The sequence below is a fragment of the Nocardia sp. NPDC049707 genome, from assembly GCF_040674855.1.
Classification (GTDB): Bacteria; Actinomycetota; Actinomycetes; order Mycobacteriales; family Mycobacteriaceae; genus Nocardia.
In genome coordinates, this window is sequence record NZ_JBFANN010000016.1 from 1 (window position 1) to 57,671 (window position 57,671).

The 57,671-nt window shown below is 65.2% G+C and carries 53 protein-coding genes and 1 pseudogene (1 of these 54 running past the window's edge); 32 read left to right on the plus strand and 22 right to left on the minus strand.

All coding sequences use genetic code 11. The features are described 5' to 3' along the window. Window positions 1–448 precede the first annotated feature (448 nt). Both AB0J29_RS16445 and AB0J29_RS16450 read left to right on the plus strand, forming a co-directional pair. Complete coding sequence (locus AB0J29_RS16445; protein ID WP_364785935.1) at window positions 449–907, plus strand: effector binding domain-containing protein; 459 nt, start codon at window positions 449–451, stop codon at window positions 905–907. A 10-nt stretch (window positions 908–917) separates the two neighbouring features. Next, window positions 918–1,343 carry a GyrI-like domain-containing protein gene (locus AB0J29_RS16450; RefSeq protein ID WP_364503776.1) on the plus strand — a complete coding sequence of 142 codons (426 nt, stop codon included), beginning with the start codon at window positions 918–920 and terminating at the stop codon, window positions 1,341–1,343. A gap of 274 nt (window positions 1,344–1,617) precedes the next feature. Here the strand turns inward: AB0J29_RS16450 and AB0J29_RS16455 are convergent, their stop codons facing one another. The 5 genes and pseudogenes from AB0J29_RS16455 to AB0J29_RS16475 form a co-directional block, all read right to left on the minus strand. After that, on the minus strand, window positions 1,618–2,718 hold the full coding sequence (locus tag AB0J29_RS16455) for an inositol-3-phosphate synthase (protein WP_364785938.1): 1,101 nt from the start codon (window positions 2,716–2,718) through the stop codon (window positions 1,618–1,620). Beyond that, complete coding sequence (locus AB0J29_RS16460; RefSeq protein ID WP_364785941.1) at window positions 2,711–3,265, minus strand: PadR family transcriptional regulator; 555 nt, start codon at window positions 3,263–3,265, stop codon at window positions 2,711–2,713. Before AB0J29_RS16460 ends, AB0J29_RS16455 begins: the two co-directional genes overlap by 8 nt. Before the next feature lie 172 nt (window positions 3,266–3,437). Beyond that, window positions 3,438–3,908: an N-acetyltransferase gene (locus AB0J29_RS16465; protein ID WP_364786235.1), complete on the minus strand. Its 471-nt coding sequence runs from the start codon at window positions 3,906–3,908 to the stop codon at window positions 3,438–3,440. A gap of 397 nt (window positions 3,909–4,305) precedes the next feature. Then, window positions 4,306–5,229 carry a DUF1707 domain-containing protein gene (locus AB0J29_RS16470; protein WP_364785944.1) on the minus strand — a complete coding sequence of 308 codons (924 nt, stop codon included), beginning with the start codon at window positions 5,227–5,229 and terminating at the stop codon, window positions 4,306–4,308. Beyond that, window positions 5,210–5,272 (minus strand): annotated as a pseudogene (locus AB0J29_RS16475) (hypothetical protein); the annotation flags it as partial. The pseudogene AB0J29_RS16475 and the gene AB0J29_RS16470, both read right to left, overlap by 20 nt. A gap of 159 nt (window positions 5,273–5,431) precedes the next feature. On the opposite strand from AB0J29_RS16475, the gene AB0J29_RS16480 reads away from it, so the two are divergent. The 3 genes from AB0J29_RS16480 (at window position 5,432) to AB0J29_RS16490 (ending at window position 10,579) form a co-directional block, all read left to right on the plus strand. After that, entirely contained in the window at window positions 5,432–5,851 is a 420-nt protein-coding gene (locus AB0J29_RS16480) for a DUF5318 domain-containing protein (protein ID WP_364785947.1), read from the plus strand. Window positions 5,852–6,542: 691 nt separating this feature from the next. Continuing rightward, on the plus strand, window positions 6,543–8,750 hold the full coding sequence (locus tag AB0J29_RS16485) for a transglycosylase domain-containing protein (protein ID WP_364786238.1): 2,208 nt from the start codon (window positions 6,543–6,545) through the stop codon (window positions 8,748–8,750). Between the two features lie 131 nt (window positions 8,751–8,881). After that, entirely contained in the window at window positions 8,882–10,579 is a 1,698-nt protein-coding gene (locus tag AB0J29_RS16490) for a glycosyltransferase 87 family protein (protein WP_364785950.1), read from the plus strand. A gap of 38 nt (window positions 10,580–10,617) precedes the next feature. Here the strand turns inward: AB0J29_RS16490 and AB0J29_RS16495 are convergent, their stop codons facing one another. Both AB0J29_RS16495 and AB0J29_RS16500 read right to left on the minus strand, forming a co-directional pair. After that, a complete protein-coding gene (locus tag AB0J29_RS16495) occupies window positions 10,618–12,225 on the minus strand; it encodes a TerD family protein (RefSeq protein ID WP_364785952.1) in 1,608 nt (535 codons plus the stop codon). 67 nt (window positions 12,226–12,292) lie between these two features. Further along, window positions 12,293–13,684, minus strand: coding sequence for a TerD family protein (locus AB0J29_RS16500; RefSeq protein ID WP_364785955.1), 1,392 nt, complete (start codon window positions 13,682–13,684; stop codon window positions 12,293–12,295). A gap of 182 nt (window positions 13,685–13,866) precedes the next feature. Between AB0J29_RS16500 and AB0J29_RS16505 the strand changes: the two genes are divergently transcribed. The 4 genes from AB0J29_RS16505 (at window position 13,867) to AB0J29_RS16520 (ending at window position 16,859) form a co-directional block, all read left to right on the plus strand. Further along, complete coding sequence (locus tag AB0J29_RS16505; protein WP_364786241.1) at window positions 13,867–14,490, plus strand: AIM24 family protein; 624 nt, start codon at window positions 13,867–13,869, stop codon at window positions 14,488–14,490. A gap of 11 nt (window positions 14,491–14,501) precedes the next feature. Further along, the gene (locus AB0J29_RS16510) at window positions 14,502–15,230 is read left to right on the plus strand and encodes an AIM24 family protein (RefSeq protein ID WP_364785958.1); all 729 of its coding nucleotides are present in this window, start codon (window positions 14,502–14,504) and stop codon (window positions 15,228–15,230) included. Between the two features lie 3 nt (window positions 15,231–15,233). Beyond that, window positions 15,234–16,001: an AIM24 family protein gene (locus tag AB0J29_RS16515; protein WP_364785961.1), complete on the plus strand. Its 768-nt coding sequence runs from the start codon at window positions 15,234–15,236 to the stop codon at window positions 15,999–16,001. A gap of 105 nt (window positions 16,002–16,106) precedes the next feature. Beyond that, window positions 16,107–16,859 carry a hypothetical protein gene (locus tag AB0J29_RS16520; RefSeq protein ID WP_364785964.1) on the plus strand — a complete coding sequence of 251 codons (753 nt, stop codon included), beginning with the start codon at window positions 16,107–16,109 and terminating at the stop codon, window positions 16,857–16,859. A 119-nt stretch (window positions 16,860–16,978) separates the two neighbouring features. Here AB0J29_RS16520 and AB0J29_RS16525 read toward each other — a convergent pair whose 3' ends face one another. The 5 genes from AB0J29_RS16525 to AB0J29_RS16545 are packed head-to-tail and all read right to left on the minus strand — an operon-like array spanning window position 16,979 to window position 22,793. Further along, window positions 16,979–17,821: an HAD family hydrolase gene (locus AB0J29_RS16525; RefSeq protein ID WP_364785967.1), complete on the minus strand. Its 843-nt coding sequence runs from the start codon at window positions 17,819–17,821 to the stop codon at window positions 16,979–16,981. Next, the gene (locus tag AB0J29_RS16530; RefSeq protein WP_364786244.1) at window positions 17,821–18,936 is read right to left on the minus strand and encodes a cysteine protease StiP family protein; all 1,116 of its coding nucleotides are present in this window, start codon (window positions 18,934–18,936) and stop codon (window positions 17,821–17,823) included. Before AB0J29_RS16530 ends, AB0J29_RS16525 begins: the two co-directional genes overlap by 1 nt. Before the next feature lie 50 nt (window positions 18,937–18,986). Continuing rightward, entirely contained in the window at window positions 18,987–20,411 is a 1,425-nt protein-coding gene (locus tag AB0J29_RS16535) for a phosphoribosyltransferase family protein (protein ID WP_364785970.1), read from the minus strand. Next, window positions 20,408–21,619, minus strand: a complete 1,212-nt coding sequence (locus AB0J29_RS16540) for an HpcH/HpaI aldolase/citrate lyase family protein (RefSeq protein ID WP_364785973.1) — start codon at window positions 21,617–21,619, stop codon at window positions 20,408–20,410. The genes AB0J29_RS16535 and AB0J29_RS16540 overlap by 4 nt, the downstream gene beginning before the upstream one ends. A gap of 49 nt (window positions 21,620–21,668) precedes the next feature. After that, window positions 21,669–22,793, minus strand: a complete 1,125-nt coding sequence (locus tag AB0J29_RS16545; RefSeq protein WP_364786247.1) for a hypothetical protein — start codon at window positions 22,791–22,793, stop codon at window positions 21,669–21,671. Between the two features lie 272 nt (window positions 22,794–23,065). Here AB0J29_RS16545 and AB0J29_RS16550 point away from each other — a divergent pair, with 272 nt between their 5' ends. The 3 genes from AB0J29_RS16550 to AB0J29_RS16560 all read left to right on the plus strand — a co-directional run bounded on the left by AB0J29_RS16550 (window position 23,066) and on the right by AB0J29_RS16560 (window position 25,695). Further along, window positions 23,066–23,641, plus strand: coding sequence for a TerD family protein (locus AB0J29_RS16550; RefSeq protein ID WP_364785976.1), 576 nt, complete (start codon window positions 23,066–23,068; stop codon window positions 23,639–23,641). 211 nt (window positions 23,642–23,852) lie between these two features. Then, on the plus strand, window positions 23,853–24,962 hold the full coding sequence (locus AB0J29_RS16555; RefSeq protein ID WP_364785979.1) for a DUF475 domain-containing protein: 1,110 nt from the start codon (window positions 23,853–23,855) through the stop codon (window positions 24,960–24,962). 109 nt (window positions 24,963–25,071) lie between these two features. Continuing rightward, window positions 25,072–25,695 (plus strand): Tellurium resistance, encoded by a 624-nt coding sequence (locus AB0J29_RS16560; protein WP_364785982.1) that lies wholly within the window; start codon window positions 25,072–25,074, stop codon window positions 25,693–25,695. 1 nt (window position 25,696) lies between these two features. Here AB0J29_RS16560 and AB0J29_RS16565 read toward each other — a convergent pair whose 3' ends face one another. Genes AB0J29_RS16565 through AB0J29_RS16575 form a run of 3 tightly spaced genes read right to left on the minus strand, consistent with a single transcriptional unit; the run spans window position 25,697 to window position 27,585 of the window. Next, window positions 25,697–25,861: a hypothetical protein gene (locus AB0J29_RS16565; protein WP_364785985.1), complete on the minus strand. Its 165-nt coding sequence runs from the start codon at window positions 25,859–25,861 to the stop codon at window positions 25,697–25,699. A 9-nt stretch (window positions 25,862–25,870) separates the two neighbouring features. Beyond that, window positions 25,871–26,155, minus strand: coding sequence for a hypothetical protein (locus AB0J29_RS16570; RefSeq protein ID WP_364785988.1), 285 nt, complete (start codon window positions 26,153–26,155; stop codon window positions 25,871–25,873). A gap of 38 nt (window positions 26,156–26,193) precedes the next feature. Then, the gene (locus AB0J29_RS16575) at window positions 26,194–27,585 is read right to left on the minus strand and encodes a hypothetical protein (protein WP_364785991.1); all 1,392 of its coding nucleotides are present in this window, start codon (window positions 27,583–27,585) and stop codon (window positions 26,194–26,196) included. Between the two features lie 304 nt (window positions 27,586–27,889). On the opposite strand from AB0J29_RS16575, the gene rpsF reads away from it, so the two are divergent. The 5 genes from rpsF (at window position 27,890) to AB0J29_RS16600 (ending at window position 34,217) form a co-directional block, all read left to right on the plus strand. After that, complete coding sequence (gene rpsF / locus AB0J29_RS16580; RefSeq protein WP_040697500.1) at window positions 27,890–28,177, plus strand: 30S ribosomal protein S6; 288 nt, start codon at window positions 27,890–27,892, stop codon at window positions 28,175–28,177. A gap of 84 nt (window positions 28,178–28,261) precedes the next feature. After that, entirely contained in the window at window positions 28,262–28,792 is a 531-nt protein-coding gene (locus AB0J29_RS16585; RefSeq protein WP_364785994.1) for a single-stranded DNA-binding protein, read from the plus strand. Window positions 28,793–28,882: 90 nt separating this feature from the next. Beyond that, window positions 28,883–29,134: a 30S ribosomal protein S18 gene (gene rpsR, locus AB0J29_RS16590; protein WP_040697505.1), complete on the plus strand. Its 252-nt coding sequence runs from the start codon at window positions 28,883–28,885 to the stop codon at window positions 29,132–29,134. Window positions 29,135–29,150: 16 nt separating this feature from the next. Further along, entirely contained in the window at window positions 29,151–29,603 is a 453-nt protein-coding gene (gene rplI, locus AB0J29_RS16595) for a 50S ribosomal protein L9 (RefSeq protein ID WP_364785997.1), read from the plus strand. A 705-nt stretch (window positions 29,604–30,308) separates the two neighbouring features. Beyond that, window positions 30,309–34,217: a replicative DNA helicase gene (locus AB0J29_RS16600; RefSeq protein WP_364786000.1), complete on the plus strand. Its 3,909-nt coding sequence runs from the start codon at window positions 30,309–30,311 to the stop codon at window positions 34,215–34,217. A 144-nt stretch (window positions 34,218–34,361) separates the two neighbouring features. Here the strand turns inward: AB0J29_RS16600 and AB0J29_RS16605 are convergent, their stop codons facing one another. After that, on the minus strand, window positions 34,362–35,288 hold the full coding sequence (locus AB0J29_RS16605) for a LysR family transcriptional regulator (protein ID WP_364786003.1): 927 nt from the start codon (window positions 35,286–35,288) through the stop codon (window positions 34,362–34,364). A gap of 124 nt (window positions 35,289–35,412) precedes the next feature. Here AB0J29_RS16605 and AB0J29_RS16610 point away from each other — a divergent pair, with 124 nt between their 5' ends. From AB0J29_RS16610 to AB0J29_RS16630, 5 genes are all read left to right on the plus strand, one after another. Beyond that, complete coding sequence (locus AB0J29_RS16610) at window positions 35,413–36,678, plus strand: MFS transporter (protein WP_364786250.1); 1,266 nt, start codon at window positions 35,413–35,415, stop codon at window positions 36,676–36,678. Between the two features lie 119 nt (window positions 36,679–36,797). Next, window positions 36,798–37,388, plus strand: coding sequence for a TetR/AcrR family transcriptional regulator (locus AB0J29_RS16615; protein WP_364786006.1), 591 nt, complete (start codon window positions 36,798–36,800; stop codon window positions 37,386–37,388). Next, entirely contained in the window at window positions 37,388–39,190 is a 1,803-nt protein-coding gene (locus AB0J29_RS16620) for an alpha/beta fold hydrolase (protein ID WP_364786009.1), read from the plus strand. Before AB0J29_RS16615 ends, AB0J29_RS16620 begins: the two co-directional genes overlap by 1 nt. Window positions 39,191–39,700: 510 nt before the next feature. Continuing rightward, a complete protein-coding gene (locus tag AB0J29_RS16625) occupies window positions 39,701–41,398 on the plus strand; it encodes a cutinase family protein (protein ID WP_364786012.1) in 1,698 nt (565 codons plus the stop codon). A 278-nt stretch (window positions 41,399–41,676) separates the two neighbouring features. After that, entirely contained in the window at window positions 41,677–42,606 is a 930-nt protein-coding gene (locus AB0J29_RS16630; RefSeq protein ID WP_364786015.1) for a DMT family transporter, read from the plus strand. 6 nt (window positions 42,607–42,612) lie between these two features. Here AB0J29_RS16630 and AB0J29_RS16635 read toward each other — a convergent pair whose 3' ends face one another. Next, a complete protein-coding gene (locus tag AB0J29_RS16635) occupies window positions 42,613–43,083 on the minus strand; it encodes a MarR family transcriptional regulator (protein WP_364786018.1) in 471 nt (156 codons plus the stop codon). A 55-nt stretch (window positions 43,084–43,138) separates the two neighbouring features. Here AB0J29_RS16635 and AB0J29_RS16640 point away from each other — a divergent pair, with 55 nt between their 5' ends. From AB0J29_RS16640 to AB0J29_RS16665, 6 genes are all read left to right on the plus strand, one after another. After that, on the plus strand, window positions 43,139–43,759 hold the full coding sequence (locus AB0J29_RS16640; RefSeq protein WP_364786021.1) for a hypothetical protein: 621 nt from the start codon (window positions 43,139–43,141) through the stop codon (window positions 43,757–43,759). A 7-nt stretch (window positions 43,760–43,766) separates the two neighbouring features. Then, the gene (locus tag AB0J29_RS16645) at window positions 43,767–44,411 is read left to right on the plus strand and encodes a class I SAM-dependent methyltransferase (RefSeq protein WP_364786024.1); all 645 of its coding nucleotides are present in this window, start codon (window positions 43,767–43,769) and stop codon (window positions 44,409–44,411) included. A gap of 144 nt (window positions 44,412–44,555) precedes the next feature. Beyond that, the gene (locus AB0J29_RS16650) at window positions 44,556–45,911 is read left to right on the plus strand and encodes a wax ester/triacylglycerol synthase family O-acyltransferase (protein ID WP_364786028.1); all 1,356 of its coding nucleotides are present in this window, start codon (window positions 44,556–44,558) and stop codon (window positions 45,909–45,911) included. 146 nt (window positions 45,912–46,057) lie between these two features. Beyond that, window positions 46,058–46,228 (plus strand): hypothetical protein, encoded by a 171-nt coding sequence (locus AB0J29_RS16655; RefSeq protein WP_364786031.1) that lies wholly within the window; start codon window positions 46,058–46,060, stop codon window positions 46,226–46,228. Between the two features lie 216 nt (window positions 46,229–46,444). Next, complete coding sequence (locus tag AB0J29_RS16660; RefSeq protein ID WP_364786034.1) at window positions 46,445–47,569, plus strand: nitronate monooxygenase family protein; 1,125 nt, start codon at window positions 46,445–46,447, stop codon at window positions 47,567–47,569. 145 nt (window positions 47,570–47,714) lie between these two features. Next, window positions 47,715–47,888 carry a hypothetical protein gene (locus AB0J29_RS16665; RefSeq protein WP_364786037.1) on the plus strand — a complete coding sequence of 58 codons (174 nt, stop codon included), beginning with the start codon at window positions 47,715–47,717 and terminating at the stop codon, window positions 47,886–47,888. A gap of 21 nt (window positions 47,889–47,909) precedes the next feature. Here the strand turns inward: AB0J29_RS16665 and AB0J29_RS16670 are convergent, their stop codons facing one another. Both AB0J29_RS16670 and AB0J29_RS16675 read right to left on the minus strand, forming a co-directional pair. Then, entirely contained in the window at window positions 47,910–48,863 is a 954-nt protein-coding gene (locus AB0J29_RS16670) for an oxidoreductase (RefSeq protein WP_364786040.1), read from the minus strand. Window positions 48,864–49,029: 166 nt separating this feature from the next. After that, window positions 49,030–49,809 (minus strand): GntR family transcriptional regulator, encoded by a 780-nt coding sequence (locus tag AB0J29_RS16675; RefSeq protein WP_364786043.1) that lies wholly within the window; start codon window positions 49,807–49,809, stop codon window positions 49,030–49,032. Window positions 49,810–49,918: 109 nt separating this feature from the next. On the opposite strand from AB0J29_RS16675, the gene AB0J29_RS16680 reads away from it, so the two are divergent. After that, complete coding sequence (locus AB0J29_RS16680) at window positions 49,919–51,403, plus strand: AarF/ABC1/UbiB kinase family protein (protein ID WP_364786046.1); 1,485 nt, start codon at window positions 49,919–49,921, stop codon at window positions 51,401–51,403. A gap of 141 nt (window positions 51,404–51,544) precedes the next feature. On the opposite strand, the gene AB0J29_RS16685 is transcribed toward AB0J29_RS16680, so the two are convergent. Continuing rightward, window positions 51,545–52,144: a GDSL-type esterase/lipase family protein gene (locus tag AB0J29_RS16685; protein WP_364786049.1), complete on the minus strand. Its 600-nt coding sequence runs from the start codon at window positions 52,142–52,144 to the stop codon at window positions 51,545–51,547. A 93-nt stretch (window positions 52,145–52,237) separates the two neighbouring features. Here AB0J29_RS16685 and AB0J29_RS16690 point away from each other — a divergent pair, with 93 nt between their 5' ends. Next, window positions 52,238–53,017: a 2OG-Fe(II) oxygenase family protein gene (locus AB0J29_RS16690; RefSeq protein WP_364786052.1), complete on the plus strand. Its 780-nt coding sequence runs from the start codon at window positions 52,238–52,240 to the stop codon at window positions 53,015–53,017. Further along, on the plus strand, window positions 53,001–53,738 hold the full coding sequence (locus tag AB0J29_RS16695) for an SDR family oxidoreductase (protein ID WP_364786055.1): 738 nt from the start codon (window positions 53,001–53,003) through the stop codon (window positions 53,736–53,738). Before AB0J29_RS16690 ends, AB0J29_RS16695 begins: the two co-directional genes overlap by 17 nt. Window positions 53,739–53,770: 32 nt before the next feature. On the opposite strand, the gene AB0J29_RS16700 is transcribed toward AB0J29_RS16695, so the two are convergent. Then, window positions 53,771–54,610, minus strand: a complete 840-nt coding sequence (locus tag AB0J29_RS16700) for an SDR family NAD(P)-dependent oxidoreductase (RefSeq protein WP_364786058.1) — start codon at window positions 54,608–54,610, stop codon at window positions 53,771–53,773. A 381-nt stretch (window positions 54,611–54,991) separates the two neighbouring features. Between AB0J29_RS16700 and AB0J29_RS16705 the strand changes: the two genes are divergently transcribed. After that, window positions 54,992–57,364 carry a lysylphosphatidylglycerol synthase transmembrane domain-containing protein gene (locus AB0J29_RS16705; protein ID WP_364786061.1) on the plus strand — a complete coding sequence of 791 codons (2,373 nt, stop codon included), beginning with the start codon at window positions 54,992–54,994 and terminating at the stop codon, window positions 57,362–57,364. Window position 57,365: 1 nt separating this feature from the next. Here the strand turns inward: AB0J29_RS16705 and AB0J29_RS16710 are convergent, their stop codons facing one another. Beyond that, on the minus strand, window positions 57,366–57,671 hold the 3' portion of the coding sequence (locus AB0J29_RS16710; protein ID WP_364786064.1) for a methyltransferase domain-containing protein. It continues 405 nt past the right edge of the window; the window shows 306 of its 711 coding nt (coding positions 406–711); its start codon lies off the right edge, out of view; the stop codon is at window positions 57,366–57,368.

The window sequence follows — 57,671 nt, forward strand, 5'->3', positions numbered from 1 at the left end:
GTTCGGCAGCGGGCAGCGACCGATCAGGACTCGCCGGCCAGCGCCGCGATGGCCTTGGCCATTCGCGCGCCGTCGGGCAGGTTCTCGCCGCGGCTGCGGCGCATGCGCTTCGACGACTCGGACGCGAGACGGGCCGCGAACGGGTCGCTCGCAGGACTCGCTGCGCGGGGTTGCGCCGGAGCTGTCGGCTTGCTCGCGTTCGGTTCGCTACGAATGTGCGTCGACTGGGGCCATGGGAACGGATGACGTGGCAGCATCGTTTGCCAGAGTGAGGTGAGCGCGCCGGAACCGTAGCCAGGCCGACGCCGACATCGCGAGATCGATGAGGAAGGATAAGCGCTCGGGCGACGACACGCGGCGCGAGCGTCAGGCCCCGAAGTAGCTTTCGTGGCCACGGGGGACCCGGAGCGCCGCCAATTGGAGACAGACTAGACATAGGGGCACGCCGGTGGATTTCAATGTCGTTGAACGTCCCGAGACGCTCGTGGCGGGCACAGTGCTACGCAGCCCGGCGCTCGCGGTCGAGGGGCCGCGCCGCGCCAAGGTCGAAGAGGCGTGGAAACGCAATCTGGCCCGCACGTTGCCGGGCCCGCCGACGACCGCGTATGTGGACCACGCGCCGGAGATCAACTCCTACCTGACACATATCGTCGGCTACCGCTGCCACACCCTCGCGGATCTGCTACCGGGCGATGTGCTGGCGCGGGTGCCCGCGGGCCGGTTCGCCCGGTTCACCCTCAGCGGCGACAATCTCGGCGACACCATCGTGACCATCTGGCGCGCGGTGTGGGATGCGGAGGCCGTCGGGCGATTGGTACGCGGCTATACCGGTGACGTGGAACATTATCCGGACGCGCGCACGGCCGAGGTATTCGTGGCGCTGGCAGACGAACCGGTCGACGGTTAGGAAGACAGCTGTGGACTTCGAAATTGTCACATTGGACGCAAGCCTGGTCGCCGGACTCACCGTCCCGCTGGCCGGACGCGAGGTGACCGCGCGCGACCTGGACCTGGTGAACTTCACCTGGGACCGCTATCTGGCGCGGGAGAAGAATGTGCCGCGGGTCGCGGCCTATATCGGCCAGAACGATCACGCCGTCGCGATTCTGGGCTACGAGATCGCCGAGATGGATGATATGGATGCCGGTGATGTGCTGACCCGGGTCCCGGCCGGGCGCTACGCGAGATTCGTTGTCTCCGATAAGCCCTACGATCTGCTGCGCACCGCATGGGCACAGGTCCGCAAGGCCGAGAGCGCCGGCACCATCACCCGCTCGCACACCGCGGAAATCGAGCGCTACACCGGGCCCACCTCGGTGGAGGTCTACGTCTCGCTCGACTGATGCACTCGACTGATGCACTCGACCACGATTCAGGTCCGGGCACACGAAAGTTCGTGACCCGGACCTGAATCGCAACTACTCACCACAACCACAGGTTTCGAGCGAAGCGAGATCGAGCATGCGCCGTTCGCGGCCCGGCTTGCGTCCGCGCCGGAGGCGCGGCCATCGAACACAGCCGAGAGGCCGAAGCGCATACGACGGAGTCGTATGTCTCGGCCGCTCGGACGCAAGCCACTAGGGGGCCGCGAACACGCAGCGCCGCAGGCGTTGCAAATTACTCAGCGCCGATGATGAATGCTTCCAGCTGGGCACGCGCAATATCGTCCGCCAGCTGCTTCGGCGGGGACTTCATCAGGTAGGCCGAGGCCGGGAGGACGGGGCCGCCGATGCCGCGGTCCTTGGCAATCTTCGCGGCGCGCACCGCGTCGATGATGATGCCCGCCGAGTTCGGCGAATCCCACACCTCGAGCTTGTACTCCAGGTTCAGCGGCACATCACCGAAGGCGCGGCCCTCGAGGCGCACGTAAGCCCACTTGCGGTCGTCGAGCCAGCCGACGTGATCGGACGGGCCGATGTGCACATCGTTGGCGCCCAGTTCCTTCTTCAGGTTGCTGGTGACGGCCTGGGTCTTGGAAATCTTCTTCGACTCCAGGCGCTCGCGCTCGAGCATGTTCTTGAAGTCCATATTGCCGCCGACATTCAGCTGCATGGTGCGATCGAGCTGTACGCCGCGGTCCTCGAACAGTTTGGCCATCACGCGGTGGGTGATGGTGGCGCCGACCTGGCTCTTGATGTCGTCACCGACGATGGGAACGCCTGCCTTGGTGAACTTTTCGGCCCACACCGGATCGGACGCGATGAACACCGGCAGCGCGTTGACGAAGGCAACGCCCGCATCGATGGCGCACTGGGCGTAGAACTTATCCGCCTCTTCCGAGCCGACGGGCAGGTAGGAGACCAGGACGTCGACGTTGTTGTCCTTCAGCACCTGCACGACGTCGACCGGCTTGGCCTCGGACAGCTCGATGGTCTCGGCGTAGTACTTGCCGATACCGTCCAGCGTCGGACCACGCTGTACGACAACGTCGCTCGGCGGTACGTCGGAGATCTTGATGGTGTTGTTCTCACTGGCGAAGATCGCCTCGGCCAGGTCGAAGCCGACCTTCTTGGCGTCGACGTCGAACGCGGCGACGAATTTGACATCGCGCACGTGGTACGGACCGAACTTGACGTGCATGAGCCCGGGGACGGTGGAGGTCTCGTCCGCGTCCTTGTAGTACTGCACGCCCTGGACCAGCGAGGAAGCGCAGTTACCCACGCCGACGATGGCGACGCGGACTTCGGTGGCGTTTTCAGCCCTTTTGACTTCACTCATGGCCGATATTTCCCTCTTTCTGTGGTGCCGCCTTCGTCGATTGCTCCGCCGCAATCAACTCGTTGAGCCAGCGCACTTCGCGCTCGCTTGATTCCAGACCGAGCTGGTGGAGCTGGCGGGTATAGCGATCCAGCGAGCCACTGGCCTTCTTGATCGCCTCCCGCAGACCCTCTCGGCGCTCCTCGACCTGCCGTCGCCTGCCCTCCAGAATTCGCATCCGCGCTTCCGCGGGGGTGCGGCTGAAAAATGCCAGGTGGACGCCGAAGCCGTCGTCGGTGTAGTTCTGCGGTCCGGTATCGGCGAGCAGTTCGGTGAAACGCGCACGCCCGGCCGGAGTCAGTTGATAGACCCGTCGCGCGCGACGGGTGACGCCCGCGATGTTCTCCTCGGCGATCAGCCCATCGGTCTGCATGCGACGCAGCGCCGGATAGAGCGACCCGTAGGAGAAGGCCCGAAACGGCCCGAGCAAACCGGTCAGCCGCTTGCGCAGCTCGTATCCGTGCATGGGCGCTTCGAGGAGCAGCCCGAGGATTGCCAGCTCGAGCATCGGGCTTCACCCCCTGACTGTGTGCAGACCTAACCGATGGATGCGACTTTTCACTATATCGGAGCGATATAAACGTGCATAGTTGTCTGCGATACAAAGCACGGTCTGCGCAGGTAGCGGCTGGTCCGACGGTGGAACGGACCAGGGCCGTCCCACCGTCGGTGAGCTATCGCTAGTCGATACCGAATGGCGCGGCGTAGCGAACCGTGCCGCTCGGAAGCGGTCGCGCCGGATCGAGCGTCAGTGCCATCAACGCCTCATCCGGCACCTCGATACTCAGGCCGATGCCGTACTCGGATGCCTTCCCGAACCCGAAGCGCGGGTAATAGGTCGGATGCCCGAGCACGATGACGAATGCCTCGCCCAAGTGCGCCGCCGCCGCGAGCCCCGCCCGGATCGCGACGCCGCCCGCACCGGACTTCTGGTATTCGGGCAGCACCGCGCACGGTCCGAGACAGAGCGCGGGCGTGGTGTCGACATGGCAGCGGGTCAGCAGCGCGTAGCCGACGGGAGTGTCGTCCGGCAGCGTGCTGACGATGGACAGTCCGTCCAGCCAGGCCGGGTCGGCACGCAGCGCGTCGACCAGATCCGCCTCATCGACGCGCTCGAAGGCTGCCTGGTTGATCGCGTGGATCGCGGGAATATCGGCATCGGTTTCGACGCGCGTGCGCCAATCGATGGGGAAATTCAACTCGGATTCTCCGTATTCGTATGGTTCGGGCCCGGTTTCGGACACGGCACCACCGTCACGCGAACCGTACGGCTCGCGGCACGAAGGCGGGACGAAGAGAGATCAGACCGGGACCCGGGACAACTGAACAGTCCGGGCGTCGTGCGGGACGGCGGTCTGCGGCGCGGTCATCCCGCCCCACCTCCTCGGGCTGTACATCGAGTCGAATACGGACGAGGAATGCTAACGCGCCCGGTCACGGGCGGGCCAGCGAATTACGGTCACAGCGGGTGATCAGCGGCTCGGCGGGAAGACTTGCAAAGGCTCCCCGGTTACCGTCGCTCTCAGATAACCCGACGCACCCGCTTGGTTACTCGCGTAGATCGCGACCGCGGGGTCCGAATCGCTGTGGCCACCGGCCGGGAATTCGATCGAGGCGTGCGTGATGACGCCGCCGGGTGTCTTGATCGGCTGCGGCGCACCGGCCAGTAGCCCGGCAATCGCACGCACATCGATGCTCGCGAGATCGAAAGTGCGGCTGACAGCGGCGCCACTTCGCGCGAATCCGCCGCGAAAGTCGTAGCGGACCTGCCGATTCGGCTGACCGGGCACCGCGCGCGACAGTGGCGTAATCGCTGAACAGCGTCAACTCATCGGCCTGGAGATCACCGAACTTCTCCCGGTATTCGGCCAGGAAGTGCGTAAGGCCTTCGCGGGTGAGCAGATTCGGCGTCGCGACCACGACCGGTTGCACCGCACCGAGATCGGGCGCGGCGGCGCCGACGGGTGCGGCGGGTGGCGCATCCGGCGTCGCGACACCGCTGGTCAGCACGAAAGCGGCGACAGCAGCACCGAACGAGGCGGCGGTCGCACTGATCACATACCAGCGTCGGCGATTCGATCGAGGTGGTGTCGGCGGCAGCGGCGCATCGGTCGGCCGTTGCACGTCATCGACCAGGTCGGCCAAATCGCCGAGTGTCGTGGCCCCTTGCGCCAATTCGGCGAGGGTCTGATGCTCCTCCTCGCTGAGCTGACCCTCCCGGCGGGCGCTGTCGAGTAGCTGCCCGGTGGTGTCGCGATCGGCGTCGCGGGTACGGGTGTGATCGGGATAACGGCTCGTGAATCCGGCGCGGCGCAACGGGTTTCGCGGCGCTGTCGGCGCACCAGGTACCAGATCGCGCACAGCCGAGGGAACCTGGAGATCGCCGGTGAGACGGTCGAGGTCGGCGATCGGCCTGGGCGGTACGGTCACGATATTCAGCGGCGCTGAGCTGCCCTTCGGCGTAGGCCGCATCCAGCACACTGAACGCATTGGCACGGTCGAGGTGCGCGCGCATACGTCCGGATGCTGCCGTCGACCGCCCGGATGTAGCGGGAGACACAGGAGAATCGTCATTCGCCGATGCCGGTAACACCCCAGTTCAGTAATGAATACCGGTCGGTCGATCCCGCACAGCCCAGCGCGGCCCGCGCGCGGCACCGCTACTCTGGTTCTCGTGCGAATTCAGCGACAGGTGGTCGACTACGCTCTCCGGCGTCGTTCGCTGCTCGCTGACGTCTATGCGGGCCGTGTCGATGTCGCCGAGGTTTGTGACGCCAATCCCTACCTTTTACGTGCGGCGAAGTTCCACGGTCGGGGGAGCGAGGTCACATGCCCGATCTGCCGGAAAGAGCAGTTGACGCTCGTATCCTGGGTCTACGGCGACGGCCTCGGCCCGATGTCGGGTTCGGCTCGCGCACCAGAGGAATTGATACGCCTCGCCGAGACTCGCGAAGAGTTCTCGGTCCATGTCGTCGAGGTATGCCGGAGCTGCAGCTGGAATCATCTGGTGCAGTCGTACGTGCTCGGTACCGCTCCGTCGCCGACGCGCCGGCGCACCGGCACCAGGGCCAACCGGCGCACCGCAGCCGAATGATGGGCCAGGTCATCTGCCCGTCGGGTGACACGCGCGGCCTCGACACGTCCGCCGCGGCGATAATCGCCGCATCGCGCCCCGCAGACCGTTACGAGTTATGGAGATCTTGTCAGTGAATTCGCCCTACGAGACTTCCCCCTACGGCGATGAACCGCACGGCGGCCGGACTCAGCGAAGTTCACCTCAGCCTCCGAATCCGTATCCCGGTCAGCGACCGGCCGGACCACCGCCCGGTCGGCCCGGTCCCGGTGGTCCGCGGCCACCGCAGGGCGGCGGCTATTCCGGTGAGCCGCGCGGTCCGCAGCCGCCGCGCCGGCCGGGTCAGCAGCCGCAGGGCCGTCCGCCACAGGGCAGGCCACTACCCAACAACGCACCGCCCGGCGCGCAGTCCACGCAGAAGATCGAGCGCCCGAATCGACAGCCCGGTTCGCGGACCGACGCCGAACGCAACCGCCGCTCTGGCCCGCCCACCGGTCCCCGTCCGGCCAGCCCGCGGCCCGGCCAGGATCGACCAGGTCAGGATCGTCCCGGCCCCCGGCGCCCCAATGGCTCTGGTTCCAGCACCGGCGAGCGCCGTGCGACCGCGAGCGCGCCGCCCTCGGGTCCGCCGCCGCGCCGCAACGGCGGTAACGGTGGCTCCGGCGGACCAGGCGGTCGCCGTCCCGGCGCGAAGAAGAAATCGCCGTGGCGGATCGTGCGCCGGGTGAGCTATGTCCTGCTCGCCCTGGCCATCGTGGTGCCGAGCGCGGTCTTCCTGATCGCCTACACCACGGTTTCAGTACCCCAACCGGGTGACCTCAAAACCAACCAGGTCGCGACCATCCTCGCCAGCGACGGCACCTCGGTGATCAGCAAGGTCGTGCCGCCGGAGGGCAACCGCACCGACGTCACCATCGACCAGATTCCGCCGCATGTGCGCAATGCGGTCATCGCGGCCGAGGACCGGGACTTCTACACCAACCCGGGCTTCTCGGTCTCCGGCTTCATGCGCGCCGCCCGGGATCAAGCCCTCGGCAAGGAGAGCGCGGGCGGTGGTTCCACGATTACCCAGCAGTACGTGAAGAACGCGCTGGTGGGTGACGAACACTCGCTGACCCGCAAGATGCACGAGCTGGTCATCTCGGCGAAGATGGCGCGCCAGTGGAGCAAGGACGAAATCCTCGCCGCCTACCTCAACACCATCTACTTCGGTCGCGGTGCGTACGGCATCGACGCCGCTGCCAAGGCTTACTTCGCCAAGCCGGTCTCGCAGCTGACCGTGGCCGAGGGCGCGGTACTCGCCGCCACCATCCAGCAGCCCTCCGGCCTGGATCCGGAGAAGAATCCCGAGGGCGCGAAGTTCCGCTGGAACTATGTGCTCGACGGCATGGTCGACGGCGGCAACCTGAAGGCGGAAGAGCGTAAGGCCCAACAGTTCCCGCAGGTGGTCCCGGTGGCGACCACCAAGGACAAGAGCCTGGACGGCGGGCCCGAGGGGCTGATCAAGACCCAGGTGCTCAAGGAGTTGGCGGCCGCGGGCATCAGCGAACAGCAGCTCAATACCGCGGGTCTGTCGATCACCACCACAATCGATCCGAAGGCGCAGCAGGCCGCTGTCGACGCCGCGCAGAAGAAGATGCAGGGCGAGCCGGAACAGCTGCGCACCGCGGTGGTCTCGGTGGATCCCAAGACCGGGGCGGTGCGCGCCTATTACGGCGGCGACGACGGTCAGGGCTACGACTTCGCCAATGCCGGTCTGCAGCCGGGATCCTCGTTCAAGGTCTTCGGTCTGGCGCAGAACCTGGAATTGGGCAAACCGCTGTCGGAGATGTACGACAGTTCGCCGATCACCGTGAACGGCATCAAGATCACGAACGTCGAAGGCGCGGAGTGCGGCACCTGCACCATCGCCGAATCGCTCAAGCGTTCGCTGAACACCAGCTTCTACCGCATGGAGCTGGACATGCAGAACGGTCCGCAGAAGATCGCCGATATGGCGCACAACCTCGGCATTCCGGAAACCATTCCGGGCGTCGGCAAGAGTCTGGTCGAGCCGGACGGTTCTCCGCCGAACAACGGCATCGTGCTCGGTCAGTACAACGCCAGGGTGCTCGATATGGCCTCCGCCTACGCGACTCTGGCCGCCTCCGGCGTCTACCACGCGCCACACTTCATCACCAAGGTGGTGAGCGCTGACGGTCAGGTGCTGCTCGACCGCGGTGAGGTGGCCGGTGAACGGCGGGTCTCGGCGGCGGTCGCCGATAATGTCACCGACGCGATGAAGCCGATCGCCGCATATTCGCGCAATCACAACCTGGCCAACGGCCGCGAGTCGGCGGCCAAGACCGGTACCGCCCAGCTGCTCGACACCGGCGAGAACAAGGATGCGTGGATGGTCGGCTACACGCCATCGCTGTCCACCGCGGTGTGGGTCGGTTCCATCGATAACTCGCCGCTGCGCAACTACGGCGGGACCATGATCTATGGCTCCGGCCTGCCGTCGGACATCTGGAAGGCCACCATGGACGGCGCCTTGGACAGCACCCCCAAGGAAACCTTCCCGAAGCCGGCCCCGATCAAGGGCCAATCCGGTGTGCCCGCCTGGTCCGCACCGTTCACCCCGCCGTCGACCACGGTGGAGTCGCCGCTGCTGCCGCCGATCCAGATCGTCCCGAACACCATCGATACCCCGTTCGGACCGATCCAGATCCCCGGCGTGCAGCCGCAGACCCAGCAGCGCCAACCGCAACAACAACAGCAGCAGCAGTCGGAGTCGACGCCACTACCGGGGCAGCCGACGGCAAACGCTGACGGATCGATGCCCTCCGCCACCGGGTCGCCGCAATCCGGCGGCCATGGCAACGGGAACGGCAACGGGAACGGGAACGGCAACAGCGGCCAACCGACACGCACCCGGTAGCCTCCGATGCCGAGATAGCGGAAACCTCTGGACGGCACGCTGCGGCTGTCCAGAGGTTTTCGCGGACGTACCGCCGCACCACACCTACTCGATCCGCACGCCGTACTGTGCGGCAGGTAGCCTCGGGTGGCGTGACCGATCAGCAACTGGTGGATAGCGCGCCCAATTCCAGCGGAGCACACTATGTCGCGCCCGCGCCGCTGGCACCGGATCTGCGCTCGGCCGACGGCCGAGATCGGCCCAGCCGCAACGATTCCCTGGCCGCGCAGCTGAGCTCGGTCGTCGGCGGCCCGGTCGGTGACCATGCGCTCATCGGCCGGGTCCGGTTCTGGACGCCGATGCGGGTGCTGCTCGCCTTCGCGCTGGTCTTCCTGGCGCTCGGCTGGGCGAGCAAGGCGGGCTGCATCCAGCAGACAACCGCGGGCGACGGTTCGCTCACCCTCGACTGGAACAATGGCCGCCAGTACATCGCCATGTGCTACTCGGATACGGTGCCGCTCTACGGCGCGGAGCGTTTGAACGAGGGCGCCTTCCCGTACAAGAAGGAGTGGACCGAACAGACCCCGGACGGCGGCCGGGAGACCAGGTACATGGAGTATCCGGTGCTGTCCGGGCTCTATCAGTACGCGGCGATGCAGGTCGCCAAGACCTGGGATGCCTCCCCGCTGCCCGGTGCGCTGCAGGTGGTGATCTACTTCAATGTGGTGGCGGTCGGTCTGGCCTTCGCCTGGCTGGTCACCGTGTGGGCCTCGGCCCAACTGGCGGGACGGCGAATCTGGGATGCCGCGCTGGTCGCCTGTTCACCCCTGGTGATCGTGCACGCGTTCACCAATTTCGACGCGCTCGCAACGGCTTTCGCCGCCACCGGCCTGCTCGCTTGGGCCCGCCGACGGCCACTGCTCGCGGGCATCCTGCTCGGCCTCGGCGGCGCGGCCAAGCTCTATCCACTACTGTTGCTCGGACCGATCGTGGTGTTGTGCCTGCGCGCCGACCCACTCCAGCGGGTGCCGAGCGCGCGGCTCGGACTCCGGTGCAGCGATATCAACAGCGGGCGCACCGCGCTGACCTGGCTGCGCGAAACCCCGTATCGCATACAATTTCTCAGCGCCCGACCGCTCGGCGCGGCCGCCGTGACCGTCGCGGCGACGGCGGTCACCTGGCTGGTGGTGAACCTGCCGATCGCACTGCTTTATCCCAATGGCTGGCGGGAGTTCTTCCGGCTCAACACCACTCGGCATGCCGATCCGGATTCCATCTACAACGTCATCACCTCGTTCACCGGCTGGGCCGGATTCGACGGCCAGATCGGACACGGCGACCAGCCGACCATCCTGAATCTGGTGTCGCTGCTGGTATTCGTCGCCGCCTGTGCGTCGATCGGCTATATCGCGCTCACCGCCCCGCGCCGACCGCGCCTGGCCCAGCTGTGCTTCCTGGTTGTCGCCGCCTTCCTGATCACCAATAAGGTGTGGAGCCCGCAGTATTCGCTGTGGTTGGTGCCGCTGGCCGTGCTCGCGCTGCCGCATCGCCGAATTCTGTTGGCGTGGATGACCATCGACGCACTGGTCTGGGTGCCGCGGATGTTCTACTATCTCGGCCTCGACCGCAAGGGGCTGCCCGAGCAATGGTTCACCGGCACCGTACTGTTGCGCGATATCGCGGTGCTAGCGCTGTGCGCCTTGATCATTCGGCAGATCTACCGACCGGAAGAGGATCTGGTCCGGCGCGATTTCGTCGACGATCCGATCGGCGGCATCGTCGATCGCGCGCCGGACCCGCTGCTGGCCTGGCTGCCGGAGGCGCTGCGGCCCAAGGCTGCCCTCCGCTAGCGACTGCTTGCAGGTCGCTCGAAAGGGTCAGCGCGCGGTCAGCTGGTGCGCAGGTAGCGCGCCTGCCTGGCCGGTTCCCGCGGCAGCAGGTCCAGATCCAGCTGCCACGCGCTGCCGGTCCACGGATCGAACAGCGGGGTGCCGTCCACGGTCGGCAGATGACGGCAGGACTGTGCCAGCATCGCCACCGCGGGGTCGCTGGACTCGGATTCGTCCGTGCCGACGATCACCGTGGACAGCCCGATCAGATCGCCGCGCACCAGCAGCGTCGCGATGCGCTGGGCATCCGCGGTCTGGTACCCGTGCGGGAAGTCCGCGGCGAGCAGTACCCGATGCTCGGTCGGCGGCGTGAAATTCCCACTGGAATAAGCCAATTCAGCCAGGTCGGCGGCCTCGACCAGGGTCTGCAGCCGCGGTGAGATATCGCCGAAGTCGGTAATCGGCGGACCGTTCAGCACCGGGGTCAGCGGACCGACGAGCTGGCTGAACGCACCGGTCAGATCGATCATGTCGACCAGGGTGCGCCGTCCGGGATCGGCCGCGAGCAGCCGCGCGAGCACTGCGCCGACGACCGGAGTCGCCGCCGCCGAGGATTCGGTATCGATCCACAGCGGGCGGGTCAGCGGCACCGGCACACAGTACGGAATCCGCAGTGGCCCACGTTCGTTCGCGTAGAGCTCGCCGAGCCGAATGCCGTCGCTCGGCGCCGGCTTTCGATCCCAGGCGGGCGAATCCCAGGACGCCAGCGACGGCGGCAGTTGCCGATCGGCGTCGGCGAGTTCGCGCATGAGCGCTTCGCTATCGCGCAGGTGGTTCCCCTCCGCCGCGGCGATCAGATCGTCACAGCGACGCTGCGCGGTCTGCCTGGCCGCCTCGGCGGCGGGGGTGTTCCTGGTCGCCGGATCCGAAACCGCCACGGAGAGTTCCTGATCCAGCCGCTGCATGGCGTAATCACGTGCGGAGATGAGCGCGGCGGCCGAGCGCGCGGCATCCTCGAAGATCATCCACAGGCGTTCGAGTCCGTGCGCGACCTCGAGCGGCGCCGGGCCGGCGGCCCGGGAGTCGTCGGGACCGCTGATGGTGCCCTGACCGCCCGCGGTGCCGACGGGATCGGCTTCCCGCAGATCGGCCACGCTGCGGTGTCCGGACTGCGGTGTCGCCGGTTCGTCGACCTCGACGCCGTGCGCGGTGAGCAGCACGGCAAGCCCACCGGCATAGCCCTGACCGACCGCGCGCAGTTTCCAGTCGGTTCCACGCCGATACACTTCGAGACAGATCAGCGCGGTTTCCCCCGCCGACGGATTGATCGCGAATTCCGCGGTAGCGACATCGTCCACGGCGAGTGCGGCGGTGACCGCACCGAGCCCACCCGACGGCGCGGCCGCGGCCGGGTCGGCGCTGACCACCAACAGCACCGCCTTGGCGTCGGCGCGCACCTCGGCGAGCCGGATGGTGACGCTGTCCCCGGACAGCATCACCCCCGCGGTCTCGGTCTGGTTGTAGAACACGAAATCGCCGGTATCGGAGACCCGCAGGTTCTCCGCCACCACGAGCGCCGAAACATCCAGGGCAGCCCCGGCTTTCGCGCTGAATTGAACGATATCGCCGGTCAGTACCAGGTTCTGACCGGCCTTCAGCTGAATCACGTTGTCCGCCCCGTTGTTTCGTGCATGGTGTCTGTTCCAGCGATCTGCGAGCAGTCGCTACGCCAGCTCAATTCCCCAGGAACCGGCCCAGCTGTGGGACCGCCTCACCCGGATGTTTGGCCTGGAAGCCTTCGCCGAGCGCCTGCAACTTCCAATCGTTGCCGACCCGGAACAGCTTGGCCATGGCCATCGCGGTGAACGGCATACCACCGGCGAGGGTATACCTGGCCAGCTCGGCATTGTTGGCGCCATCGACCAAGCGGCAGAACGCATTCTGGACCTGTTCGAAGGTATGGCCCTTGTAGGAGGTCACGATGAACACCAGCGTGCTGACATGTGCCGGGAGACGGGTCAGGTCGACCAGGATCACCTCGTCGTCGCCCTCACCCTCACCGGTGAGGTTGTCGCCCTGGTGCCGGACCGAACCGTCCTTGGAGGTCAGCTGGCCGTAGTAGGCGACATCCACCACATTCATATCGGCGAACATCACCACCGACGCGTCGAGATCGATATCGACGGTCCGGTTGCCGAACATGCCGCGGCTGCGCACCGGATCCCATCCCAGCCCCATCTTCACGAAGGTCAGCGCCGCGCCCCCCTCCTTGCGCAGGGTGACCCGCTGCCCCTTGACCAGGCTGACCGGACGATCCTTGCTCAGGCTGATCTCGCTCGGCTGCTGCTGCGCGGCGGGCTGACCGGGCGGCGGATAACCCTGGCCCGGTCCGGGCTGGGCAGGCGGCGGGTAACCACCGGGAGCCGGCGGCGGTGGGTAACCCTGGCCGGGCGGCGGGTAGCCGGGTGCGCCCTGGGGATAGCCCTGCTGTGTCGGCGGGTACTGCGGCTGCTGCTGCGTCGGGTACGCGGGCTGGGGCGGCGGCGGGTAGCCCGGTCCGGGCTGGGCGGCTTGGGCGGGTTGGTAGGTCGGTGGCGGCGGGACCTGCGTCGCGGCCGGAGACTCGTCGACGGTGACACCGTGATCGGTGACCAGCGCCGCGAACCCGCCCGCGTAGCCCTGGCCGACCGCGCGCACCTTCCACTCGCTCTGGCGCCGGTACAGCTCGAGTGCGATCACGATCGACTCGGTGTTCAAACCGTCGATGCGGTACTCGTACAACTGATTACCCGCCGAATCCGACACGAGCGCCGTCGGCGCTTGGAAGCGGCCGAAATTGCTCGTCGCATCGTCCAGGGTGATCACCGCGCGGATCTGCGCGATGTCCGCGGGTACCGCATTCAGCGACACCACCAGCGACGCGGGCTGCCCGGCCGGTGCGGGCTGCAGATTCACCCCGGGGCCAGTGGGCTGATTGAAGAAGACGAAGTCCGCGTCGGAACGGACCTTCCCCGACTCGGTGACCAGCAGCGCGGACAGATCCGCCGGTGCGGGCAGTTGGACGGAGATCACCACGTCATTGGTGGCCAGCGGGCCATTCTGACCCTTGGCGAGTGTTGCGGACAAGTTCGACCCTTCGCTTGTCGGTGCGTACGGTGCCACTCTACGAGAAACGTGCCGAACACGATCCGAAGTATCCGTCGCCGTGGCTCATTCGAGTGTTGCAAGATCGGTTAGGGTGGCGAAACGCGGTCGGAACGGTGGGCGATATACCCGTGTTCCCCTACCAGACAGCAGGCAAACCCCCTATGGCGCAACTGTTCGAGCAGTCGAAAAAGGTGATCGAAGCACACCTCGCCGGATCGAGTATCCGCGCGATTTCCGGCTCGATGGTCGCCTACGAAGGAAATGTGCAGTTCAAGTCGGCCGGTTTCGGCGGCGGCGACGGCGTGCTCGCCGGACTCAAGCGGCGTGCCACCGGCGAGAAGCTGTCGTTGATGGAATGCAGCGGCAACGGCCGGGTCTTCTTCGCGGTCAACGGTCAGTACGTCAGCGTGGTGAATCTGAACAACGAGACGCTGCAGGTCGAATCGCAGCAACTGCTGTGCTTCGTCGGAAACCTGCGCACCGACGTACGTTTCGCTGGTCTGCGCGGTGCGTCATCGGGTGCCGGTCTGTTCACCACCACGGTGACCGGGCAGGGCCAGGTGGCACTGCTTTCGGCGGGTGGGCCGCTGATCTACCTGGAGGTTTCGCCGCAGTATCCGCTGATCGTGGATCCGGATGCCTTCGTGGCCTGCCAGGGCAATCTCAATCAGTCTTTCGTGACCGATGTTTCGTGGCGCACCTTCGTCGGCCAGGATGCCGGGGAGGCGTTCTCGCTGCGCTTCGACGGTCAGGGCCTGGTGTTGATCCAGCCGGCGGAACGGTAAGGGGGCCAGCGATGTTCGAGAAGGTCAACGGCAAGGTCGTCAAGGTCGATGTCGGGAGGGCGGGCGGTGTGGTCGCGCGCAACGGCGCGATGCTGTTCTACACCGGCGATATTTCCTTTGCGCCGCACCAGATTCCCGGAGCGGCACCCGGTATGGGCGGTGGCGGCATTATGCACATGGCCGGTCGGATGATGGCCGGTGAGCACGAGCGCACCATGCTGGCCACCGGCAATGGCAAGGTGCACTACGGGTTCGCCGGACTGGAAGTGCATGTGGTGCAGATGCAGCCCGGTGCGGTGCTGCGTGTCGAAGCCTCGCGACTGCTGGCCAACACCGCCGCGCTACAGAGTTCGATTGTGTCCGTGATGAGTTCGGGCGGTGGTGGCGGCGGTGGACTGATGGGTGCGCTGCGCGGTGCGGCCAGCGGTGCGCTGACCGGTCAGGGCATGTTCACCACGCAGTTGTCCGGACAGGGGGCGGCGGTGCTGCTCGCACACGGCGGATTCCTGGAGCTGCCGGTAGGTGGCCCGGTGGGTCCGTCGGGGGGAAACCTCCAGAACTCCGGGCAGATCGTGGTCGATCCGCAGGCCTTCGTCGCCGCCTACGGCAATGTGCAGACCGAGTTGAAGACGGCATTGAGCTGGCGCGATGCGGTCGGTCGCGGTTCCGGCGAGGCGCTGCAATTGCATTGCGTCGGACAAGGTGTCGTGTACGTGCAGGCCTCGGAAGAGAAATTGTGAACCATGACCGAAATCTTGAATCCGCTGAATCTCGGTGCGAGCGACAATATTCCGGGCAACAGCTACGCCTACTGCATCGACCTGAACAAACCGTGGTTCATGCGCAAGGGCGCGATGATTGCATACTACGGCGATATGCGGTTCCAGATGCTCACCCACGGATTGCAGGGCGGCCTGCTGCATATGGTCTCGCAGCAGTTCTCCGCACCGCTGTTCACCGGCGACTATGTGATCGCCGAGGGCCACGGCAAGCTGATCATCGGCGACCGCGGTTACGACATCAATTCCTATGACCTCGAGGACAATGGCAACCTCACCATTCGCGCCGCCAATCTGCTCGCCTTCGAGCCGGGGCTGTCGCTGAATCAGTCCATCGTCCCCGGATTCCTCACCCTCATCGGCACCGGCAAATTCCTGGCCTCCTCCAATGGCCCGGTCATGTTCGCCGAGCCGCCGCTGCGTGTGGATCCGGAAGCCCTTGTCGGCTGGGCGGATTGCCCGTCGCCCAGTCATCACTACGACCAGCGTTGGATCACCGGCTTCCTGGCCAGCGGCGCGGCGCGCTTCGGGGTGAGTTCCGGTGAAGAGCGCCAATTCGACTTCACCGGGGCCGGAACGGTTCTCATCCAATCCAGTGAGAAGATCCTCAGCGATTCCACGCTGGTCCGTACCATCGAGGGGCAATTGCAGAGCGGTATGAGCGTCGGTGGCCTGCAGCGGTTGCAGGGCGTCATTGCCCAGCAATTGGGCGCTCAGCAGCACGATTACTGAACCGGATGACCCGGGGATCATCCCTGGGTTCCAACTTTCGGCGGACTCGACACACCCGGACCGGCGAATAGCTTCCCAACAGCAGACATCGTATTGGGAGGCACTATGAGTATCGGACTTGTGATCGCGGTCATAGCGGTCATCGCGGTGGTGGTGAAACGATTCTACGGCGAACCGATGAACGCCCGCGACACCTTCGGTCCCCCGGTCGTCCTGTTGGCGATCGGCAGCTACAGCCTCACCAAGGTCGCCGACCTCAACGGCACCGATATCACCTGGCTGATCATCGGCGGCGGCGTCGGCCTCGCCTTCGGCGCGCTGCGCGGCACCACGATCGGCATCTTCACCCGCGACGGCCATCTGTGGCAGCGCTATACCGTGCGCACCGTCATCGTCTGGGCCGTCTCGATGGTCGCGGGGTTCGCCATCAGTGCTCTCGGCACCAGCATGGGCATGCACCACGACGCCCGCCCCACCACCCTCTCCATCGGCATCAGCATGGTCGGCGAAATGCTCACCCTCGGATTGCGTGCTCTCTCCACCGGAGTCCCATTCGCCCCCGACAAGGGGACTTCCGGCTCCCTACTCGACCACTTCGCGCCCCGAGCAACGCCGCCACAATCCGCGCCGAAGCTCTCCTTCCCCACGAATCCGTCCTTCCCCCGCCCGAACCAGCGCCGCACCGAGCCGGAACTTTATCCCCCTGCACCGAATCATCGGTATCCCAACCAGCCCCACGCATCCGATCAGTCCGACCCCGCCGCATCAAATCCCCACCCCTATCAACCACCGGCCCTCGACCACTCCCCAACCCTCCGCGACGCCCTCGACTGGCTCAACCGCACCCGCAACCGCTGACCGGTCACGGCATCGCCGTCTCGTCGAGCACCCGACGCTGGTCTGCGGGTGCCGCCGTCAGGACTTCGACGCCGGCCCGAAACGCTCAGCGAAGGACAGCATTTCCGCCACAGGGTCGGCTATGTGGCGTCCGGCGCGGCCTTGATGAACCAGTTGACGATCTCCTCGCCCGCCAGAATTCCGGAGGCGCGGGTAATGGTGAGGTTGGGGTGGGTCCAGTTGAGTTGTTCGAGTTCACCGTGGCGCGGGCGGATGGCGGAGTCCGCGGCACGCAGCATTTCGGCGTCGAGTGCACCGTCACCCGCCGCGAGAGTCAGTGCCGCGGCGGCGAGTTCGCCGCTTTCGACCAGGCGGCGGCGGACTTCGCGCACCGCGTGACTCTTACAGACGGCCAGCGGCATCGTGTAGATCTTGCGGCCCTGCTGGGAAACCGACCAGCCACGCGGGCGGCACCAGGCATCCCATTCGGCAAGGAAGCCGTCGGGTACTTCCTTGGGCTGCACCACCAGATAGGTGAACAGATGATCGGCGACCCGGAATTTGGTGACCCAGGAATCGTCGATGCGCGCACGCAGTTCGGTATTCACCTCCGACAGCGTCGCGCCACTCGCGCGCACCTGCGCGTCGATATCGATGCGCCAGCGCATATCCGGCACGCCGTCGACCAGGATGTTCCCGCCATTGCTCGTGATCGCGTACCGCCAAGGGGCGCCGGGCAATTGGATACGTTCGAACTGCTTGATGGTCCGAGTGGTAGTGGGGATGACGGCGGCGGGCTCGGCCAGGGTCTGCATTCGCAAGGCGGCGGTGGTTGTCATGTACGAAAGTGGTGCGCCCTCGAGGTGTTCCACACAGACCGTCGGCACTTCGGTGGCCGCGTGGAAAGCGTTGCGCGAGTAGATCATTGTTCGGTCGAGATCGGTAGCGATCAGCGCGTGTCTTCGTAGTTTTCGCAAATGCATTACTGCTGCACGTCCTTGATCAATCCCATACACGAATAGGCCAGATCGGGTACGACCTCGACCGGGACGCCGCGGGCCGCGGCGAGCAGGCGGATATGCGCGTGTTCCGGTGCGTCCGCCGCACGCACCAGCACCCGCCACGGCAGCCGTCGCAGCAATACTCGAGTCGTCTCGCCGACACCGGGTTTCACGAAATTTACGCTGGTGATGCCGTATTCCGCGCGCACCTTGTCGACCGAGGCCCAGCCGGTCCAGGTCGGCATCCGGTCGTCGGCGCGCACGGCGGCCAATTCGGCGGGTACGCGATCCCGGATCGCATCGAAGGCGGCGGTCACGGTGTCGAGCAGGCGGCCGGAGACATCGTCGGCTGCCAGCTCGCGGTAGAACTTCGCACCGTGGAAATCGCCGGGGCCGATCAGCGTGTCATTGAGCACGGTGCGCGAAATCAGTCCGGAGACTGTCGAATTCAGGCAGGCGGAGGCGATCAGGAAGTCGTCTCGGGTGCCGTAGGTGCGTACACAATATCCCGGGTCGGCGAGCACGGCGAGTTCATCATTGAATCGGGCACCGCCCGCGGCATGGTAGGCGTCCAGCGCTTCGGTGAGTTCGCGCGTGATGGCACCCTTGCCGGTCCAGCCGTCCACGAATACTACCGATGACGGGTCATGGTGCCGGGCAAGATAATCCAGTGCGACGGCGTCGATACCACGACCACGCACGATGGATACCGCGTAGTGCGGCACATCGAGACGGGCCCCGCGCGACCACAACCACCGCCGCATGAGAATCCCGACCGGCGTACCCGCCCGCGCCAGCGAGACCAGCACGATATCGGTACCGCGTTCGGCGACAACGAGCTCCGACACCGTCGCCACGGCGAGCGCGAGCCGCTCGGCACTCTCGGCCAACACCTCGTCGAACAGCGAGCGATATGCCGCATCGGGCTGATATTCGATCGGCAGCGATTCCGCATAATGCGCGGCACCGGATTGGATCCGGCGCTCCCGCTCGGCCACATCGGCCTCGAGGTCGAGGTCGGACAGATCCTTCAGCAGCCAGGAAACCTCCTCGGCCGCATACGATCCGAAGGCCGGGCCGTGCAGCGGAACGGGCAGGTCCAAGGCCGATTGCGCAGACATATTCGATTCCGGCACGGCGTTCGACCTCACAGCACTCTCGGTTCGGCGGACGACGGCGCATCGGTCCGTTCGGCATGCAACAGTCGCGGATCCGCGCCCGGCAGCACTGCCAAGACGACATCGTCACCGGATGCGGTCAGCACATCGATCAGGCCGCCCTCGACCAGCAGTTCATCGGTATCGGCTGGGGTATCGATGACGACGACCAGCACCGGCCGGGCTTCGACCGAACGCACCGCTGCGGCCTCCGTCGATCCCGCATCATCCACTGCCCCCTCGCCGACCTCCGCACCTTCGTTCAGTGCCTGCAGTTCCGAGTGCGCATCATCGATCCAGTGCGCGTTGTAGAGATACCGCGGTTCCACTTCACCGGGTTCGGGCGCGATGAACCGAAATCCGCGCCGCAACGGATAACCCGGCTCATCCAGCACATACGCGGGCGAGCGAGTCGTCGTCTGAAATCGCGTCGGAATCCCCGCATCGGCGAGCTCGGCCGCCAACCGCAACGGCAGGTACATCAACTCCTCGTGCCCGAGCACAATCGCGGGCCGACCAGCGAAACCATCGGCGAGACGAACCCGCAATGCCGCCACGGCCCGCGCGAGCGCCGCCTCGAACGCGACGGTATCGGACCGCAGAATCCCGTGCCGACCGCCCTCGGGCACCGAGGCGGGCCACGGCAACTCGACGCGATCGAACGAACCGCGCTGCGCCGCAGTGGGATTCAATTCGGGATCGGGCATCGATGACACCGTCTCGACCAGATCCTCGGGCAGCGAAGTACGCCCGGACGCCAGACACACCGTATCGATCCGCGCACCCAACTCCTCGGCCGCCGCCTCGAACCGTGCCCGATCACCCTCGGTCCGCATATCCACCAGCGAAGCCAGCACATAATGCGAACGCGGCGAGAACGCGTGCAGTGCCCGCACCGCATCGATCGCCGTATCACCGGTGGAGATCTCGTCGTCGACAAGCACCAGCGGCAGATCGTTGACGAAGATATCCGCGGGCGCAGGCTGCAGCAGATGCGAGGTGGCGTGCGAATGCCCCTCCTCGAAGCCGGTCAGGGTAGTCGCATCGGGCACCTCGCGACGGGTCGAATGCAGATAGCATCCGGCTCCGATCCGGGCCGCCACACAGTGCCCCAAACCCGTTGCGGTCTCGGCGAATCCGAGCACCACGGCCTCGCGATCGCCCAGCACGTCACGCACCAGATCGCCCAGTCGATTGCCCGCACCGAGAACCACCCGCGGATCGGTCGGCAGATGTTTTCCGAGCACCGTCGAAACCAACAGGTGCGCACGGCGTGGATTACGCCGCAATCCGGGCTGAATCAAGGTGTCGATCGGCAATTCAGCGGGCAGCACATCAACCGATCCGCCACCGTGCGACCGCTCGTGCCGCAACTCGAAACCCAAATTCGTTGTCGCCCAGGGATCGATTCTCATTCAGTCACCAACGCCGTCAACAGATCCACGAACGAAACACCCTTCTTCGCGACACCGAAAACCCTGGCCCGCAGCAGGATCTGCCGTGCCCAACTGCGATGCGGCCGCATCTCGTTCATCTTGTTCCGATATCCGGACGCCGCCACCCCGCCGACATCGACCTGCAGAATGTCCAGCGCATCCGAATACTCCTCGTGGGTCACCACCGATAGCGCATGCACGGCCGCCACATGTGACGGATGGATGACCGTCTTGCCCTGGATCCCATTGGCCCGGTCCAGTGTGATCTCACGTAGTAGACCGTCCAAATCGCGACTGACCAGATAGCGCCGGAACGGCACCGCATCGGACTCCTCGAACGGCGCGGTCCGCAGCAACGGCCGGAACATCCGCTCGTGATCGGCGAAGTATTCCCAGACCGGTCCGGTGATCACGAAACCCGTACCGTCCGAACGCCCCAGGTAGTTCACGATATCGGCGATGACATCCGCGACCACCCGCACGTCGTAGATGGTCAGATCCCGGTCCCGCCGAATGCCGAAGGTCGAGCACATATCTGTCGCACCGATGCGCACCGCGAGTATCCGATCCCGATGCTCGGCCAAAAGCGTCGCGATCCGGGTCAGCTCCTGATCCCGGGTCTGGCGATGCACCAGCGCGGGCGATTCGAGGACGGGCATGCCGTAGACCGGCCTGCTGAGCCGCTCAGCGGCCACCGCGAGCGCCGCGAGATATTTCGGGCCGCTCGCACTGTCGAATTTCGGAAACACGAAACCGGTCAGTACCGCCGCCCCGGCGCCGAGCTGTTCGACGATTTCGGTCACGGTATCCGCATCGCGGACCCGGACGAATAGCAGCGGATTCGGATCCTCGCTCTCGGCAAGCAGATTCAGCGTCACGATGGTCTGGTGTTTGGCCCATTCCACCTCGTGATCGGCGACCGCATCCTCGAGATCGATGACCATCGAACACACGCCACGTGCGGCGCGCTTACTTATCGTCGAGGCGAGATCATGACGAGTCGCGGGCGCATACAGCGTGGCGCCGAGCGCGATCGCCAGAATTTCCCGGTCGGCCTCATCGCCGAACGGTTCCGGTTGTCGGTGGAACAGGTGCCGCGCTTCCGGGCCATGCAACTGGCGAAAATGGCGCAGTGGCAATTGCTTTCGCAGAGAGACCTGTTGCTGGACGATGATGCCCGCGGTCATCGCTTCGCTGTCCTCATCCCTAATGGCGGTGGCCGCATAAACCCTGGCCTCATTCTCGTCGTGGTCCTGCTTGTTTTCTCATTCGATCCACTACCCCGCCAACGAATTCCGCGACGGTATCCAATTCGGCCACGTAGGCCCAGTAGTCGGGGTGCCGTCCCGACAGGTTTTCGGTGATTCGGTCGATCCGGTCCACCTGCGCATCGAGCACAGATCCCCATTCGCCGACGAGCCCGCGGCTCACCGCGAGCATTTGTGCGTCCCGCAGCCGAAATCGTACGGCCTTGGCCCTCTCTTGCGGATTCTCACGGACCTCGCGCAGCAATGTCAGCCGTTTGGTGACAGCGTCGATCAACTGTTCGGCCTCGGTGAGGTACCCCCGTGCGGATGTGGTCAGATCAAGCGCAGACTCCGGATTGTTTTCGGCCGCCGCCACACGCGCCCGCACGAGGGCGGCGTCCGCGGCCTCGATGGCCCGTTGACTTTCCTGCCCATTGTTAGCCAGATCCGCCGAACTCGCAGCATTGAACTCCCGGAGCAACTCCGAGTAGGCCGGTGCCAGCCGTTCGTCACGGGTGTGCACCGCGGCCAATCTGGTGCCAACCGAGGTGATCGCGTTGGCCGCCGCCGCGGCCCGAGATGGCGCCTGCGCCAAGGCTTCTGCCAACGCTTTCGTCGCCGATTCCAAGCGGTTGGCGGCCTCCCGGATCTGCGCGGCGGGCACTTCGGAACCAAGCGCCTCCAGTGTGAGCAGCGACTCATCCACCGCCGCCGCGTGCTGGCGCACCGAGGGGTAGCCAGCGTATTCGGATTCGGCGGCCTGCCCGCGCACGCCCGCCGCCACGATCTTCACTTGCTGCGCGAACTGCGGCACCGTGCCGAGCACGGCGACGGCTTGTTCGAGCTGGGACTGATTACCGTGATAGAACTCATCGACGGCACGGGCCGCGTCGGCCAACTGCCGCGCCAGCGGATCCACCCGCGCCGGCCCCTGCGGCATCGCCGTGTCGTCGCGCTCGGCGTTATCCATTTCCTCGGTGAACGTCAGATATGCGCCCGCGGCGTCATAGCACCTGCTGCGCACGGGTTCCCATTTCGCGCCCATCCGTCGCTCCGGAAACACCTGTTCACTGGCGTGCACCGCCGCCTCGGCGACGCTCTGCCGCCGATCCATATCCAGGAACGCGGCCGCCACCGTCGACCGAGCCTGTGCAATCCATTCATTGTGCCCGGACGACCGGAACCATCCATGCCTACGGCCTGCCACGCCCCGATGTTAGGCGGTGCACCCGCCTCGGCTCGGCGCAAGCGAGCGAGATGTTCCGGTTCGCCGAGGGATACATCACTTCCTACGCAAGATTGCCGAAAGCCACTACTGTCGTAGGACGTACCCGGCGATTCGGACAGTGCTGGGAAACACAGACGTCTAATGAAAGGGAACCCCGCATGGGTGTCAGTTTGTCCAAGGGCGGCAATGTCTCGCTGACGAAGGCGGCGCCGAACCTTACCGCTGTCTCCGTCGGGCTCGGGTGGGATATTCGTACGACCACCGGCACCGACTTCGATCTCGATGCCAGTGCGATCGCGACCGGTGCGGACAAGAAGGTCGTGTCCGACAAGCACTTCATCTTCTTCAACAACCTCAAGTCGCCGGAAGGCAGCATCGAGCACACCGGTGACAACCTGACCGGTGAGGGTGAAGGCGACGACGAGGTGATCAAGGTCGATCTGGCCAACACGCCGCCGACGATCGAGAGCATCTTCTTCCCGGTGTCGATCTACGACGCGGACACCCGGCAGCAGTCCTTCGGCCAGGTGCGCAACGCCTACATCCGCGTTGTCGACCAGGCCAACGGCACCGAGCTGGCCCGCTACGACCTGTCCGAGGACGCCTCGACCGAGACGGCCATGGTCTTCGGCGAGCTGTACCGCAACGGCGCCGAGTGGAAGTTCCGCGCCATCGGGCAGGGCTACGCCTCGGGTCTGGCGGGGATCGCCCGTGACTACGGTGTGAACGTCTAAAACGTACTGCTTATTACAGGGGGCTCGGCGACGGGAGCCCCCTGTACACCTTGTCCGCGGAACGATTCGCCCCGCCGCTCCGTTGGACAATCGACGGTTCCGTGCCGACGCTGGAACCATCAATTCGTCCGCGGGTTGATCCCGCCCTCGGGTACATCGGAAATGGCGCGCTCGGACAGATATTCGACCGCCGCACGGAAAGGGTCTCCGCGTGGTCTTGCGCATATTCGGCATGTCCATCGTTGTCACGGTGGTATCGCTCATCGTGGCATTCCTGTACGGCGGGCCGACGGCGCTGGCGCTGGCCGCCATCCTGGGTGTCCTCGAGGTTTCGCTGTCGTTCGACAATGCGGTGATCAACGCCACTGTGCTCGAGCGCATGAACGAGTTCTGGCAGCGGATCTTCCTTACCATCGGCGTGATCATCGCCGTATTCGGCATGCGGTTGGTCTTCCCGTTGGCGATCGTCTGGGTCACCGCGGGCCTGAACCCGGTGAAGGCGTTCGATCTGGCGCTGAATCCGCCCGCCGATGACGCGCTGGTCTTCCCGGACGGCAGCCCCAGCTACGAGAAGCTGCTCACCGACGCGCATCCGCAGATCGCCGCGTTCGGTGGCATGTTCCTGCTGTTGCTGTTCCTGAACTTCATCTTCGAGGAACGCGAAATCACCTGGCTGTCTTGGGTAGAGAAGCCGCTCGCCCGACTCGGCAAGCTGGACATGCTCTCGGTGGTCGTCGCCGCCATCGGCCTGGTGCTCACCGCGGAACTCATCGCGAGCGACGAAGACCGCGCCACCGTCCTGGTCGCCGGTCTGCTCGGCATGATCACCTATATCGTGGTGGACGGGCTCGGTTCGCTGTTCCACACCGAGGAGTTCGAGGAATCCGCGGACGGCGGGCCGTCCCAGCTGGTCAAGGCCGCGGGCAAGGCGGCGTTCTTCCTGTTCCTGTACCTCGAAGTGCTGGACGCGTCCTTCTCCTTCGACGGTGTCATCGGCGCCTTCGCCATCACCTCCGACCCGATCATCATCGCGCTCGGCCTCGGTCTGATCGGCGCCATGTTCGTCCGTTCGATCACCGTGTACCTGGTGCGCAAGGGCACGCTGTCGGAGTACGTATATCTGGAGCACGGCGCGCACTGGGCGATCGGCGCGCTGGCGGTCATCCTGTTCGTCTCGATCGGCGTGCACATCAACGATCTCTTCACCGGTCTCGTGGGCGTTGCGTTCATCGGCGCTGCGTTCATTACCAGCATCATTCGGAATCGGGGCGAGGACACCCCCGAAGTGGAGACCGAGCGAGAGGTCACCCCGGTAGCCTGAATTCCGGCGCGTAGCCGAAGAACCAGCAGCGGCCGATCTTTTCGAGCGACTCGCAATCAGTCGCTAGCGGCGGCCTACAGCCGCTGCCGCTTCTCTTTTCCCGAGGGGGATGGCGATGTCGAACGAAACTCCGGGCGTGAGCCGGTCCACGGTGACCTTGTCGAAGGCCACGCCGAGCATCACCCTCACCAAACCCGGTGATCAGCAAGGCACCATGCGGGTCAACCTGAACTGGTCCAGTGGCCCGAAGGGCTTCTTCCGCCGCGCCAAGGCGGTCGATCTGGACCTGGGCTGCCTGTACGAATTGTCCAGTGGCGCCAAGGGTGTGGTGCAGGCCATCGGCAATAACTTCGGCTCGCTGCAATCCGAACCGTTCATCCTGCTCGACGGTGACGATCGCAGCGGCGCGTCGGCCGGCGGCGAGAATATGCAGATCAATCTCGCTCGGCCCGAGGTGTTCCGGCGGATTCTGATCTTCGCCTACATCTACGACGGCGTGCCGAACTGGGCCGCGGCCGGCGGGGTGGCGACGCTGTACCCCACCTCCGGTCCGCAGATCGAAGTCCGGCTGGACTCCCCGGTGGACGGTGCACGGTCGTGTGCGATCGCGCTGCTACAGAATCAGGGCCCGGGCATCACCGTGCATCGCGAAGTGAACTACATCCATGGTGCGCAGAGCGCGATCGACGAGGCGTACAACTGGGGCATGACATGGCACGGCGCCAGGAAGTAATTCAGCGCACGGGCACCGGCTGGCGCTGCTCGACCACGGGCGCCTGACGACGCGATGCGAACACCATGCCGAGCAGTCCGACGCCGAGTCCGGCGGGGCGATGGGCCGCAGCGTCGATGAACAGCCAGGCCAGCACGGCCGTGACCGCGGGCGTCGCGAAGAACAACGGCCCGACTCACGTTGCCTCCCAACGCTTCAGCATCGCCTTCAGCAGCAGGAATTCAACCATCGAATTGATCAGCACCATCCAGGTCAGCGACTGGCGTGAATCGCGTCGCATCTCGGATATGCAATTGATCAGTGCTCCAGGCCAATACGCCAGCGACCGGTGCGCTGACGGCCATGTGCTGGTGGCGGCACGCGAATCGACCTGCGGAACAAAGCGTTTCTGGTAGATCGTGCCGACGCTGGGGCCAAGCAAACCCGACCACACACACAGCAGCGGGCCGACCAGTGACATGCTCGGTTGGTCGAGTACGGCCACGGTGGAATTCGGTACTAGGCCACCGGGACGAGGCTGCCGGGTTCGAACCGCGGTATCGGCGGCGGTTCCGGTCGGAATCCGCGCGGCACCGCACGCACGAACAGGAAGAAGAACACCACCAGCAAGGCGGCACGTCCCCAGACGCCGAACTGCACGATGTTCTCCATCGAATCGACCGAATTGCCGGATCCGATCGAATAGAAATACCGGAATACGCCGATCCCGATCGCGGCATCGGCGATCAGATACGCGCCGATCGCCGCCCACGGCACCTCGAGCAAAACCATGAACGGCACCAACCACAGCGTGTACTGCGGCGAATGCACCTTGTGGAACAGCAGGAATCCGCACAGCATCGCGCCGCTGACCCCGATCCACGGGAAGGTACCGGTCATCGTGAATCGCTTCCAGCCCAACCACATTGCCAGCGCGAAGGAGGTAAGCACCAGCGCCGGCGAGGCGATCGAAACCGTCTGCTGAAATGCGTTCTCGCCATGGGCATCCTGCGCGAAGAGCTGCCGAAGTCCCCAGTACCAAATGGAATTCGTGGTGATATCGGCCTGACGCAATTGCTGGAAGGTGATCGATGCGCGCCAGCCGTCGTAACCGGCAAGTGCGAACGGCAGATTCACCACGACCACCGTGCCTATGGCCGCACCGGCGGTCAGCAAGGCACCGCGCACATCGAACCGCGTCGGCGTCCGATCGTACTTATCGTGCGGACCGCCGGTGAGCACGTAGGCCAGCAATGGCAGTACGAAAATGCCCGGATACAGCTTGAGGCAGAAACCGACAGCGAGCAGTACGGCGGCCAGAATTCCCCTGGTACGCAATGAATATCGGGGCAGCGCGGTCACCACGTACACCGCGGCGACCGCCATGCAGACCACAGGTAACTCCCAGTTGTGGAATGCGTAGAGCACCAGCGGCGGTCCCGCCGCCCACAGCAGCGCCGCCCGCCCGGCCAGCCGGACCAGCAGCAACGCGGTCAACAAGGCGAACGGCGCCAGCAGCAGTGCCGAATGCAGTAGGAATTCCGCGTCGTTATCGGCGCCGACCGCGCCGAGCCACATCAGCAGGCCGTTGAGCACGGGATATTCGACCGCGCCACCGGTCAGCGTGCCGTCATCGGTAATGCCGCCGTCGAGGTATGGAAAGACGTGCTGATCGATGTCGCGCCCGAGCCACAGGAATTGGATATCGGAATAGCAGACATCCGAATCCTTGATCACATCGAAGATCGCACTGCGACCGTTCTCGGCGAACGGCGCACCCGCACACCGCGCCTTGTTCGCATACGCGAGCGCCAACGTGAACCCGCACAGCAACACCACCACCGCGGCCAGCGTTGTTGTGCGTTGCACGCGGCCCGCGATCACGTCGCCGGCGGCCGGTCGGGTCGACATGACGTCAAGACTAGGTGGCGGAGGCAGACCGCGCCCACGGCTCCCCCGCCTCCCCGAGCCTTTTGCCGGTCGTAACAGCCTCGATAGTCGCGTCGCGGGCCGGCCGGTCAGTCGTTGGGTCGAGTGCTGGACGTACCCGGTGAGCTACCCATGTGCATGCGAAATCAGATGTTGCGAAGGTAATCGTGGGGAGCTTTCGCTGCTCAACGGGCGTTCATGTAGCCTTGTCGGGTTGCTGACGCAACGACCCTCCTGCCACGGACCGTCCGTGGCCGTTTCCTAGTCCACAGGAGGTGATTGGTCCGTGCGTCATTACGAAGTGATGGTCATCCTCGATCCGAGCCTGGACGAGCGCACTGTTGGTCCGTCGCTGGACAACATGCTGAGCGTCGTCAAGACCGATGGCGGCAAGGTCGACAAGGTCGATATCTGGGGCCGCCGCCGGCTCGCCTACGAGATCGCCAAGCAAGCCGAAGGCATCTACGCCGTGGTCGATCTGACCGCCGAGCCCGCCACCGTGAGCGAGCTCGACCGCCAGCTGGGTCTCAACGAGTCGGTGCTGCGCACCAAGGTTCTGCGCCACGGCAAGTGACCCTCGTTTGCGTCGGTGCCTGTCTCTAGGCTCTAACGCAACAGCGAGTGCACTGCGGACTGCATACCGAGCAGGAGGAACCACATGGCAGGCGACACGGTCATCACCGTCATCGGAAATTTGACGGCTGATCCCGAACTTCGATTCACGCCCGCGGGCGCTGCGGTGGCGAATTTTACCGTCGCATCGACTCCCCGCGTGTTCGACCGTAATTCGAATGAATGGAAAGACGGCGAAGCGCTTTTCCTGCGCTGCAATATCTGGCGTGAAGCTGCGGAGAATGTCGCCGAAAGCCTGACCCGAGGCGCTCGGGTGATCGTGAGCGGACGACTGAAGCAGCGCTCCTACGAAACCCGCGAGGGTGAGAAGCGCACGGTCGTCGAGCTCGAGGTCGACGAGGTCGGTCCCTCGCTGCGCTACGCCACCGCAAAGGTCGCCAAGGCCAGCCGCGGCGGCGGGGGCGGCGGCTTCGGTTCCGGTGGCGGCGGTGGCAACTTCGCTCCGACCGGCGGTGGCGGCGGCAGCCGTTCCGGCGCCGACGACGACCCGTGGGGCAGCGCACCCGCGGCGGGCTCCTTCGGGGGCAGCCGCGTAGACGACGAACCGCCGTTCTGAGAACGGCTCACATCGGCCTGAATCTGTTCTCGCAGCGACTGCTTGCCGGTCGCTCGAAACGATCAGCCCATCATTGATTACGGAGTAACCATGCCTAAAGCGCCCGCGCGCGAAAAGGTGCTGAAGAAGAAGGCTTGCACCTTCTGCAAGGAAGCCAAGTCCGGCACCGTCAATATCGATTACAAGGACACCGCCCTGCTGCGGAAGTACGTCAGTGATCGCGGCAAGATCCGCGCTCGCCGGGTCACCGGCAACTGCGTGCAGCACCAGCGCGACGTCGCCGTTGCCGTGAAGAACTCGCGTGAGGTGGCCCTGCTGCCCTACGTGTCGACGGCTCGCTGAGAAGGGAGACATCGCAATGAAGTTGATTCTTACTGCTGATGTGGACAACCTCGGTGCCCCCGGTGACACCGTGGAGGTCAAGGACGGCTACGGCCGCAACTACCTGTTGCCCCGCGGCTTGGCGATCGTCGCCACCCGTGGCGCGCAGAAGCAGGTCGAGGGCATCCGTCGGGCACAGGACGCGCGCAAGGTGCGCGACCTGGATCACGCCAATGAGCTGAAGCAGGCCATCGAGGGCCTGGAGTCGGTTTCGCTGTCGGTCAAGACCGCGGGCACCGGCAAGCTGTTCGGCTCGGTCACCCAGTCCGACGTCGCCGCCGCCATCAAGTCGGCCGGTGGGCCGATCGTCGACAAGCGCAGCATCGATCTGCCGAAGTCGCACATCAAGACGGTTGGCAAGCACAACGTCGTGGTGCACCTGCACCCCGATGTGGTCGCGAAGTTCGACCTGCAGGTCGCCGCGAACTGAGGTCCTTCGAAGGCCACTCTTGCGCTTCGGCACAAGGGTGGCCTTCGACCGTGCGGCATCGATCCAGTGTGGTCGCGGCCTAGGTGAACTATGCCCCGCACCGAAATAGCCCAAAGTTTGCGCAATGGCCGGAACGGTGATCCGGACCATTCTCGGCAGCTCGCTGCTATCGGCTCTACCACCGGTTATTCAGCTTGTGGATCGCCGCGAAAACCAACCAGACGCAATGTGATCTACGCCATATCTGCCGAACGTGCTGTTCACCCCCAACACGCCCGGCTGTTCAACTAAACCGACACGCCGACGCTTCATTCATCCACACGTGGATAGATCAAGAAATCGATATTTATCAGCGTGTTTGAGCAGCGCGACCTGGGTTTTCCCCAAGTTGTACACAGGGGGTGCACAACATCAGGTAAACAGTCCCCAACTTATCCACAGGTGTGTACACAGTGTGGTTTGGCGACTGCCCGTTCGGTCGCCTAGGTTCGTCGCAGCATCATGCACGCACCACCCGGAACGGCATGATTCGGCACCAGTCGCGGCGGTTTGCTGGAACCGCAGGTGAGCCCGCCGGCGAGGTCTCTCGACCGCGGTGCGCTGCCGAATGTGTCGTAGCCCGGGAGTACAACGAGTGATCAATCGGGTCGGCGGGTAGGCGTTTTCGAGCGGCCTGCAAGTGGCGAGAGAGGACGGTCGAGTCTGGTGACCACCACCGATGACCGCGGGCACACGGACTACCCGCCCGAACCGCCCGGGGAGGACTTCGGCAGGCAACCCCCGCACGATATGGCGGCCGAGCAGTCCGTGCTGGGCGGCATGCTGCTGAGCAAGGACGCGATCGCCGATGTCGTCGAAGTGCTGCGCCCCGGCGATTTCTACCGCCCGGCCCACCAAGCGGTCTACGACACGATCCTCGATCTCTACGGCCGCGGCGAACCCGCCGACCCGGTCACCGTCGCCGCGGGTCTGGACCGCCGTGGCGAACTCAAGCGCATCGGCGGCCCGCCGTATCTGGTCACCCTCACCCAGACCGTCCCCACCGCCGCCAACGCCGGGTACTACGCCGAAATCGTTGCCGAGAAGGCGATTCTGCGCCGCCTCGTCGAGGCAGGCACCCGCATCGTCCAATACGGCTACGCGGGCGCGGACGGCCAGGACATCGCCGAGGTCGTCGACCGCGCCCAGGCCGAGGTCTACGAGGTCACCGAACGCCGCACCACCGAAGACTTCCTCCCACTCGAGGAACTCCTGCAGCCGACGATGGACGAAATCGACTCCATTGCCTCCCGCGGCGGCATCTCCCTCGGCGTCCCCACCGGCTTCACCGAACTCGACGAACTCACCAACGGCCTGCACCCCGGCCAAATGATCATCGTCGCGGCTCGACCTGGCGTCGGGAAGGCCCTGGCCCTCGACACCCCCCTGCCCACCCCCACCGGCTGGACCACCATGGGTGAGGTTCGCGTAGGCGACGAGCTCCTCGACGCCCAAGGCCACCCCACTCGCGTCTTGGCCGCCACCGAAGTCATGACCGACCGGCCCTGCTACGAGGTCGAATTCTCCGACGGCACCGTGATCGTCGCCGACGAGCAGCACCAATGGCTCACAGAAACTCGAGCGTCGCGGCGGTCGGCGCAGCAGGCCGCCACCGGCCGCAACCGCTACCGCAATCAGCGCACGTTCGCAGCTATACGAACAACAGCTGACATTGCGAACACGCTGCGCTGCGACACCGCAGATCGTCGGCTCAACCATTCGGTGACCAATACACAGCCGCTGCGGCTCCCCGCACGCGACTTGTTGGTACCGCCATACACACTCGGTGCATGGCTCGGTGATGGCACCTCGGCGACCGCCCAGATCACGTCGGCGGACCCGGAGATCATCGCCTGCATCGAAGCCGAAGGCATCGTCGCGGTTCCGTCCCGCTCCGCACACCTGCGCTACTGTCTGCAGTTACCCACCGACGCTCCGATCGATCCTCGCGAATGCGTTGTCTGTGGGAAGGAATTCGTCCCACAGACCAGCGAAGTTCGTACCTGCGGCAGATCCTGCGGCGGAAAAGCGCGTTCTTACTCCGCACCGGTCGCGGCGCCCACGTGCTCGCGGTGTGGCGGGCCGTCCATCGGGCTGCGCCTGTGCCAGGGGTGCCGCAACAGCGTGGGCAGTGTGCAAGCTCGACTCCGGACCATCGGAGTCCTCGGCAACAAGCACATTCCTACTGACTACCTGCGTTCATCCGAAGCCCAACGTCGCGCGCTCCTCGCTGGTTTGCTGGACACAGATGGCACTGTCACACATGGTGGTTCGGTCCAGTTCTGCGTGACCAGCGAAAGTCTGCTCCGCGATGTACGAGAGCTGGTCGTCAGCCTCGGATACCGCTGCGGTGTTTCGACCAAACGCGTCGGTGGCCGAACCGAGGATTCGTCGATCGCGTACACGTTGACATTCTCGACCGACGAGGAAGTATTCGGCCTCTACCGAAAGGCATTGCTGCACAAGGAACGACGCGCCGGCCGCAATACCGCGCCATCCGGTTCCCGGTACATCGTCGACATCCGCAGGATCGACAGTGTGCCGGTCCGCTGCGTGGAAGTCGACAACATCGACCACCTCTATTTGGCCGGACGTTCGATGATTCCGACCCATAATTCCACGCTCGGTATGGATTTCATGCGAAGCTGCTCGATCAAGCACGGCTTGGCGAGCGTAATCTTCTCGCTGGAAATGAGTCGCACGGAAATCGTGATGCGCCTGCTTTCCGCTGAGGCGAAGATCAAGCTGGGCGACATGCGTTCGGGGCGCATGAGCGACGACGACTGGACGAAACTGGCTCGCCGAATGAGCGAGATCAGCGAGGCACCCTTGTTCGTCGACGACTCGCCGAACCTGACCATGATGGAGATTCGCGCGAAGGCGCGGCGGCTCAAGCAGCGCCACGATCTGAAACTCGTTGTGGTGGACTACCTCCAGCTGATGACCTCGGGTAAAAAGGTCGAATCCCGGCAGCAGGAAGTCTCGGATTTCTCGCGAAATTTGAAGCTGCTCGCCAAGGAACTCGAAGTTCCGGTGATCGCGATCAGTCAGCTGAACCGTGGTCCGGAACAGCGAACAGATAAGCGTCCGATGGTGTCCGACCTTCGTGAGTCCGGTTGCATGCCTGCCTCGACTCGAATTCTGCGTGCCGACACCGGCGGTGAGACCACTCTTGGGGAGTTGCTGGCCAGCGGTGCGCAGCCGCTCGTCTGGTCGCTGGACGAACGGATGCGGATGGTGGCGCGTCCGATGGTGAAGGTGTTTCCGAGCGGTCGCAAGGAAGTGTTCCGTCTGCGACTCGCCTCCGGGCGTCAAGTCGACGCAACCGGCAACCACCCGTTCCTGACCGTCGACGGCTGGATCGCGCTGGAGAAGTTGGCCATCGGCGATCGCATCGCGACTCCGCGTCGGGTACCGGAGCCGGTGCACACAACCCGGATGGCGGACGCCGAAGTAGTCCTGTTGGCACACATGATCGGCGACGGCTCCTGCGTGAAACGGCAGCCGATCCGCTATGCCAGCATCGATGAGGAGAACCTCACCGCGGTCACTGAAGCCGCAACGCACTTCGGGGTCACCGCGGTTCGTGATGAGTATGCCGCGGCCCGCGTAACAACACTGCGACTGCGTGCTCCGGGCCGGCTGACTCATGGCAAGCGCAATCCCATCGCCGCATGGCTGGACGAACTCGGCCTGTTCGGCTTGCGCAGCTACGAGAAGTTCGTCCCCCAGCAGGTATTCGCGCTCCCCAACGATCAGATCGCACTTTTCGTGCGCCACCTGTGGGCCACCGACGGCTCGGTTCGCTGGGACGCGAAGGGGCGCCAGGCCCGCGTGTACTACGCATCGACCAGTCGGCGCCTCATCGATGACCTGGCCCAACTCCTGCTGCGCCTGGGTGTGCACGGACGCATCAAAAGGGTTCCCAAGACGGGCTACCGCGACTGCTGGCATTTGACCGTCGATGGTGCGGACAACCAAACCATCTTCTTGCGTGATACCGGCGTCCACGGCGCCCGAGGACATGCCGCGGAATCAGCACTGACCGAACTGGAACCGATAGCGCGTAACACGAATGTCGACACGGTCCCCAAAGAGGTCTGGACCAAGGTCCGCGACCTGCTGTCTGCAAAGGACATGTCCCACCGCGAATTCTCTGCCGCAATGGGCTCACGTTTCTGCGGCTCCACTATGTGGAAGCACTCTCCCAGCCGCTCCCGCCTGGCCCGAGTCGCCGCCATCCTCGACGACGCCGACATCGAGATGCTCGCAACGAACGACGTCTTCTGGGATAGAATCATCGAAATCACCAGCCTCGGTGAGCAAGATGTCTACGACGGCACAGTTCCTGGGACACATAATTTTGTGGCACAAGGCATTTCGGCGCACAATTCCCTGGAACAAGATGCCGATATGGTGATTCTTTTACATCGCCCCGACGCATTCGAGCGCGATGATCCGCGTGGTGGTGAGGCCGATTTGATTGTCGGCAAACACCGTAATGGCCCAACCGCGACTATTACTGTCGCGCACCAGCTGCATCTGTCTCGTTTTGTCGATATGGCCCGTGGTTGACCTCGGATATCGGGTGTCTTGAAGAAATGTTCGGCCCCAGTGGTCAGGCTTCGCGTGAGAGTGCCTGCTTCGTGGTAGGCCATGCGACATCGTCGACCGCGAGCCACGGCGCGTCTACCACGGCCGTTGGCGTCATCCCCCGTTTCAGCGCGCCCAGTCCGGGGTCCAGACGTCGTCGCTGGATGTCGTCTCGTATCTTGCCCGGAGGTAGTCGAGGAAGTTTGCGAGGACGGGGTGCGGATTGTCTGCTCGCCAGATCACCGAGAGCGGGTAGACCGGGGTGGGGTCGACGACAGGGATTCGGCGCAGGTCGTAGCTTTCCGGCCAGAGGTATCGGGAGCCTTCGCAGACGAAGGTGGCGAGTTGGGTCGAGTCCGCGAGTTCGGCCAGCAGTGCTTCGATGCCGAACATCGGCCCTATCGTGTCGATGGTGAGTCCGAACGCGGTCGCCAGATCGTGGTAGTAGCCGATCGGTTCGGCGTCGGACATGCCGGGCATCCAGATGGGGTGATCGGTGAGTTCGGCCAATGTCACGGTCTTGGCGTTCGCCAATGGGTGTCGTGGGCCGACCAGCAGTTCGTGCCGGTCGTCGATCACTCGCGCGGACCGCAGTCCGTCCGGAACCTTGTGGCCGCGTAGGGATCTGAAGGTGGCATCGACAGTGCCGGCACTGATTTCGGCCAGCGCCGATTCCGCGTCGGCGTTGGTCAGGGCGATGACATCGAGCTCGATATCGGGGTGCTGCTGGTAGAAGGCGTAAAGGACACCGGCGGGTGCGATCCTGCGGCTCACGACATCGATCCGCAGGGCCCTGCGTCCCGGTGTCACGGCCGCTGTGGCGCGTTCGGCGGCACGGAGAAGTTCACGGGCATGCGGCAGTAATGCTTGCCCGTCGACGGTGAGCCGCACCCCCCTGGCGATCCGCGCGAAAAGCTGAACGCCGAGTTCACGCTCCAGCGTGGCCACTCGTTTGGACGCGGCCTGCTGGGTGATTCTCAGATCGTCGGCTGCTGCTTGGAACTGGCCGGTCTCGGCAACCGCAACGAAGGTAAGAACCACATCGAGATCCACGCGCGTAAATCTACTACCACAACGAAAAGTTGTGACACTCCGTGTGATTCGTTGTTGGCGCCGGCGCCCGTCAACCGGCTTCAATCTCCCGGACAACAGTCGGAATGTGAAGCGGGTGCTGAATATGTGGCGGAGAGCGAACCTGGGTCGAGCGTTCGGGTGGTTGTGGGCCGCCTATGCGGTCAGCGCTTACGGGACCGGTCTCGGGTTCGGAGCGTTTTCGGTTGTTGCTATCACCGTCTTGAACGCTAGTTCGGCGGAAGTCGCGGCCTTGTCGGCATCCGGGCTCGCGATCGGCGCGCTGCTGGCGGTCCCGCTCGGGCCATGGATGGAGTTTCGCACCAAGCGACCGGTCATGATCGCAACGGACCTGATCCGCTTCGCAGCGATGGCATCCATACCGCTCGCCTACTGCCTGGGTGCGTTGTCGTTCGCACAACTGTTGGTGGTTGCCATCGTCACCGCGGCGGCGAAGATCGCGTTCACCGCGGCCAGTGGCGCATACCTGAAGACCATCGTCCCCGCCGACGGACTTTTGGTGGCCACCAGTCGTTTCGAGTCCACCACGTGGTCGGCTACGGTCATCGGACCGCCGGTGGGGGGCGCCGCCATCGGACTGTTGGGGCCGGTAACCACCGTTGTCGTCGATGCGGTGAGCTACCTCCTCTCGGCGCTCGGCATCGCCGCGATCAGGGAAGCCGAGCAGCCCCCGCAGCCGAGGACGGCCCCAACGCGTCGGTGGAGCGACATCGCAGAGGGCTGGCGCTACATCCTCACCAATCACACGCTGCGTCGGTTCTTCGTCAACACCATGCTGGTCAACGGGCTGATCATGGCCGCGGAGCCGCTGTTGTCGGTACTGATGCTCGCCCATTTGGGGTTCCCGGTCTGGGAGTACGGGCTGGCATTCGCCGTTCCGTGTATCGGTGGTCTGATCGGGTCACGACTGGCGCGTCGCGTCGCCGCCCGCTTCGGCGAATCGACGGTGCTGCGGGTCTTCGGCACGCTGCGTGCCTGCTGGCCCCTTGGACTGGCGTTCGTCCAGCCAGGCCCGATCGGGCTGGTGACCGTGATGATCACCGAGTTCGGGCTGATCATCTGCGCGAGCATCTTCAGCCCTGTCCTCGTCACGTACCGGTTGAACAACACCGCTGCCGATCGCCAAGCCCGGGTCCTCGCCGCGTGGTCTATCACCACCAGCATCAGCATCGCGGCGATCACCGTGCTGTGGGGTCTGCTCGCACAGCTCACCAGCCCGCGGGCGGCTATCGCGCTGGCTGGGGTGCTGCTGCTCGGCACGCCGTTCCTGCTGCCGCGGCATGTCGCGACGCCTGAATCGACCGGCCTGATTCCGTCGAATGAAGAGCCGGTTCGCTCCGGCGACGTGTAGGCGTTCATCAGGCTGTCCGAGCAGCGCCTTCTCGATGAGGTGAACCTGGGCGTGACCGTGCGACATCGGGTCACCAGCTCGGACACACAAAATCTATAGACCGGTCTATTATGGCATCCATGGTTAGGTCCAAGGGTGCTCAGACGAGTGGGCAGTTGGTGGAATCAATGCTCGAGTTGATCCAGGCGCGGGGGTATAGCGGTACGGGGGTGAACACCGTCGTAGCGCATGCGGGGGCGCCGAAGGGGTCGTTGTACTTCCACTTTCCGGAGGGGAAGGAGCAGCTCGGGGAGCAGGCGATCGAGTTGGCAACCGATCGGTTTCGGACCTTGCTGAACGAGACGGCGCAGCCGGGGGCGTCCCCAGGGGAGGCGATTCGGCGGGTTGTGGAGGTGCTGGCCGGATTGGTCGCGGACAGCGATTTTCAGCTCGGCTGCCCGGTTTCGGTGGTCACGCTGGAGATGGGCGCGCACAGCGAGCGACTGCGTGCCGCGTGTGCGGCGGCGTTCGAATCGTGGATCGCGCCGGTGCGTGAATACCTGGTAGCGGCAGGGCATTCGGAAGCAGCGGCGCGCACGTTGGCGACAGCGACGGTCAGCGCGGTCGAGGGTGCAGTGATTGTGGCGCGCGCCAAACGCGATGTGGAACCGTTGCACAGCACGGCACAGCTGCTGGCTGCCCTGCTCGACCAGCCAGGGACGGTGCAGTGATGGCCGCACGGCATGCGCTCGTATTCGGAGCCACCGGCTTTGTCGGACGCAATCTGATTCTCACCTTGGACCAGGCCGGCGTCCAGGTCACCGCCGCGGTCCGCAGCCGCGAATCGTTCACGCGACTGGCGACCTGGCTGACCGACCACGGATGCCGGACGGCTCCGACGATGCTGATTGTCGACTTCGACGCCGACACCCTGGTTCCGGGCGCGGAGTCGGCGTGGGCGGATATCACCGAGGTCTACAACTGTGCCGGCGCTTACCGATTCGGTATGACGACCGACGAGGCGCGGCACGGCAATGTCGACAGCGTCCGCTCGGTGGTGTCCTTCGCCGCGCGGCTGCCGCAGCTGTCCCGGCTTGTCTATGTCTCCGGCTACCGAGTCGGCGGCCAGGACCCGACCACGGTTCCGTGGAGCCCGGAGCGGGTGGCACGAACCCATCGCCGTCTCGGCGCCTACGAGGCGTCGAAGGTGGAGGGTGATGCGGTATTCCAGGCCGCCGCCGAGGAACTCGGCGTGCCGTGGTCGATCGTCAACCCGCCCACGGTCATCGGGCCGAGCGGCACCGGTGAATCCGATCAGCAACTGGGCCTGGCGGCGAGTGTGAAAGAGATTTGGCAGGGCACTGTTGCGGCACTTCCGGGCAACTCTCGCACTTTTGTGCCGGTGATCCCGGTCGACTATCTGACCCGCTTCATGACCCTGCTCCCCACCGATCCCGCCACGGCCGGTGCGGCGTACTGGGTGCTCGACGACGCTACGCCCGCACTGCCGACCCTGCTGTCGACAGTCGGTCGCCACTATCGAGTGCCCGTGCCGCGCATACGCATCCCGGTCACGCTGGTGCGGTGCCTTCCGCCGTGGTTGACGAAGGCCGATCCAGAGACCCTGACGTTCCTGTCCACCGACCGGTATCCCACGGACTCGGCGCACGAATTGGCCCGCAGGCATGGCCTCGACCTGCCCGACACCACCCGTACGATCCTGCGCTGGGCCGACCATCTCGCCGCGCACCGGTTCGGTAGTGCGCCAACCGATAGTGCCGCACGGACTTTCGACGAATACGCCGGTGTCCGAACGTTCCGGATCGGCGAGCCCGACGCGCCCACCGTGCTGCTGCCCGGCTTGCCGGTCAATGCCGACACCTGGGCTCCGGTCGCGGCGCACATCGGCCATGCCCAGGTTCTGGACCTGCCCGGGCTCGGGATGTCCGCGGACGGTCGCGGTGACTGGCACGCATGGCTCGAGGCACTGCTCGAACGAACACCCGGGGCACACCTGGTCGGGCACTCCATCGGCGCCGCCGCGGCGGTCGAGGCGGCGGCCGCGCATCCGGACAAGGTCGGATCGATCACGCTGGTCGCCCCGTTCTTTCTCCAGCCGAGTGCCGGGATTTCGGCACGGGCCACCAACCTGACCCGGTGGTATCTGCGTCGACTGAGCCCGAATGCCCTGTCCGACAAGCTCACCGGCTCGCCCGACCACGCGGCGATGCTGCAATCGAGCGTCCAAGATCTGCGTCGCGCGCACGTCGCGGCCAACGTCGCCGCACTATTCGCCGCAACGACGAACGCACGCTGGCGCCGCGAACTCGCCACCAAGCTCGCGCAACATCCCGGACCGGTCCACGTGATCACCGGAAGCGCGGACCCGCTCACTCCGGCCCTGCTCGAATCACTCTCGCCCCGAACCGAATTCAGCACGATCGCTGGAGCCGCCCACCACCCGCAACTGACACACCCGGTTGAATTGGCGAATACGATCGCCGGAGCCGTACCGAGCCGTTTCACGCGATAAGCGATCAGAACCTGTCCGGAAGTTGCGAACCCAGGACAGAATCAGGCCGGTCGTGGCGGGGGAAGAATTGGCGGCCCAGATAGGCGACAATGGTCGCCGGATTCGATAGCGCCTGGCAGATTTCCGTGGCGACGAACTGAACCCGGTGAAAACAATAGCCGCCGTGGGCATGAAAGGTCTTCCCCCTGGACGGGAAATCCGCAGCGGCTCGCCGCGCAGCAGCGATATCGGCCTCGATCTGGCCGCCGAGCTGCGGGTTGAGCAGTCAACCGGCCGGGCGCGCCCACCGTGTGAGCGGATCGGCGCTGACGGCATAGAACCACCACAGCGACCATGCCGTTGAATAGCGTAATTCAATCGAGCGTGCCGTTGAATAGTGATATATAACTCGGCCGGATCGTAACCATTTGTGTAACGATCCGACGCTCGAGCCCGACGTCATTCAAGACGCATGGCCTGTCGGGAGGCCTTGTCCGTCCACTTGTCGGTTTTTGGATTGGGGAACGGGACATGGCTCTTCGGGAGTTCTTCGCGCGCCATCGAATGGCTTCGGCCGTCGTCGCGCCCGCGGCATTGGGGGTGGCGGCGCTTGTCGCCACGTCCGTGGCACTGACATCGACGCACGAAACCGTCGATACGCGCCTGCGGGCGTCCGTCACGGAGTGTCACGACATGGTGACCATATCGGTCGCCGGCCGTCGGGATACGCCGGACGCCGCGACCACGAAGATGCTGGTCGATGCCAATGGCAACGCATTGCCCGCGGCGCTGTCCGGTGATCACAGCAGCCAATGGGTCGATCCGGTGGTCAACGCACCGGCCAACGCTGTCGATCCCGGCTCGTATGCCGCCGTCTACATCGCGTATCCGGCGAATATGGACACCTACGAGGATGCCGTCAATACAGGTGTCGCGAATACCGAACAGGTGATGCGGGAAATCGCACAGGCCTGCCCGGACACCAAGTTCTCGATCGTCGGCTACAGCGAGGGCGCCGACGTCGTGCGCCGCGTCGCCAAGACGATCGGCCATCAGGCCGCGGATAAGGATGGTGGCTACGGCATCGTCGATCCGGCCGATGTCGTCGGTGTCGTCATCCTCGCCGACGCCGGACGTTCGGCGGGCGATGGTCCGTTCCCAGGCGCGAAGGATCCGTACAGCAATCCCGACGGTTTCGACCAGAGGTATCAGAACGGTAGGAATACCGCGTCGGGCCAGGGCGCACTGCCCGGTACCAGCGGCGACTTCGGTGCGCTGAACGGCAAGATCGCGTCGTTCTGCTCCGACGGCGATCTCACGTGCTCGGCACCACAGAACATTTCACTGCTGCAGCTGGCGGTGAATGTGGGCAGGCAGTTGAATGTCGACGCACTCGAACGCGACGGGCTCACCCCGGCGACCGGACAGGATGTCGCCGTTGTCCTCGGCCGAATCGCGATGACCGCATTCGCGGATATCCAGTCGCAGCCGAACTGGATGCAGAGCGATGAAACGTTTCTTCAAGTGCTGCTGAGGGTTTCGGATCCGGAATACAAGCCGGGGCAGACGCCGAAGACTCCGGCCAAGGCGGAATCGATCTCGACCAACGAGATGTCGCCGCTGGCCTATCTGCCGCAGAAGGTGTTCAACGAGATCGTCGGTCTGATCGTGACGAACCAGAACACCATCCCGGTGATCATGAGCGATCCCTACCAGCTCACGCTCGGCCCCAATGCGACCGGTCACCACTTCGACTACTGGCGCGACGCCAACCCGGACAACGGTAAGCCGCTGACATCGGCCGAGTACGCGGCCGCCTGGCTCACCCATCTGGCGAAGCAGGCGCAGGCGGGGCAACCGGTCGACAAGACCGCCAAGCCGGAGTCGGCCGATCTCGCCGCCGCCTACCAGGCAGCGACCTCGACGACCAAGACCACCGAACCGAGCAAGACCACCGCACCGACGACCACCAAGGCGGCCCCCGCGAAGACGGACGTCAAGAGCCAGCCGACGACCACGGCACCGACCACAACCACGGCACCGCCGACGACCACGACTACGACGCCGCCGACGACCACCTCGGCAGTGACGACACCATCGACTTCGACGATCACGACGACTCAGGCACCGAAGCCGACCACCACCGACCCCACCACCACCGACCCCACCACCACCGAACCCACCACCACGACAACGCAATCCACGACCCCGACCACCAGTCACCCCTGACCGACCAGGAGCGCGGGTCCGCACGGCTGCCGCCGTCGCGGGCCTGCACCGACTTCCCTTATCGGACAGCGCCATCACAGATCGGCCGAGGTTGGCAATGCCGAAGTCGTTGCGCATGCCTTCCACCTGCGCGAGCACGTCCGACAATGCCGGGCGGCGGGCGTTCGCGTTGTACTGATTCGCCGCGCGGTTCCAGCCATCCCGTGACGGGATGTATTCGTATAGGCTCCGATTCGATCGGAAGTGAGCAGGACGATGGCTGGTGAGATGGTGAAGCGATGACGCAGCGTGGGTGGGTGCTGTTTCTGGCGATGGGTGTCATCTGGGGCGTGCCTTACGCAATGATCCGCATCGCGGTCGAGGATTTCGATCCGGTCGTGGTGGCATTCGGCCGGACCTTCATCGGTTCGCTGATCCTGCTGCCGATCGCGCTCTACACCAAAACCCTCGGACCGGTGTTCCGGCGCTGGCGTCCGCTGCTGCTGTACACCCTGGTCGAAATCAGTGGGCCTTGGTTGCTGATCGGGTACGCGGAGACCACATTGAACAGTTCGACGGTGGGGCTACTGCTCGCCGCGGTTCCGCTGGTCGGAATGGTGATTCTGTCCAAACCCATTCAGGGCCTCGGCGCGAAGTTGTGGCCTGCCCACTCTTTCGCTCACGATCGCTTCGACGCGCGCCGCACCATCGGCCTGGTCATCGGATTCGCGGGTGTGGCGGCACTGATCGGCTTCGATATCGATCTGACCCAGCCCGCCGCCATCGGCGCCATCGGGTTGACGACCATCGGCTACGCCATCGGCCCAATCGTCATCAATCGCGCACTCGCCGATCTGCCGCCGCTCGGTGTGGTCACCGGATCACTGATGCTCGCGACGGTGATCTACACGCCGTTCACCATACTGCGTCGGCCCGCGCAGTTCACCGCCGATGCGTCGTGGTCGGTGCTCGGACTGGCCGTAATCTGCACGGTCGCGGCTTTCCTGATCTTCTTCGCGCTGATCAGCGAGGTCGGCCCAGCCCGCGCCACGGTCATCACCTATATCAATCCCGCGGTGGCCATCCTGCTCGGTGTGGCCCTGCTGGACGAGCCGTTGACCATCGGTATGGGCATCGGCTTCCCGCTGGTCATTCTCGGCTCGATCCTCGGCACCGCCCGCGCCCGCGCCGCCGAGGAACCGGTCGCGACGCCGGTCACCCAATCCTGAGCGTTCTCAGTCGGCACTGAAGGTCAGACCGGCACCGCCGATGATCTTCAACAGCACCGCGCGCAGCCGATCCACCTCGGCCGCACCGATGATCGCATCCAGATGCGCATCGAATCGCTCGACCACATCCAGCGCGGCCTCGACCACGGACCAGCCGAGCGGCGTGAGGCGAACCAGCCGCGCCCGCCGATCGGTCGGGTCGGGCGTCACCTCGACAAAGCCGCGTGCATCCAGATGTCGCACGAGTTCACCCATCGCCTGTTTGGTCATGCCCGCGCGACCGGCGAGATCGATCAGTCGCGTGCCTTCGGGATCGATGACCTGGAATACCGGTGCGTGCGCGGCCCGCAGATCGGTGAATCCGGCCGCCGCCAGACCCGCATCCAGTTCGGCCGCAAGCGTTCGCGCCGCGGCGCCGAGCAGATTCCCGAGCGGCGGGGGCCGATCGGCCAATGGATTAGTCAGGCTCTTGACCATTCTCGGACTCCTTCGTACCTTTAGTCAGGGACCTTACTACTTTTGGATGGTGCATATGACTAGGCAGGTTGTCGTCGGACTCGCGGCCCTGGCTCTGGTGACAGAACTCGGCTGGCTGGCCTTCGCGGACGGATCGGTCGGGTCGATCACCGCGGTGGTGCTCGCGAGCATCGCGGCGCTCACGGTGACCGGCGGCCGGTTCGTGGTCGTCAATACGACGGTGCGAATCCTGTTGGGCGCCTTGTTCGCCGGTTCGGTCGCGGACCGGTTCGGCCTGCTCGGCGCGCCGGGCGCAGATGGTGTCTCCTGGGGCGACTACTCGGCGTTCACCGACTACACCCGCACGCTCACCCCGCAGGTTCTGGATTGGTCGGCGCCCGCGCTCGCCGCCAGCGCGACCGCGGCGGAAATCCTCCTGGCCATCGGCTTGCTCCTCGGCATCGCCGCGAAACCCGCCGCCCGCGCCGCCACCGCGGTGTTGATCGCCTTCGCGGCGGCCATGTGGACCTCGGTGGGTTTCGATGAAATGTGTTCCTACGGCGTCCTTGTCGTGGCGGGCGGCGCCGCGCTACTCAGCACCTGCGATACAGCGCTGCACCTCGACCGACTGCTGCGTCGCATGCCATCGCGACGCGTCGCCATCGAATCCACGATGAGAGCTGATGGGAGGGCATGATGTTCGGGTGACGAGTCGAACTGTTCCCACCGATGTGTCGCGCACCCGCGCCGCCTACGACGAGATGGCGATCCGCTACGCGGAATTCGCCAAAGATCACCTCGCGACGCAGCCATTCGACCGTGCCCTGCTCGGCGCCTTCGCGGAACTGGTGCGAGCCGACGGTCGCGTGGCCGATCTCGGGTGCGGTGAAGGCCGATTGACCGCACACCTATCCGGCCTCGGCCTCGATATCTTCGGGATCGACCTGTCACCCCAACTGCTCGAATTGGCGCGGGCACAATATCCGACACTCGATTTCGACGAGGGCGCGCTCGAAGATCTCGATATCGGCGACGCCGCCCTCGCGGGAATTCTCGTCTGGTACTCGTTCATTCATCTGCCGCCCGAACGAATGCCCGCGGTATTGGCGGAGTTTCATCGGATACTCGAGCCGGGCGGGCGGGCGCTGCTCGCATACTTCCAGGCTACCGATGCCCAAGAGGAGGAACCGTTCGACCACAAGGTGATAACCGCCTATCGATGGTCCTCGGATCGGCTCGCCACGCTGGCCGAACAAGCCGGATTCACGCCGACCGCCCGGATGGTCCGAGAACCGGATCCCGGCGAGCGGGGCCGCCAGGCCTATATGTTTCTGGTCAAGGATCGTTGATTCGCCTAACGCGGATCCGCACCTTTCCGTAAGGTTGGGGAGTCAGCACAGGGGACATAGCTGTGCGAACCCTCACCGACATCGTGGTCGATTTCCTTTCACCGAAGACCTCAGCGCCACACCGTCGTCAGGGGGCGACAGACCATGGAGCTCATTTCTCCGATCGATGCCGTTTTCTTGCTCGGCGAATCCCGCGAGCATCCGATGCACGTGGGATCGCTACAGCTTTTCGAGGCACCGGAGGATGCCGGGCCCGATTTCGCTCGGACGACCCATGAGAAGTTGTTGGTGGACAACGAATTCCACCCCACTTTCCGCAAGCGCCCGGCGACCTGGCTCGGCGCGCCACAGCTGGCGTGGACCGAGGCCGAAGATGTCGAACTCGTCTATCACCTGCGCCGGTCGGCGCTGCCCAGTCCCGGTAGTTTCGAGCAACTGCTCGAGCTGGCCTCCGACCTGCACAGCACCCTACTGGACCGGCACCGCCCGCTATGGGAAATCCACGTGGTGGAGGGGCTGCGCGACGGCCGCTTCGCGCTGTACTCGAAGATGCATCACGCGCTGATCGATGGCGTCACCGCACAGCGACTGCTGCAACGCACACTCACGAACGATCCAACGGCGAGCGAAACGCGCGTGCCGTGGAATCTGCCCGGGTCGAAACGCAAGACCGAACCATCCGGCTCGCTGCTCGGCGGGCTCGCTCGAAATCTGTTGTCGGCCGCCAATTCCGGGCCCGCCGTGCTGCGGGTAGCCCGCGCCGCGCTGGTGCAGCAACAGTTGACCATGCCCTTCGAGGCGCCGCGTTCGATGTTCAATGTGCCGATCGGCGGCGCCCGCCGATGCGCGGTCCGGTCCTGGCCGCTGGAGCGGGTCAAGCAGGTCAAGAAGGCGACCGGCACGACCGTCAACGATGTGGTGCTGGCGATGTCGGCCGGTGCGTTGCGCACGTATCTGATCGAACATAATGCGCTACCCGATAAGCCGTTGATCGCGATGGTCCCGGTCTCGCTGCGGGCCGATGAGGACGATACCGAGAGCAGTGGCGTCAAGGTGGGTGCGATTCTGTGCAATCTCGGCACCGATATCGCCGATCCGATCGAACGGCTGCGCGTGGTGAGCGAATCGATGCGCCGCAGCAAAGAGGTCTACAACTCGCTCTCCCCCATCCAGACCATGGCGCTATCCGGGTTGATGCTCAGCCCGCTGGCTCTGACTCTGCTGCCCGGCCTGTTGTCGTTGACGAATCCGCCGTTCAATATCGTCATCTCGAACGTCCCCGGCCCCAGGGAACCGCACTACTGGAACGGCGCCCGCCTGGACGCCTCCTACCCCATGTCGATCCCGTTCGACGGTCAGGCTGTCAACATCACCCTCACCACCAATGTCGACAGTCTGGACTTCGGACTCGTCGGCTGCCGCCGCAGCGTGCCGCGACTACACAGCCTCCTCGACCACCTGGAGAATTCGCTGGCCGACCTGGAGCAGTCCGCCACCTGAACCGTCGAATCGCCCGCAACGCTGGTCGATGAACCGAGGCGATCGACTGGCGACGGGCGGGCGAAGACGGCTCTTTACGACGTGATTGCGTCGACAGGTTCGGCGGCGGGTACTGGCGGCGACCCGAGGCGTATCTGGACGAGACCGTGCGCGCCGGCATGTCGATGCTGGCGATGACACCGGCGGCGCTAATACGGGACGGACTGAACCGACTCCGCGACGATCTGGCTACCGACGCGTGCGCCGGACGGCATGCCGGGCTGCTCGACAAATCCCACCTCGACCTGGGCGACCGGCTCGTCACGGCGGAACTCTGATTCGCTCGGAAGGAACATCTATCGCAAGAAAACTAGAACGTGTTACATTCGAGGTCAGGTACCGCGCCTGTTGACCAAGCTACCGCTGCGTCATGGCGATATCTGCGGCAGACGGCCGAATCGGCAGCGCGGGCCGGAGACCCAATATGCAACCCGTTCCAGCACTCGTCAGCCATGGTGATCCGGCTGTTGAGCAAGTAGGGAGACCAGCACGCCATGCGTACCGAAATCTGCGACAAGTTGGGGATCGAATTCCCCATCTTCGCCTTCACCCATTGCCGCGATGTGGCGGCAGCGGTCAGCAATGCCGGCGGTCTCGGCGTGCTCGGTGCGGTGGGCTTCACCGCCGAGGAATTGGAGGTCGAGCTGGCCTGGCTCGACGACCATGTGCACGGTGTGTACGGTGTCGACCTCGTCATCCCGTCGAAGTACGAGGGCCAAGGGATCGATGATCTGACCCCCGAACAGCTGGAAGCCAAACTGGCGGAACTGGTTCCGCAGGGGCACCGGGACTTCGCGGAGAAGCTACTCAACGACCACAATGTCCCGCATCTGCCCGATAGTGAACACCACAACGAGCTGCTCGGCTGGACCGCGACCACCGTCGCACCGCAGATCGAGGTGATCCTGCGCCATCCCAAGGCCAAGCTGGTCGCCAATGCCCTCGGCACCCCGCCGCCGGATGTGGTCGAGCAGATCCAGGGCTCGGGACGGCTCATCGGCGCCCTGTGCGGTTCGGTGAAGCATGCGCTCAACCACAAGCGCGCCGGTCTGGATTTCGTTGTCTGCCAGGGCACCGAGGGCGGCGGGCACTGCGGTGAGATCTCCTCGATGGTGCTGTGGCCGCAGGTGGTCGACGCCATCGGCGATATGCCGCTGCTGGCCGCCGGTGGTATCGGCAACGGTCGGCAGGTCGCCGCGGCCATGGCGATGGGCGCGGCGGGTGCGTGGACCGGGTCGCTGTGGCTGACCGTCGAGGAGGCGAATGTGCCGCCCGCGCAGATGCAGACCTATATCGAAGCCTCCAGCCACGACACCGTGCGCTCGCGGTCCTGGACCGGTAAGCCGTGCCGCATGCTGAAGAACGACTGGACCGAGGCCTGGGAGGCGCCGGAGAATCCGGATCCGCTGCCCATGCCGCTGCAGATGATGGTGGCCCTGGACGGTGTCAAGCGTGGGCACCGCTATCCGGAGGCGGCCAAGGATGTGAACTTCAATCCGGTCGGTCAGGTCGTCGGCATGATGAACAAGGTGGAGCGCTCCGCCGATGTGATCGCCCGGCTGATCAATGAGTACGTGGAGGCGTGCGACCGCTTGAATAAGCTCAATAGCGCGCTGTAACAACGTCACCGACGCCGCCCCGGCCGATGCCGGGGCGGCGTTTTCGGCCTCCCGTGGCTGGGTAGCCATCCAGCAGCACACGCGGTATACAAGATGGTTCGTACGGCTACAGTGCGAGCGCTCGCGTCAGTTTTGGGAGGTCGGCATGTATCCCTGCACCAACCCTCGGTGCGGAAGTCGCGGACACACCGGGCCGGAGTGTCCGAATCTGGAGCATGCCGATCGGCCGCAACGACGAAATCTGGTGGTACTGGGCGTACTTGCCGTGACGATCGTCACCTCCCTCGTGCTCGCCGCCTTCGCCGCGGCACCGCGCTGATATCGACCACCGCTGGGCCGCCTAGGAATTCATCGCGAAGTCGTAGCGCACACCGGTCAGCTGCTCACTGAGCTGCCATAGTCTGCGCGCGGTCGAGCGCCGGTAGGCAAGTGGATTGCGCAGCGCCCGCCGCGGATATCCGGCGACCACGAAACCCGGTCCCACATAAGAGTTTCCGCACACATCCGGCACGGTGGCGGCATACAGCTGCGGCAACGCGCCCATATGATCGGGCTGGGCCAGCGCGAACAGGATCGCCTGCGGGATGGCCGCCAAGACGCCGCTCACCCCCTTCTCACCATTGCGGTCGTAGAGATGGGTCGCGGACAATCCGGGATGGGCGGCCACCGCGCGCAGGTGCGATCCGGCCGCACATGCCCGGCGCTCGAGCTCGGCGGTGAACAGCAGATTCGCCAGTTTGGACTGGCTGTAGGCGGGCCAGCGCAGATAGATCCGCTGCCAATTCGGGTCGAACCAGTTGATGACGCCGACCCACGCGGCAACCGACGATACGGTCACCACTCGCGGCTGTTCGGCGCGCAGGAGTGCGGGCAGTATGGCGCCGGTAAATGCGAAGTGCCCGAGGTGATTTGTGCCGAATTGGGCGTCGAACCCGTCGGCGGTGCTCGAGCGCGGCACCGCCATCACACCCGCGTTATTGATCAGCAGATCGATCCGGCCGACGGTGTCGTTGATCTGCTCGGCCGCCTGCCGGACCGAGGCGAGATCGGCCAGATCCAGCTGCAGCGCTTCGGGTTTCGGCCCGGCGGCAACCGCGGTCACCGCCTCCAGTGCCGTCGCGGCCTTCTGCGGATTGCGACAGGCCAGCAGCACATACGCGCCCTTACTCGCCAATGCCTCGGCGGTGCGCAAGCCGAGACCGCTATTGGCGCCGGTGACCACGACGGTCTTGCCGGATTGATCTGCGATATCCGCAATGGCCCAGCGGCGCGGCAGGATTGGTACCGATGTCACAGAGACCTCCTGGTTGATCAGCGGCCTGAGCGCTCATGCTGTCTCAGGCGGTGAGTCGATCCATGCGATCTTGCTTGACGACCGCAACGCTACCACCCTCGAGCGGCCTCGAGTGACACCGACGCAGCAATGACCCAGACAGTGCCTTCCGGGGAATCGAGGGCGATCAAGCGGTCGCCGCGTGCTCCACGTCCTCGTCGCACTCGGCCCCTACATCGAGCAATTCCTCGAACCGGGCGATCACCTTGTCGTGATACAGCCCGAACAGATCATCGAACAGCGCGAGCTGCGCATCGGACGGACCGGAACCGGAATCCCACACCGCGACCAGCGCACGCCATACCAATACGTGGAGGTCGGCCGCGCCCGCGAAGAAGGCCTCGACGGCCTCGGGCACCTCGAGCACCATCTCGCCGATGGAGTTCATGATCGCGCGCTGCATGCTCAGCCCGAGTGCGGTGAGCAGTCGGCGGACCAAGCCGATCTCGATGGCGAGGATCTGTTGGAAGTCGGGAACATCCTGTCGGGCAAGCGACTCCAGTTCATCGATCTCGGCCTTGAGTTCGGCCGAGTCGATCCTGTGCTCGATGCTGGTGTAGGCGAGCAGCGCCGCCATAACGATGCCGCGCTCCACCTCGACGATGTCGTGGAACATCTCGATGGCCACATCCGGCATCGGAACCGAGAATCGGAACAGGTGCCGATATACATCGATGCCGCCCGCCGCACGGACATCGCGGATCGTGAACCCCTTACCGCGTCGCGCCTCGACGAATCCGTACGATTCCAGCCGACCGAGGGTCAACTGCGCGGTCGCGCGGTTCATATCGAACTCATCCGCGACCTGACGGACCGACGGCATCAAATCCCCCGGCTGATACTCCCCTGCGGCAACCCGGCGTGCCAGCTCATCGGCAACGTCGGCGACTACCGTTCGGGATCCCATCGAGATGCCACCTTTCGACTCGGTGCCTAATACGTCCCAGACAGTCTATGCCCTCTTGTGCGAGACTGCACCTGTGTTACACCGGTCAGCGCGCAGTGTGAGGTGAGTCATGACAATTCAGCGTGGCGACGGTCGATCAGCCGAGAATTCGACCACTGGACGCGCCCGCATGTTCGCCATGCGATCGAACGGTAAACCCCCGGTTCGCACCGTGGTTCGCAATGCGAAATTGGCGGCACTGCCGCTCGCCTTCGCGGGCCGTCATGCGGCGGGTGTCGGTAAGCGCGCACTGGGTCGACCGGCCGCTGAGGTCGATCGCGAAATCCAGATGCGCACCGCACAGCACATCTTCGAGGTGCTCGGCGAACTGAAGGGCTGTGCCGCCAAACTCGGTCAGCTGCTTGCCATTTACGAACTCGCGCTGCCGCCGGCGCTCGCCGAACCCTACAAGATCGCGCTGAGTCGGTTACAGGATTGCGCACCCGCGATGCTGCCGCGTTCGGTGCACGCGGCAATGGCCGCGAGCATGGGGGAGAACTGGCGTTGGTATTTCCGGGAATTCGACGATCGGCGCGCGGCCGCGGCCTCGCTCGGCCAGGTGCATCACGCGGTGTGGCGCGACGGTACGCCCGTCGCGGTGAAGGTGATGTATCCCGGCGGTAAGGAAGCGGTCGCCAACGAGTTGGATCAGCTGCGCCGGATCTCGATGCTGGCAACGGTTTTCGTGCCCGGCGCGGATGTCAAGGGCGTGACCGAGGCAATCTGCGCCGGTGTGCTCGACGAACTCGACTATGCCGCCGAGGCGGAATATCAGCGGATCTTCGCCGCGGCCTATGCCGACGATCCGGATTTCCGCATTCCGCGGGTGATCGAACAGCGCGGCGATGTGCTCGTCACCGAATGGTTGGACGGCACGCCGCTGCCGCGCGTCATCGCCAACGGCACGCGCGCCGAGCGGGATCGGGTCGGCATGCAGCTGGTCGGGTTCATGGCATCGAGTTGGATTCGCAGCGGTCTGCTCTACGGCGATCCGCATCCGGGCAATTTCCGGGTGCTGCCGGATGGTCGACTCGGCATCGTCGACTTCGGGGCCTGCGCACCGTGGCCCACCGAGGGTTTCGAGGAATTCGCCTTCGACTACTGCGATGCGCTGTTCAACGGCGGCCCCGCGGAACTGGAGGCGGCGGCCCGGCGGCACGGCTTCTGCGAACCGGGCCGGGTACTCGATGCCGAGGATCTATTCCATCTGGTCGCACCATGCATCGAACCCTTCCAGCACGCGAGTTACCGGTTCACCATGCGCTGGTTGCGCAAACAGGTACTGCGGGTGACGAATCCGCGGCTGTCGAATGCATTGCGGCAGGGGACCATGCCTGCGCGCTTCACGCCGTTCGCGCGGTCCATGCTGACGCTGATCGGTGCGATCGGTCAGTTGGAGACCGAGGGTTCGTTCCGCGACGAGGTCGGGCGCTGGCATCCGACGCTGCACGAATTGGTCACCCGGCCCGTCGAGGAAGGCGCGGTGCCGGTCGATCTGGCGGCGGCCCGGCGCAAGCGGTCCGAATCGGCCGCGCGCCGCATGTCCGTGGGCTGAGTGCAGCCGCGCTGACCTGCCCGGACGGCATAGGAATACCCGGGACATCACGTCTGAGACAGTGTTGCCTCGCGGTTCGGCCAGCACCCGGGCCTCGACTCGATCGCCGTGCCCGCCACCCGACTCGCCCATCCGGATTGGTCAGCGCGCCAACCACTCTCGCCATCGCGGACCGATGAGCGCGGCCATTTCCTGGTAACCGGCCGCGCCGGGATGTGCACCGTCACCCGCGCGCACCTCACGCATCCATACCGCACTGTCGCGCAGCGGGTGATGGACGCGCACGTAGGGAACCGCCGCGGCGGCACAGATGTCGGCGAAATGTTCGTCGAGCCCGGCGGTCCTGGCATTCTGCTCGGCGTCATCGACGGGCGGCGGCGCGACGACCAAGACCGCAAGTCCGCGCGCGGTGGCCTGTGCGAGCAGTTCGGCAAGGTTGGCCGCCGATTGCTTCGGTGCCACTCGGGGCCGCCCGTCGATCAGCGTGGTGTCGTTGACGCCGAACGAGACGACCAGGCGGGCGGCGCAGCCGTCCGGAAATCGGGGCGCGCATTCGGCCTGCCAGCGCCCGAGGATCTCGGTCGAGGTCTGCATCCGCACACCCAGGTTGTATGTGGTGAGCGGCTGTCCGGTCGCATAGGCCTGCGCGGCCAGTCGGCCGACCCAGCCGAGGCACTGCGGGTCGCCGACACCCGCGACGAAGGAGTCGCCGATGAAGCACACGCGAAGGTCGTTGTACACAGGGTGATCTTCGCAATCGGCCCTCAGGTCCCGACCACCGTGGGCGGCAGTATGCCGTTAGGATCGCCGTGGGTTGTTCGGGAGGGATCGACGTTGACAGGGGTAGCTGAGTCCGCGGCGCCACCGTGGTTCACGGATCTATTCGCGCATCGGCGCTGGATTCGCCGAATCGAACCGTTCCCGCATATCTATGCCAGGGATGTGTTCGTGCCCGAGTTCTATGGGCGGCTCGCCGAGGAGTTGGCGCGGGTGCGCGGGGAGCGGCCCGAGGCATTCGGATCGGTGGCGGCGGATTACGGTGCGGTCGGGGCATCGCTGGCGGGGCTGCGGGATGGGCCGCTGGCGCTGTTCCTTTCGCGGGAATGGCACGACATGGTCGCCCGGGTGACGGGGGTGGCCGCCACCGGTGATGTCGAAGGGGCGGTGCACCACCATGCGCCGGGCAGTCCGCCCGGATCGCCGCACAATGATCTGAATCCCGCCTGGTTCAAGGGTTCCGCGCCCGGACCGGGCGAGGTCAGGACCGTGGATCCGGAGGTGGATCTCGCGACCGGCCCGCGCACGCCGGAGGTCTTCGCGCGGGAGACGGTGCGCGCCGTCGCGGTGCTGTTCTATCTCGGCAATCCGGACTGGCGGCCGGGCGATGGCGGCGAGACCGCGCTGTATTCGCATCTCGGCACGAATCCGGTTCCCGCGGTGACGATTCCGCCCTTGGACAATTCACTGGTGCTGTTCGAGTGCACACCGCGTTCCTGGCATACGTTCGTCGGCAATAACGCCACCGCGCGCAATAGCGTGGTGATGTGGCTGCACCGGCCGAAGGACGATGTGGTGCGGCGCTGGGGAGGAGACAGCATTGCGCAGTGGCACTGAACGTCGGGTATGTCTGCTGACCGGGGCCGGTGGCGTACTGGGTGACACCTTCTGCCGCGGTCTGTACACCGACTACGACATCATCGCGGTCTGCCGCACTCGCACCCCGGCCGCACCGTCACAGCTCGAATGGTTCGTCGATCCGTTCGAACCGGAGATGCCGGTGCCGGAGAATGATTCACGGATTTTCGTGATCAAGGCCGATCTGGCTCACCCGGGTGAGGTCGAGCGCGTCATTGATCTCGCACTCGCCCGGTTCGGGCATATCGATCTGCTGGTCAACAATGCCGCGCACAGCCGATTTCAGCCGCGCGGCATCGTCGACGGCGATGCCGCGCTCGATGAGTTCGATCCGCATTTCGCGGTCAATGTCGGTGTGCCGCTGCGATTGTCGGCGCGCCTGGCGCAGCGGAGCTGGGCGCATGCCGGGGACGAGAATCGGGCCCGAAATCGCAATATCGTGAATGTCTCGAGTCTTTCGGGCTCGCGGGTGTACCCCGGCGGACAGGTGCTCTATGCGGCATCCAAGGCGGCGCTCAACCACCTGACCCGGCATATCGCCGCCGAGTTCGAAGAGTTCGGGGTGCGCGCGAATGCGATCGCGCCCAATGGTTTTCCCGCGTCGGTGGCCACCGAACAGGTGGTGCGGGCCATTGTCGAACTCGATCGAGGTGAGATGAGCGGCGAAATCTTCACCGTCGGAGTGGGGGCCGGGGGGTGAGCGTCACGCACTCGATGCGGACGCCCATTGACCTACTTCGCCGAACCCGCCGTTCCGGTGATCTCTTCGGACATCGTCCAAAGCCGTTGTGCGAGCTGCGCATCCACCGCCTGCCCATTCCGCGGCTCCTCCAGCTCGAACCGGTGGAAATACCTGCCGTTGATCTCATCGGACGTCGTCGCGAAGTGCACCAACGGATCCGCGCCCTTATCGGCCCGGAGGAAGAAGGGCCGCGACAGCGGCGAGCGGATGAACGCGCCGAGCCCGAGCGGGGCATTGTCGTAGACGTGGGTGGCGACCGCACCCGGATGGAATGCCACGGTGATCAGCCCGGTGCGGCGGGCCAGCTCCCTGGTGCAGATGATGGTGGCGAGTTTGGCGGCACCATAGGCGCCCAGCTGGTTGAACGAACCGGTCGATGCGTTGACGGTGTCGAGGTCCAGCCTTGCCATCCGGTAGGTCATGCTCGCGGTATTGACGACCCTGGCCTGCGACTGCACCAGCCGATCCAGCAGCAGGGCGGTCAGCAGGAACGGCGACAGGTGATTGACCTGGAAGGTCAGCTCATTGCCGTCATCGGTGACGGTGCGTTTCGCCCACGCGCCGCCGGCGTTATTGGCGAGCACATCGATGCGCGGATAGCGATCGAGGAGCCGATCGGCGAGTTTGCGCACCTCGTCGAAGCGGGCGAAATCGGCGATGAACGACTCCGCACCGACCCGCGCCGCCACCTCGGCGGTGCGTTCCGGCGAGCGCCCGACCACCGCGACGGTCGCGCCGCGCGCCACCAGCTTCGCCGCCGCCTCGGCGCCGATGCCGGAGCTGGCGCCGGTCACCACCACCGTCTTCCCGGATAGATCCTGTGCTGCCATGTCCCGCCTTCCGAGCCGTTGGCTGATTCGTCCTGATCCTCATCGGCACGGACGGATTCGGCAAGACCGTCTACCGGCCGGTAAGTCGGCGGCTTCGCACTGCTGTGTATCGTGCTGCGAACGCAACAGTTGATCTAGTACGAACATGGGCAACTCGCCGGGGACCCCTAGAATTCAGCTACCTGCCGACTGTCGGCCCGCGACGAAACTCTCGCCGCACCCAACCAGTCGGTCGAAGTTCGGGGGCGGACGAACACAGGGGTAACTCGCCGGGGCGCCCAGCGCTCAGCCATTCCGGGAACCGTCGGCCCGCAACGGTACGTTTTAGGCACAGCCCACGACCGGCAAAGGCGCGGAGAGGCGGAGGAGCGGAGCCACGAGATGCGAGTCGATGGGCGGGATATCCCGGTTACCGGGAGCCTGCTGCAACCGCTGATCCGGCGGACCAGTGACATCATCCGTGTCGTACTCGCGGCACTGTGGGTCGGCGTGGTGGTCGCCGCCTCCCTGATCACCCGGCCGGAGTGGCTGGCGCTGGAGCGTTCGGTCTCGAAAATCATCGGATTCCTCAATCCGGACCAGTCCAATCTGGTCTACCTGGTCTACGGCATGGCGATTATGGCGCTGCCGTTCGCGATCCTCATCGAATTGATCATCAGCAGGCAGTGGAAGCTGCTCGTGGGCTATGCGGCCGCGGGATTGGTCGCGGTCCTGCTGCTATCGATCACCGGAACGGGTTTGTCCGCGCCGCAATGGCATCTGCAGGTGCCGGATCGGCTCGACACCTTCCTGTCGCAGTTCCTGGACGATCCGCGCTGGATCGCCATGCTCGCCGCGGTGCTGACCGTATCCAGTCCGTGGCTACCGACCCGGACGCGGCGCTGGCTGTGGTTCCTGCTGCTGGCATTCGCACCGATCCACCTGGTGGTCAGCACGGTGGTGCCCGCACGGGCCATGTTCGGGCTCGCGGTCGGCTGGCTGGTCGGCGCGGTGATCGTGCTCGTGGTCGGCACGCCGGCGGTGGAGGTGCCGCTGGATGCGGCGGTGCGGGTGCTGGCCAGGCGCGGACATACTGTCACCGCATTCACCGTTGTGCATCCCGCCGGGCGCGGTCCGCTGGTGCTCGCCGCGGCCATCGACGGTCCGGAGCGGGAGTTGACCGTCGAGTTGTTCGGCAAGAATCAGCGCAGCTTCGGTGCGCTGCGCCAGCTGTGGCGCTGGCTCACCTTCCGCACCAGCGAAACCGCGGCCATGCACGGCTCCATGCACCGCGCCGTCGAGCACCGTGCGCTGCTGGCCATCGCCGTCGGCGAATTGGGTCTGGCCGCCGTGGAACAGGTCGCAGTCGCGGCACTAGAGCGGGGCTGGATGCTGTACGCGCACACCATGCCTCGAGGTAAGCCGCTCGACGAAACCTGCGATGAGGAGCTCGCCGGGGTATGGAAATCGCTGGCCGCACTGCACTGCGCCCAGATCTCGCACGGCGATCTGCGGCCCGCCGAGATCCGAATCGAGAACGGCGCCACACTGTTCAACGGATTCGTCAATGCGGAATTCGGCGCGTCCGATAAGCAGCGACAGTCCGATGTCGCGCAGTTGCTGGTCTCGACCACCGCCGTCTTCGGCAAGGAAGCCGCGGTGCGCACCGCCATCGATACGCTCGGCGAGCAGACGGTGCTGACCGCGGCGAGCCGACTCACCAAGTCCGCCATGCCCGCCGGGATCAAGAAGTCGATTCCGGATTGGGGTGAGGTGGTCGCCACGGCCCGCGACGAGGTGCGCAAGCAGACGGGCCAGGACAAGATCGAGGCCGAGCAGATCACCCGGTTCAACCGCAATCAGATCATCCAGTTGGTGCTGCTGATCGGGCTCGTCTACGTCGCCTACCCGTTCATCAGCGCGGTGCCGACCTTCTTCTCGCAGCTGCGAACCGCCAACTGGTGGTGGGCGCTGCTCGGCCTGGCGGTCTCGGCGCTGACCTATGTCGGTGCGGCGGCGGCACTGTGGGCCTGCGCGTCTCGCCTGGTCAGCTTCCGCAATCTGGTGGTCATGCAGATCGCCAATACCTTCGCCGCCACCACCACCCCGGCACGGGTCGGCGGACTGGCCTTGAGCGTGCGCTTCCTGCAGAAGGGCGGACTCGGCGCGGTGCGGGCCACCGCCGCCGTCGCCTTGCAGCAGGCCGTACAGGTGATCACGCACATCAGCCTGTTGATCCTGTTCAGCGTGGCGGCGGGCACCTCGGCGAATCTTTCGCATTTCGTGCCCGACGCCACCGTGCTCTATCTGGCCGCCGGTGTGGGTGTCGGCATTATCGGCACCTTCATGTTCGTGCCGAAACTGCGTCGCTGGCTGAACAATTCGGTGCGCCCGCAGTTGCAGGAGGTGCTCGGCGAACTCGGCGATCTGGCCCGGGATCCGAAGCGCTTCTCGGTGATCGTGCTCGGCGGTGGCGCCATCACGATCGGCCAGGCGCTGGCGCTGTGGGCCAGCGTCGAGGCGTTCGGCGGTGGCGCGTCGTTCATCACCGTCACCATCGTCACCATGATCGGCGGCACCTTGGCCTCGGCCGCGCCGACACCCGGTGGCGTCGGCGCCGTCGAGGCCGCGCTGATCGGTGGTCTCGCCGCCTTCGGCCTGCCCGCGACCATTGCCGTGCCCGCGGTGCTGCTCTACCGCGTGCTCACCTGCTGGCTACCGGTGTTCTGCGGCTGGTTCACCATGCGCTGGATGACGTCGAGGGACATGATCTGACTCAGGCGTCCTTGGTTGCCACGAGTACGCCGGTCATCGGTGGGATCGTGGTGAAGTCGACGGCTCCGAATCCGACTGCCCGCAACGCTTCGCGGTAGCGGCGAATGTCGATGGCCGCCAGTGGATCCGCGTGGTGTCCTGGCGTGTGCGGGTCGTCGGTGCGGCGCGCGGCGAATCGAGACATGAGCCGAACCGCCGCCGGCAGAACCTTTCCAGTTGGGTGGGTATCGGCGAGCAGCAGTCGGCCGCCGGGGCGCAGCACCCGGAACATCTGTTCCAGCGCCGCTGTGCGCTGGGTCTCCGGAAT

Excerpts from the sequence above, each read along its gene's own strand:
- AB0J29_RS16540 (WP_364785973.1), bottom strand. The coding sequence starts at position 21,619 with ATGACCGCGGGCATCATCGTCCAGCAACAGGTCTCTCTGCGAAAGCAA.
- AB0J29_RS16520 (WP_364785964.1), top strand. The coding sequence starts at position 16,107 with ATGAGTATCGGACTTGTGATCGCGGTCATAGCGGTCATCGCGGTGGTG.
- AB0J29_RS16505 (WP_364786241.1), top strand. The coding sequence starts at position 13,867 with ATGGCGCAACTGTTCGAGCAGTCGAAAAAGGTGATCGAAGCACACCTC.
- AB0J29_RS16550 (WP_364785976.1), top strand. The coding sequence starts at position 23,066 with ATGGGTGTCAGTTTGTCCAAGGGCGGCAATGTCTCGCTGACGAAGGCG.
- AB0J29_RS16575 (WP_364785991.1), bottom strand. The coding sequence starts at position 27,585 with ATGTCGACCCGACCGGCCGCCGGCGACGTGATCGCGGGCCGCGTGCAA.
- AB0J29_RS16560 (WP_364785982.1), top strand. The coding sequence starts at position 25,072 with ATGGCGATGTCGAACGAAACTCCGGGCGTGAGCCGGTCCACGGTGACC.
- AB0J29_RS16455 (WP_364785938.1), bottom strand. The coding sequence starts at position 2,718 with ATGAGTGAAGTCAAAAGGGCTGAAAACGCCACCGAAGTCCGCGTCGCC.
- AB0J29_RS16570 (WP_364785988.1), bottom strand. The coding sequence starts at position 26,155 with ATGTCACTGGTCGGCCCGCTGCTGTGTGTGTGGTCGGGTTTGCTTGGC.
- AB0J29_RS16640 (WP_364786021.1), top strand. The coding sequence starts at position 43,139 with ATGACTAGGCAGGTTGTCGTCGGACTCGCGGCCCTGGCTCTGGTGACA.
- AB0J29_RS16705 (WP_364786061.1), top strand. The coding sequence starts at position 54,992 with ATGCGAGTCGATGGGCGGGATATCCCGGTTACCGGGAGCCTGCTGCAA.
- AB0J29_RS16680 (WP_364786046.1), top strand. The coding sequence starts at position 49,919 with ATGACAATTCAGCGTGGCGACGGTCGATCAGCCGAGAATTCGACCACT.
- AB0J29_RS16630 (WP_364786015.1), top strand. The coding sequence starts at position 41,677 with ATGACGCAGCGTGGGTGGGTGCTGTTTCTGGCGATGGGTGTCATCTGG.
- AB0J29_RS16620 (WP_364786009.1), top strand. The coding sequence starts at position 37,388 with ATGGCCGCACGGCATGCGCTCGTATTCGGAGCCACCGGCTTTGTCGGA.
- AB0J29_RS16675 (WP_364786043.1), bottom strand. The coding sequence starts at position 49,809 with ATGGGATCCCGAACGGTAGTCGCCGACGTTGCCGATGAGCTGGCACGC.
- AB0J29_RS16515 (WP_364785961.1), top strand. The coding sequence starts at position 15,234 with ATGACCGAAATCTTGAATCCGCTGAATCTCGGTGCGAGCGACAATATT.
- rpsR (WP_040697505.1), top strand. The coding sequence starts at position 28,883 with ATGCCTAAAGCGCCCGCGCGCGAAAAGGTGCTGAAGAAGAAGGCTTGC.
- AB0J29_RS16615 (WP_364786006.1), top strand. The coding sequence starts at position 36,798 with ATGGTTAGGTCCAAGGGTGCTCAGACGAGTGGGCAGTTGGTGGAATCA.
- AB0J29_RS16625 (WP_364786012.1), top strand. The coding sequence starts at position 39,701 with ATGGCTCTTCGGGAGTTCTTCGCGCGCCATCGAATGGCTTCGGCCGTC.
- AB0J29_RS16535 (WP_364785970.1), bottom strand. The coding sequence starts at position 20,411 with ATGAGAATCGATCCCTGGGCGACAACGAATTTGGGTTTCGAGTTGCGG.
- AB0J29_RS16700 (WP_364786058.1), bottom strand. The coding sequence starts at position 54,610 with ATGGCAGCACAGGATCTATCCGGGAAGACGGTGGTGGTGACCGGCGCC.
- AB0J29_RS16460 (WP_364785941.1), bottom strand. The coding sequence starts at position 3,265 with ATGCTCGAGCTGGCAATCCTCGGGCTGCTCCTCGAAGCGCCCATGCAC.
- AB0J29_RS16510 (WP_364785958.1), top strand. The coding sequence starts at position 14,502 with ATGTTCGAGAAGGTCAACGGCAAGGTCGTCAAGGTCGATGTCGGGAGG.
- AB0J29_RS16545 (WP_364786247.1), bottom strand. The coding sequence starts at position 22,793 with ATGGATCGGCGGCAGAGCGTCGCCGAGGCGGCGGTGCACGCCAGTGAA.
- AB0J29_RS16610 (WP_364786250.1), top strand. The coding sequence starts at position 35,413 with ATGTGGCGGAGAGCGAACCTGGGTCGAGCGTTCGGGTGGTTGTGGGCC.
- AB0J29_RS16660 (WP_364786034.1), top strand. The coding sequence starts at position 46,445 with ATGCGTACCGAAATCTGCGACAAGTTGGGGATCGAATTCCCCATCTTC.
- AB0J29_RS16650 (WP_364786028.1), top strand. The coding sequence starts at position 44,556 with ATGGAGCTCATTTCTCCGATCGATGCCGTTTTCTTGCTCGGCGAATCC.
- AB0J29_RS16665 (WP_364786037.1), top strand. The coding sequence starts at position 47,715 with ATGTATCCCTGCACCAACCCTCGGTGCGGAAGTCGCGGACACACCGGG.
- AB0J29_RS16635 (WP_364786018.1), bottom strand. The coding sequence starts at position 43,083 with ATGGTCAAGAGCCTGACTAATCCATTGGCCGATCGGCCCCCGCCGCTC.
- rplI (WP_364785997.1), top strand. The coding sequence starts at position 29,151 with ATGAAGTTGATTCTTACTGCTGATGTGGACAACCTCGGTGCCCCCGGT.
- AB0J29_RS16525 (WP_364785967.1), bottom strand. The coding sequence starts at position 17,821 with ATGCATTTGCGAAAACTACGAAGACACGCGCTGATCGCTACCGATCTC.
- AB0J29_RS16470 (WP_364785944.1), bottom strand. The coding sequence starts at position 5,229 with ATGCGGCCTACGCCGAAGGGCAGCTCAGCGCCGCTGAATATCGTGACC.
- AB0J29_RS16585 (WP_364785994.1), top strand. The coding sequence starts at position 28,262 with ATGGCAGGCGACACGGTCATCACCGTCATCGGAAATTTGACGGCTGAT.